The organism is Natrinema sp. SYSU A 869, from assembly GCF_019879105.1.
Classification (GTDB): domain Archaea; phylum Halobacteriota; class Halobacteria; order Halobacteriales; family Natrialbaceae; genus Natrinema.
Map to the genome: position 1 here is coordinate 515,780 of NZ_CP082248.1, position 57,671 is coordinate 573,450.

A 57,671-nucleotide genomic window follows, 5' to 3' on the forward strand; every position below is an offset into this window, starting at 1 on the left:
GGCTGTAAGCATCTTCGGCGTCTCGATCTCGAGATTCGTACTGGACTAGTTCCCGCCCCAGATGGGACATTCAGTCACTGACAATGGATAACTGAGTCGTTGCTCAAGGCAGTTTGTCGCCCCAGAAGGGGTGCGGGGGCTCGAACAGAGCCCCCGCAGCAATCCATGAATATAGCTGATGGAGTACCAGCGTCGCCAGACAGTGAAACGACTCGTTTCTGAATCGAGGTATCGCCTAATGACCGACCGCAACGAGTGTCGACTGCCGACCTGTACGAGACTCGCCCGCGATCAAGCAGGGTACGCCGGACGGTTCTGTTCAGACAAGTGTGAAGTCCGATACGATCACTTGCAGGCGGACGCTCGAGACGCTGCTCAAGAGGACGCATACTGATGCTCGAGCAGATCGATCACCGTGGCAAGCGCTTCACGATCGATGACGCCATCGTCGACGAAATAGGTGACGAGCACTCTCGACGAGCAAGTGCACTCGAACAGCAGGCCCAGCGAGAGGCTCGCGAACTCGAGCGTGCGAGAGCAGTTGCTGGGCCAGCTGGTGCAACTCCTGAAGTTGAAGTACTCGAGTAAGAATAACTCGACAAGTGCGGTGAACCCTCGAAGAGCGAGTAGTTGACCTCGAGGAGCATCTCGTCGCGACGCCGGCGGAGTAACCCAAACACTCTTTACTGTTTCGCTGTAAACTGTAATCAAGAAGCGCTATGTCACGCACGTCAAACCGGGCCAACGGCGACATCGTCCGTGATTTCCTCTCAGTAGCGGATCTGCTGGAGGAGCCCCAACTGGCCCAGCTGTACGCGTACCTCGCTCGCGAGGACGAGGCAACCGTCCAGGAACTGATAAACGAGCTTGACCTTGCCCAGGGCACGGCTTACAGCTACGTCAACCGGCTCGTCGACGCCGGCGTCGTCGAGGTCACCCACGACGAGCAGCCCCGGCGATACGCCGCCCGTGAGATCGACCTGACCGTGGCGACGGCCGGCGGCGACCGCAAGTATACAATCACACCGGCGTTGATCGACGCGGTCGGCCGTCGTGAGACCAACGGCGACATCGACACCTACATCGACCGCCACGGCGTCGCCGGCCTCACAACGGCGCTCATCTACGCTGTCGCCCGCGAACGAGGCGAGGTAACCCACCGGCTGATGGCCGAAGATCTCGATATCTCGCCGCTGGCAGCCGAGATCATCCTCCAGGCGCTCCGATCCGTTGTTCACGAGCACTACGAGATCAGAGAGGACGTAAGTCTCGATACCAAAGAAAGGGTCAACGAATGAATATTGCAACGAAAGAACGGATACAGGTAACGCAGCGCCCAATTTATCCATGTTCCCTGGAGGAAACTGATGGAACTCAGTGACGACACACTCACGGTTTCAAGAGAACTTTCAGAACTCGATAAAGACGTACTCGCATTCACACAGACCCTCGACGCCTGTGACGTTGACTACGTCATCGTCAGTGGGTATGTCGCAATCCTCACTGGGAGATCTCGATCAACAGAGGACATCGACGTCATTTTGGAGTCGCTGTCCGAAACGGAGACCGAGCAGTTGGTTACTGAACTCAAAAACCGAGGCTACTGGGGGATGGCGATGCCGCTTGATGAGATGTGTTCAATGTTGAGCGACGGCAGCCGAATCCGGATCGCCGAGGACGGAGAGATGTATCCGAACTTCGAGACGTGGTTCGTCTCAAACGACGTTGAACGCGAGGCGCTCTCGAACCCCCTCACCGTCACATTCGATGAGGGACAGATCAATATCAGTCCCATCGAACTCCAAATTGCGTACAAACTCCGCCTCTCACAAGCTGCAGACAGTCTCAGCGGGAAGGATTTCGAAGATGCACTTCACCTCTATCTGACGTTCGAGGAACGATTTAAGACGGAGCAACTCGAAGGCTATGTCAAAGATCTCGGAGTTGAGGACTACTATGCTGAACTCAAAGGAGTTTGAGGACGACCAACGCCGGAACACGGAGCAACGACGTGCGATGATCAAGCGATGGGCCGAGTACGTCCGCACGCACGACGATAGTGAGTGGTCACGCCAGCAGAATCGACTCATCGATTCCCAGCTCCAGTCCGCAAACGACGTGGCCGCTGCTGGCGACACGGATCCCGTTCAGTTTGCGGCCGCTCGAGATCGTCTGCGCGACCGGTGACTGCCTACAGATCTGCTTTACGCTGGGGACGCTACGACAGAGATGACGTCCAATACTACTCTTGCGAGGTCAGTAGACGAGAAGATCACGCAGCGCCACCGATCAGGTAGACCGTGAGCGGGTCAGACAGTCTATCCGCGATTCGCTGGAACTCGGTCTCAATGTACTCCCGGCCGAATAGTTGTCTCATTGGGGTAGGTCCACCTCATAGTCAGCCGTCAGCTCCTGAAACTCGTTCCACTCGGGAGGCGGTCATCGTCGACCTCTCCTTGCGTTTCGAGGTACCGGAGCAGGACGTCGATTTCGTCTTTGTGGCTGTATTTCGCCGCTTGCTCTCGGAGGTCGCTCTCGTCGACGTCGACATGGCTGAGCAACAGGAGACAGTACGAGCGGTGACGAGGTGTCGTCGTCCATCAACAGCGTGTGACAACAGAGTTCTGCCGGCGAGACTCCCTCCAGGTCCTCAAAGTAGAGGTAGTAGCGGTGGCGGGTCAGCAAAAACTGAAGGTCGAACGCTGCGAACCGAGCGACCGGTTTCGTGGAACTGGTCCGCCTCTATCTCCGTCTCTGTTTGGGCAAGAAATTCGTCGTGGTCCTCCAGAGAATCGTCCCGTTCGGGGCGACCGCTTTGAGGCGCTGTCGGTGGAGATGATGCGCCAGTTCGCGTGCGAACTCGTGTAGTCGGTCGAAGTCGTCGTTAAGTCGTAGCATCCGTCGTCTGTGCCAACGAGACCACGGTCGCGGAGTTACTTGATGACTCGGTTGATAGTGTTACGGTAGTTGTCGCTCCGTTCAGCGATTTCGGAGACGGTTCGCGGTCGGTCGAGATAGTACAACACCTCGAGGGCCTTGCCGGTCAACAGCTCAGGGAAGTCGATGTGGGAGTGCTGGCGGACGAGGTCCTAGTAGACTTCGACGGCTCGAGCATCTGAAGGGACGATCCGCTTTCGGCGGCCGTCGCGTTCCGTGTAGACGAGCCCCTTCTCGACGAGGTCCGCGACAGTACGGGAGAGGTAGCTCACGCTGTGGTCGAGCTTCATAGCGAGCGCGGAGATCGTGTCGCCGCGTTCGACAGTGGCGAGGACCTCGAGTTCGATGCGCCGGAGCACGGTGTAACATAGTAGGAAACTAGTTTATAAAGAAGTTTCGAGTAGTGTTACAGACAGCGGATATGGAACCGACGCCATCGTCTTAACCAATAAAACTACAGATTGGCGTCCCCTGTTGGTTAACACAAGAGCAGCCGATGTCCTACGAACCACCGGCCTCACCGGCGAAGCTCCCGACGGAGGTGGTCAACACGCTCAACGATTTCACACCGGAACACCTGCGGGACGTTGCCAGCTACGCCGAGGAACTGGCCGAACACAAGGAGCGTGAGGCTCGTCTCAAGGAAGAGTTGGGAGAAGACGAGGTCGAGGAACGACCCGACAACCTCCCGGACGACGTCCCGTCGAAGGCCTCGATCACAATCAAGGAAATTAACGACAACCGCTACTACTACTGGCAGTGGAGAGAGGGCGAAAAAATCAAGTGAAAGTACAAATGTCCAGTCGATTCGGAGAGCTAGTCATCGTTTGGGTCGGAGAGACAAGGAGACGGTGCTTTACTGGAAATAGTGGGGTGTGGTCCCTCATCGAGAACCGGATTGTCAGAGACGCCTTCTTCGTGACAATTAACACGGAATTCTTCCAATAGACTGGGAACAATGGGGTCCATGAGGGGTGTTGAAAACACCGCAAGCGGCGCGGGGAGAGAAAACGCCCGCTCGCGGTGTGCCTTTTCGGGGGTGGGATTCCGTCGCGTGTGTGGGCTCACGCGACAGTCGAAACGAGAGATGCCATGCGTATCAGAAGCAGGCTGGCAGTCGCCACGGTCGCGTGGTGTCGGACTGGCAGTAGCGAGATGGAGAGAAATACGCTTAAAGTATAAAAGTTCAGTCGATAAAGATGAGTGATCTATCTCAATGAATAGCACCCCGTGTACAAAGTGTATTCTCAGGTTTTGAAGAAGCAGGCCCCGTGTGCGATATGAATTAGACCAGGAATCACCCCGTGTGCAAAGTGAAATCGGAGAGAGAACACCTCCGTCACAAACCCGTCAGAGAATAGAGCATATTTTACAGTAAATTAAATATTGGAATATGACTAGTTAGAAGGTGGGGGTCCGTGTGAGAGATGAATATCATGTATTGGTGACATATTCCCTAGTAAAATAACCTATTGACATGTTTGGGCCATACCCCGTGTGCGATATGAAATCGGGAGAATGTCAAACTACCTGTCTGCTATTTTCCTTCGAAGAAATCCTCAATCTGAGCGTTAACAACGGACTTGACCAAGTCCTCGTCGTGTTCGACTTCCTCGAGTCGGATATCTGACTGTAGTGTTTCAGCAACTACTTCGGGATCATCAACGAACGTGTATTCCTTATGAACTCCGCTACCGTAGCCCCGTCCTCGTTTATCTGACGTGACAAAATTATAGGTCTCCGCTTCGCTCATGTATCGAAGATAGGAATCGCGCGATTTTTCGTCAGTATCCAGGATATCAGTGATATACTGATAAACTCGGTACGCAACAGTGCTCGGAACAGCATTCAGGTTCCGCTGAGAGTGGATAGGGACAACGGCAGTCGCATAGAGTGAGAGTTTCTTCTGTGTCGAAAGCCCTTGCATCTGTGTTAAGGTACGGTCGCGCTCGGCCTCTTTCTGAGCACCACGGACGTGCTCTTCGCGCACCATATCTTCTCCTTGCCGATCCGCAATCTCGCCTGCTTTCCGGAAAAGGTCAATCGCTTTCCGTGCGTCACCGTGGTCCTGCGCAGCGTACGCCGAGCTGAGAGGAATGATACCATCCTCAAGGACATCCTCCTGGTAAGCATCGCGACGACGTCCCAGAATCGACTGAAGTTGATTCGCATCGTAGTCCGGGAATACGACATCCTGCGGATTGAATGAACTCTCTGCTCGTCCATCGAGGTTCTCCATGAACCGTGGATCATTTGTGAGAGCTGCGACTGAAACGTGTCCTTCGATTCGTCCTAGCTGAGATGCACGAGAGAGTTGATAGAGTAACTTCGAGTATGCTGGCTCATCATTTGGTTCGCGTTGCCGGCCGACAAGGAGATCAACCTCGTCAAGAATGATAATGACAGAGTCGAAATAATCGCTCAAAATTTCGTAGAACCGATTCAGTTTCTGGTCAGTTGAGACACCGCTCTCAGGAACCCCAGGATCGACGCCGACTTCGATTGCTGCACTTTCAACGAGTCGATAGACAGCACGATCGTGGGATTTGATCGTCTGACAGTTGACTCTAATTACGCCGAATCGATCTTCTTGAGCGTTTGCTAGCTCTAGAACCTGCTGACAGACAGCATTGATGATGAGTGATTTTCCGGTCCCAGATGGGCCGTAGAGAAGCATGTTCGGAGGGCGATTACCTTGGAGGGCAGGTCGGAGGTATGTGATAATATCGTCCAGTTGCTGATCGCGACCAACGATTCTGTCTTCGTCAATGACGGCATCTGGGTCGAGGAGTCCTTTGTCTTTGAAAACAGAATTCTGGACCCCCTCTTGAAGACGGCCTTTAATGGATTGTGAGAGAGACTGTTGTTCGTCGCCGTCAGCCATGTTATCGGGATACAGTCCATTCCATAAATAGATGTGGGTACCGTGTGCGATGTTAAATACTCCGAATTCACCAGATATAGGCGCAGTATAGGGGGAGTCATTTCAAAGACATCTAACCGCGGGCGAAATCAAACAGAAGAGGCACCCCGTGTGCGATATGAAATAGTGCAGATCACCATTAGAAGATAGGAGTAGAGCCTCACCCCATGTGCGAAATGAAATAGCGGCCGGAAGAATGCCACCTTTCTATACCCAAAGACATAGGTTTCCCATCCAGAGTTGGCCAGCGGGTTAATCCTGAAGGGGAGAATTCAGGGCTTTTAGCAGTCATACAGGAGATCGCTAAGAGATCCGCCCCTGAAAGTCAAGTAGCATACCCAGATCAAGAAACAAGGATCGTTTGACCCCCACACCCCGTGTGCGATATGAATTTGCGAAAGGCACAGGCAACCTTCTTGAGAGGAATTGTATAGAAAACTGTTAGAGAGATGCCAGCGACGGAGTTCTGAACGTAAACAGCGATTAGATAGAGGATCTAAATGAGGCAACTCTACTAAGATCTGCTGAAATATCTATCTCATTTCAGCGGTCTCTAACTCTAGTGCGGCTTTGGTTTCCGGAGAAACAATATAAATCTTCCCATTGAAATAGACTTTCCCTTGTTCTTCCAGTACAGCACCTCTCTTTCGGAGTAATCGGCATATAGGGTGTAAGATCCATTAAATCGATAATCAACCCTCCCACCTTTTCGTTGATTTCATATCGCACACGGGGTGTGGGGGTTCACCTTCGCGGTGCGATCTATGCAAGAAGGAGATCTTGTAGGGTGAATCGTCTTAGGGTCAAGCCCCGAGAATTCTCCTATACTGCTTGCCAAAAGCACTCTCCACAGAGGAAGCCTTGCTCTTCAGCGTGAGGAAGAATGCGTATACTGGATTTCTGTAACAGATGTCTGTAATAGACCTCTATAACGGTCTTCTGGGCAGATCTGCAGAATTGAGGTTCTATGAGATAGAGATACAGTCTCTGTTACAGACATCTGTTACAGAGGTCTGTACGTATGGCTGTCTTGAATCACTGGACCAGACATACAGAATTCATCTATTATAGTCGTTCGTTGGGATGGCTCTGGAAGAAGAAAATCGCACGACAGTGGTGGTGTAGGAATCTGTTGTAGATATCTGTTATAGAAGTCTGTATCGGATACCTGTAACAGATCTCTGTTACAGATATATGTAATAGATACATGTCCCGATTGTCTGGAACAGATTTATGTGCTAAGTGCCTGTATGTCTCTCTATGATAACTGTCGTCGTGTACTCAGAATCGGGTGGCACCTTCAAAACCACTACAACCGCAAATCTCGCTGTCAGCTTAGAACGGATGGGGCTGGACGTCTGCGTGATTGATCTCGACCCCCAGGAGGGGAACCTGACGAGCCAATTCGATGTGGGGGAACACCGAAGTGATCCAGAAGCCGACAATCTGGTCAAACATATCCTTGAAATGCCTGATGGCGAGTTCGCCGATCTCATTGAAACGTCGGATGAAGGCGTCGACGTGATCCCGAGTCACGATATGCTCGGTGATTTCACCTCGAATCTCGAGCAAAAGATCGCCTACGAAACGGGTATGAAAAACATGAGCAAAGAGGAGTTCCCGCGGTATGAACTCCTCTACGATCTGCTGTGGAACGAACAGCAACTCAATGAAGAATACGACGCCGTCCTCATCGACCCGAACGCTCGAGCGGAAGACCTGTTGTATAACTCTATCTATGCCATGCGAACGCTGGTAGCGCCGGTGAAACCAGCCGGAAAAGGAAACCTGAGCCTCGAGGGGCTCGACGAATTGGTCGGAAATATGGAGGCTCGGTTAGATATCGAGGTCGGTCTTTCATGTGTTGTCCCATCCGGTGTTGGCCAGACGAACGCACACCAACAGTACTCCAAACAGTTCAAGAATACTGATGAGTTCGCAACACCGGTCGCGATCCCTGATCGGGAGAGCTTGATGGATACGATGTGGGAAGCACGGGGTTCCGCGTACAAGGTGATCGAGGAACGCTGGAAGACGTTCGAAGAAGACGGCGAAATGGTTAGCGAGCCCGGACAGCGTCGGATTCGGGACCGCGAACTCGAAACCGCATCTGATATCTATGAACTGGCCGCGTTCATAGCGACTGAGACCTTTGGTGTCGAAATCGACTCAGAACTGACACTCGATATCGCCGACTACGGTGAGCGATCCTTCGATGTTAGTGATGATACTGAAACGGAGGTGACTGCGCGATGAAGGACGGTGCTGGTGACCTCGATTTCGGCCAAAGTGATGATACCGAGGAAACCACTGATTCTGGATCACCAGATGACTCCTCGAGTAATGACGGTCAGCAGAATCAAGACCAGCCGCACTCGTCGGAGACTTCGGCGAACCAGACCGCTGAACAGTCTACGTCACAGTCGGTATCGACGAATGAACCGGAATCAGAGGACCACAAGTACCCGTACTTCGTTCGCCGGAGTAAAGTTCTTGACGAGCGGGACGAGCGGATTGAGGCCCATCTCCGGAAGGAAGTCACTGACCAAGAGTCGGACTTTCGGAGTGCGCTCGCTGATGAGCTGGAGACGAACAACGACATTCCGAAATCGGATGCACGGGAATTTGCACTAAAGTACGCTTCGAAAATCCAGAAGGTGTTGCTGAGTTGATGCGCGACGAAGGATTCGGCGAACTCGACTAGAGATCCGCTTGCTCCAGTAGAAGGGGAGCCAAATGTTCTGAGTGCTCCTGGGTTCTTTGAGACACTACCGTCTTCTTGCTTTGCGGCCGATACGAGAGTCACCATCTCAAAGTCCGCCTCGAAAGGTGAATCCCGTGAACATTTTCGTAGCTTTCGCACCTAACACTCTTGACAGCGGAGGGCAGATCTTCATCCAACGATGTCCATCGATCGAGAAACCTTCGAGAACACGAGCGAGGAAGAGCTCGAAGATCTTCCGGTCCCGGATCAGGTACTCAGTTTTCTCGTCACCAAAGATGATCGCGCGTTCAAGGCGTGCGAAATTGCATCCCAGATTGGCCTCGATGAGGGAGCGGTCAGTACCGGACTTTCGCGGTTGAAGAACCGTGGCCTAGTCGAACACAAGGCAACGTACTGGGCGGTAACCGACGATGTCGATCGACTTGAAGGGTACAGTGGCTACGAGCGGGCGACTGCCTTGTACAACGAGCAGTTCGGTGAGGAGGACAAGGAGGCCTGGCGCGAACACTCTCCCAGCGAGTCATATCCGAGCGTGGAGAACGAACAGTGACCAACGAGGAGGATTCTCCGAGGCAGTGTGAACGAGAACGTTGACTCTTTTCTCGGTTCAGAGTCAACCCAGATTCGACCACCGTAGCGCTCAACGATCCGTTGACAAAGCGCTAGGCCGATCCCAGTGGTCGCATGTATTCCCTGTCTCGGTCGCCGTGACTACCGCGAATCCTGTTTCCGTCTGTTATCGACTCGTTGTCTCCCGAGCGAAGGTTCGGATTGCTGCAGCGACGCGGTCGGGAGCCGAATCGATGGCCACGTGCCCGACGCCGTCAAGTTCCACGAGTTGACTCTCGGGCAGGGTTTTGTCAAGGGTGAACGCGGCATCCCGCAGGTGTTCGGGACCGTGTTCGCCCGTTAGGAGAGCGTCGGAACACCGACGGTGTGGCCCTCGGCGAGTTCGTACTCCTCGACGGCGTAATTCTCCCGGATTACCGTTTCGAGAAGATCGAAGTTCACCTCGCTGGGCCAGAACGGCAGTTGCTCAGGCTCCGAGACACCGGCACCTTCCTGATAGAACAGCTTCATCGCTTCCTCCCGTCGACCGTCGTCAAGGTGGTCCTGCATTCGATCGGCCAGGTCGTCGTCACGGTGCTCGTCGACGAGTATCGCTGGTTCGTAGAGGACGAGTCGATCGACGGCAATCCGCTCGGCGGCCGCGAGCGCGACCAGACCGCCGTACGAGTGTCCAAACACCGTCATCTCGCCGTCGACGGCGTCGACGAGCGCACGGACGTCGCCGATCTCGTGCTTGAGGAGATATTCGTCGGCGTCGCCGCTCTCTCCCCGGCCCCGCCGGTCAGGAACGGTCGGCGTCGCCGCTCTCTCCCCGGCCCCGCCGGTCAGGAACGATAAGTGTGAAGTCGTCGGTGAGGTGCGGGCGGAGGGTATCCCAAGTCCGGCGGGTCCCCGATCCCCCGTGGAGGAGTATCAGCGGCGGACCCGATCCCTCTTGTTCGTAGGCAATCTCTGTTCCGTCTGTAGCGGTGACTGTTTGCGTGGGCTACGGCGCTGAAACGTGGTATCCACTAAATAGTTCCGAACGCCCGTTTGCTCGCAACGGCGGTGACCTCGCCAGGCACATGGAAACTGGCACTATAGTAACCGTTAGAACTTTCCGCCCAGGGAATGTTGCGTATACTAATGGACCATCTCGACGAAATCTCCGTCGAAGAACTCCAAGATGCTCTCGACAACGTCGAGGGAAACAAGCCGACACAGCGGTTATTAGCAGCAATTGCGTACAAAAACGGTGTGACGCAGACCGAACTAGCAGAGTGGCACGACACTGGCCGACGAACAATCTACAGTTGGCTCAAGCGACTCGACACCGACAAGTCGCTTGAGCAGGCCGTTACTGATGCTCACTGATCTGGGAGAAAACGAAAGCTCTCGGAAAAAGAGCAACAAGAATTCGAAGAAACTATCCACGAACCACCAGAGAACATTGGAGTTGACGCGCCGGCGTGGACACCGGCGCTCGTCCAGCAGTATCTTGACGGGACCTACGATGTTGAATACTCAATCCCGAGCTGTCGGCGGTTGCTCAAAGAAGCGGGATTGAGCTACCAAAAACCACGCCGCACAGCCGCCGAATCAGAGGCTGACGAGCAAGAAACGTTCCGCAAGGAACTCAAAAAAGCGGCGGGAGATGGACGCCACAGTAGTCTGTCTCGATCAAACCAAGAAATCCGTGCAAGTCGAGCCGCGTGCCGCGCGGAAACCACGCGGCACGCGGCCAGCAGTTGAACTCTCTGGACAACGCGATTGAACATGTTTACTCGGCGCAATCACCGAAGACGGTGATCGCTTTTTCGCTCGATTCGAAGAGTACGTGACCGCCGAACACGCGAAACATTTCATCCTCGCGTTATGCAAAGAGTTCGAAGATGATTTGATCGTTGTGTTAGATGGAGCGCCGTACTTTCAGGCGTCGGCCGTCACGGACCTAGCGGCCCGTGACGACCTCGCCTTCGTCACGTTACCGGCGTACTCTCCTGAATTCAATCCAGTCGAAGAGTGCTGGCGACAGCTATAAACGGCTCTCAGCAATCGGTTTTTCGACTCACTTGGCGAGTTAACAACGGCGATCGATACCGTACTTGATCAGCTCTCTGTACCAAAAGTGAGCAATTATTTCCAACTCCTACTATAGTAACGACTTCGACGCTGGACTTTCTGTCACGTATTGGGCACAATTTCGGAAGATGATTTTGATGCGTGCCTTTCTTCCGCGTCATATTGGATTGGCTTGTTGTGCGGGTCGTGTTTAGTTTGTAGCATTCTGCCAGACAGCGAAGGCTTGGAGCCACGATTCTGCGGTTGATGGTCTGACGTGACTAAAGAAGTTTCAGAACGAAGAGGTACGTCGTTTTTATCTCTCTAAAGATACGTTCGACAGTGTTTCGGTTTCCATGTTTTTCGTATCGAAACCGGAGCCCACGTCGGCGGAGTGCTGTCTGGAGATGCTGTGCTCCATCGACGAGAAACACAGCATTTTCGATGTCATGTTTTTCGGTAAGTTCTCGTAAAAAAGTTCGGTCAATGCGGTTGTAGTCGTTGTAAACAGCCGTATATGGCGAATTCTGTTCGTTTCAGGATCGACTGCAGCGTACAGCCAATACTGGCGATTATCGATCCGAATCACAGTTTCGTCGATTGCAACGTGATTCGGATTCGTGCCAGTTGCTGGCTGTAGATCGGCTTTCTGTACCCAATCATGAACAGCCTTACGTGATCGCTCGACACCGAACTTCTCGAGTTCTCGAACGGTATTTGAAAGCGATAATCCGACAAGGTGGAGTCGAATACCGAGCTCCATCAGCTGACGCGGTGTCCGTTCTCACTCCACAAAGCTCAAATCGATCCAGTCGCTACAACCGTTGAGGCGGTCGGTTTTTGCCATAGACCAGCACAAAATCGTCCCGCCTCACTTTTCACGCTTAACTAAACACAGCCCCGCAGATAGTGCTGAGTTTTATGTGTTGTCCTTGCTTTGTAGACCATATGGGGACAGTACTTGTCGTCCAGACGGGTGACAAACCGGATCAGAAACTGTTGAGTGCGGCAAAGAAGCACGCTATTGGCACGGAGACAGAGATCCTGTTCTGTAGAATTATCGACGAGAAACAGTTCCAGAATAATCTCCAGCGCCGAGTGAAGTCAGACAGAGCGGTCGAAAGCGTTGACGATATGGAAGAGATTGCAACGACTGATGCAGAGGCGATCACAAAAGAGGCGTTTGGTAGCGATGTGCCATACACGGTAGTAGGAATTGTCGGAACGATTCCAGACGATCTCATCCAACTCGCTGATGAACGTGACTGTGACCACATCTTCGTCAGCGGCAAGAGCCGGTCTCCGGCCGGAAAGGCCGTATTCGGCGATGTCGCCCAATCCATAATCCTCCACTTTGATGGCCCAGTCACCGTGACGACGATGTCATCATAATGCGTAGCTAAGCGACAATAGACGTGAGACTATCTGCTGTAGATTCCATCATATTTTATGTACAATTTTCCCATCCAGATCTACCGATAGTCACTCGGACCCGACCATCGGTGATATCGCACTTCCACTTCGTACTTACGAGCTCACAATATTGGATCTGTCGAGAATCGGTCTACCGATATAGCGGAGAGTATCTCTTTCTCTCTCCGCTCTTGTCTCTTCTTACCTGAATCGCAGACGGAGCCACCAATTTCGTTGAGACGGGAGTGATGCTGGTAGTTCCAATGGTCTCCTCTGAGAGAGGAGAAAACACCCCAAATCCTCTTGTAGAGGATAGAGTTACAATGTCGGACAAAATCTATTATCCGTTACTACCTTTACAAACATAGGTTTGTGCAAGTACGAGAGATCACTCGAGGCGGTGTAGACTGTCGGCATTTGATTTACTATCATACGTCTGTAAACTGATCAGATGACGACACCGAGGATGCAATATTCACTTCCTCCAGCAGAGAAGAACAAGGACGCATCCGACTTCCGCCCCTACATATCCATATTTACATACATGATAGTAAATAAATTGGGGCGAAATCGAGAGAATTGGTATCTGGATCTCACGGACATCTTTGTCCGCTGTTGGCTGAAGGTTGAATATACCGCATTGGGAAAGAATATTTTTGGCATCACTCGATGAGCTATTTGGAGGGATCCTCTGTCAGAGAATCCCGAAACAGGATCAAGATCGGCCGTGGTGGATTGAACACTTCGTCATCAGATATCCGTTCACTACCCAGATAACGGGAGTGGTAATTCAGTATCGCTCGACCTCAACGAGATGAATTCGCCGTCCGTTCAATCAAGATAGTAGATCACACGTTGCAAATTCGCGTCTCATTTTGATCGTTCAGGATCCTCTATTGAAGGAAATGCTTATGCAGACTGACGCAGAACCAGTGGGCATGGGCTATAAAGCCAAATATCCGGTCAAAGCGACCGAGACAACTCTCGACATCATCGATCTCCTCAAAGAGATGGACGAAGCGGGCGTTACGGAGATCGCTGATCGACTCGATCTCTCTACAACTGCCGTCCACAAACACCTCAGCACGCTCCAAGAGCGTCGATATGTTGTCAAATCTAACACAGGATACCGATTAGGGCTTCGCTTTCTCGAGCTGGGCGGATACACACGTCACCAGATGGAGTTGTACAGTACTGCGAAACCGGAACTCAAATCGCTGGCAGAGGAGACTGGAGAAAAACGAACCTTTTGGTCGAAGAGCACGGACTCGGAATCTATCTCTACCGGTCGATGGGGAACAACGCAATCCAGATTGACACACATACGGGCGAGGCAGTGTACCTCCACAATACCGCACTCGGAAAGGCGATCTTGGCCCATCTGCCGAAAGAACGGGTTGAGGAAATCATTGACCGTCACGGTCTCCCGTCCAAGACCGATCGAACGATTACGGACAAGAAAGAACTGTTTGAGACGTTAGAAGGGGTACACGAACGGGGCATCGCGTTCGATGACGAGGAGAGGATAAACGGACTCCGCTGTGTCGCGGTTCCGATACTGGATAACGGGAAGACCATCGGTGCGATAAGTGTTTCCGGGCCGAAAAGTAGAATGGATAACGAACGGTTCCGAGAGGGGATTCCCAATAAACTATCTCAAAATTGAACCTCATTGGACTGGGTCTGAGCTACTGAACCGCCGCTTCTTGTCTTCCAATTTCAGTGAACACAGTGAGTATCGATCGTCTCGAGTTCGACTCGCCGATTGACTGTTTCGAACCCTCTACTTTACTCACTAAAATTCGAATGTTCGCCTTGTACGCCGAAACGACAGCCAAGTTGAGGGACTCGGTGATCACATTGAGTACGTCCCCACTTGAGCAACCCGAACCGGTGTCGGCGATGATAATTGGATTGCGCGCCGCCCAGAGCGTTTCGGCAACGAAATCTTCGAACGAATGTGTTCCGTCTGGATCGTCTATATCGCGATGAGCCGGCGTGCGACGAGCGTCTCGAAACGATGACGACCCGTAACACGATTCACATACCGTTCGACGAGCTGAAGTGGAAATTGACCGAGACTGTCCGCGAAATGGGGTGAGGCAAAGCGAAAAATTGTCTTGCCCAAGAAGACGGCCGAAGTGAGCTATTAGGCCGTACAGGGACGTCTCCCCTGACAGAGCGGATCTGTTCTCTCCGAGACTAGGCTGTGTCTTTCACAGCGAATCTTCAGAACAACTGCTACTTCGTCACGAGTTGTGGGGATTCTATGCTCCAGCCGTGGAGTGTATATGAAATCTGTTAGCAGCATAGAGTGAAGGACACATTGGCACTGTCTAATTACTCGGTTCCGACGTACAGGAGCGTTTTAGAGTCTGTTACAGCGCTACTGGTGAGATATGAGATTGTCACTGGTTATGGAAAGTTTGCTGAAGCAGCCGAATTATCGCTACTCGGAGAACAGAGTCCGCCTATATCAGATCCAATATGGTAGTTTTACAGTCGATACCGTCACTTCGTCATCACCATGTATTGCGGTTTTTCTTATCTAGACCGTGCCGACACATTCATATACTAGCCCTACAATTGTGTGGGTATGTCTGGCAATCAGACGACTGGTGGAGATAGCTGTTTGACTAATGTCACGCGCCGACAGGCTGTAAAGATGGGCGTCACCGCAGCTGGGCTGACAAGCCTCGCTGGGTGTGCTGGTGGAGATAGTGGGACCACGATCACGCTCGCAAGCGTGATGGAAGAAGGAACCTCGCTAGTACATGCGGGTAAACGATTTAAGGAACGCATGGAAGAGGAGTCGGACGGAGACATCACCGTCGACTTCTCCTACGGTGGATCCTACGGCTCGGAAGTCGAGACGTTCGACCTGATGTCCGAAGGTGCAGTCGACATGTACACAGGCGGCTCTGACGCCTACGACGTTCACGCGCCCGAATACTACTTCTTCAACACGCCGTTCGTTCTCGAGAGCTTCGAGCATCAGCAAAAGATCATGGAAACGGACGAGTTCAACGAAGAAGTCTACCCTGCACTCGAGGAAGCAGGGATTCGGGTCGCAGGGCCTCGCGTGTACAGGGGGATGCGACACTTTACGTCGAACAAACCTGTCCGCGCTCCCGAAGACGTGCAGGGGATGGATCTACGGCTTCCGAGTCACGATGCATGGGTGAACGCGTGGGAATCTGTTGGTGCAAGTCCCACGCCTGTTTCGCTTGATGAGCTGTATTCGGGTCTTCAACAGGGTGTCGTCGGTGCGTCCGAAGGCCCGCCGGCTCAGATTTCGTCACTCAGTCTCTGGGAAGTTCAGGACTACTACAGTCTCACTAGCCATCTGCCCCAGAGCGGACAGATGTACGTCAGTACCAGCTTCTACGATGGACTGGACGAGTCCGATCAGGAGATGTTCGACGAAATCGTCAGTGAAGTCACGGAAGAGGCGACACAGTGGGCCCGGGACACGGAAGAGGAACTGCTCACCGAGATCGAAGAAAACGGAATGGAAATCATCGATGATGTCAACTCGGAGGCATTCTATGAGGCAGCCGCTCCTGCTATCGAACAACTATTCGAAGAAACCTATGCGGGTACCTGGGATGAGTGGCAGAACCTCTGAGATCGGCGGTCCGATGAAATCGGTGCTACTATAATACGGTGACCATTATTATTTGGCATGGATATCGATCAGTCACTAGGCTTGAAAAAAGACACGTGGTACGACAAAATTGTACTAAATATAGCAACATTTTTATTTATATTAATGTTGATGTTGACGTCACTTCAGATACTTGTTCGAGTCCTCAATCTCCCAATCAGCGGCGGAGCGTGGTGGACGGAACCGATTGCACGGTATTCGCTCATGACCGGGACGTTCGTTGGTGCGGCCGTCGCCTCCAGAAACGGTGAACATATTAAGATGAACATCGTTTCCAATCAGCTTACGAAACGATACCCATCAGTTGGAACGTTCGTCGATATCCTCGCGCAGGTATTGACAATCGCCTTCCTGATCATCTTGACGTATGCCGGATTCAGAGCGATGAGCCGGAACTGGGGGACCCCCATGATCGGTGTCAAGGCGGTTCCACAGGGCGGGATGTACGGTATCATCTCTGCCTCCCTCGCAATGATGGTCTTCTATGAACTGATCAATCTATGGACCCTACTAGCGAAAACCGATGTCAGCCAGCAAGTCATGAAGAAGGTCAATTATGCAAACAAGGAGGGCGAGTGAGATGGAACTACTACTGATTGCACTCATCTTCCTCGGAGGACTATTGGTCCTCTATGCGCTCGGTATGCCCGTCGCAGTCGCAATCGGGTCAGCATGCGTACTGATAATGCTCTCCCCGTTCGGTCCGTCCCTCAATTATGGACTGATGTCGAATCAGTTGATGCACGGCCTGAACTCGTTCACGTTGCTTGCAGTCCCGTTCTACCTCATGTTAGGTCGATTGATGAATCGGACGGACATGACGACGGAAGTGTTCGACTTTGCGAACGCCGTATTCGGCCGGATCCGCGGCGGCATCGCACAGGTCAATATCGGTGCGAGTGTCATCTTCTCCGGGATGTCGGGTCTGGCCGTCGCCGACGCGGCGGGACTCGGTCGAGTCGAGTACAATGCGATGCGCGAACAGGGGTACGATAAAAAGACGGCAATCGGCGTCACCGGCGCCTCGTCTATTATCGGCCCAATCATTCCACCGAGTGTTCCGATTATCCTGTACGGTGTTCTAGCCGAGGAGTCTATCGGTGCCCTCTTCCTCGCGGGAATCGTCCCCGGGCTGCTACTCGCCGCAGTGCTTTCCGTATTCACGTATCTCGTCGTTCGGTGGAAGGGATATGGAAAAGGTGAGGCAGTTGGTCTTCGGATGATCGGGCGTGAATTCTACAACGCCCTCCCTGCACTGTTGATCCCCATTTTCATTGTCGGTGGGATTCTCTCCGGCGTGTTCACCGCGACAGAGGCTGGCGCAGTCGCAGTCGTCTACGCGATCCTACTGGGCTTTTATCAGGGATCGCTCACGGGAGGTATCCTGCTCGAGGAGTTCCAAGAGGGAATGGTCGAGACGTTCGCTATTCTGTTCATTATCTCTCTGGCAATGTTGTACGGGCTCGTCGCGCTACAGCTTCGGATCCCGGTGATGTTAGCCGACGCTATTACGGGATTTACGACGGACCCGACGGTAGCGATTCTGATCTTCGTTCCGATGTTCATGCTCATCGGGACGTTCATGAGCATCACCGCTACGATTATGATCATGGTCCCAATCCTGATGCCAATCATCGGGACGCTTGGGATCGATCCGATTCACTTCGGTATCGTCATGATCCTGTCCCTCATGACCGGCGTCGTAACGCCGCCGCTAGGATCTGTTCTCTTCGTCCTGGAAAAGGTGACCGACGCCTCACTCGAAACGGTCATGCGTGCGATGCTTCTGTTCTATATCCCGCTACTGGTCGTTATCCTTATCGTCGCACTCGTGCCAGAAGTATCGACATTCCTACCGAATAACTTCTTCTTCTAATTCCGCCTTCGTTTACACTGTCTCAGATACGACCGAACGGTTCCAGTACTGAAAGTGACTAGGCGATTACCGACAATTCATCACGACAAAAACGGAGACAGACGCGATCTTACTCCATTAAACGGGCGATATCATCGTCGAGTTTGCTGTAGCGTTCTTCGGCGCGGTGCTCGAGGTCCTCGGAGAGGGGACGGATCGGGTCGCGGACTTCCCCGCCGTGTAGTCCGGCGAGTTCGAGTCCTTTTTTGACGACAGGAACGCTGACAGCGCCAGGAATTTCGTTGTTCTCACCGTACTCGTCGCGGAGATTTTGATAGGGGAGACAGATGTTCCGGAGTTCCCGCGCACGCTCCCAGTTACCGTTCGAGAGCGCATCGAACAGTTCAAGTCCGATCTCCGGACGGAAGTTGCTCACACCGGCGGAGAACCCTTCGGCGCCTTCCGCCCAGTAGGCGACTGCGAATGGTTCTGCGAGACCATTGACCCAGACGACGTCATCATCACCCGCTTCGATTCCGGCGCCCAGTTTCACGGTATCTTTCAGTGCGTACTTGATCCCGACGATGCTCTCGATTCGTGTGAGCTTTCCGAGATAGTCAACAGATGGGTCGAATCCACGGACGTAGGGAACAAGCGGCCGATCAGTGCTTGCCCCGAGTTTGCGATAATACTCGAGAAGGCCCTCCTCGTGGAGATAGGTATGGTCCGGAGGCATGACCATCATCGCGTCGACCCCGATTCGCTCGTACTCTCGAACGAGTTCTCGGGCGTCAGCCGTACTCCCTCCGACGCCAGCGAGAATACAAGCATCCGTTGGGAGCGCCTCGACGGCCGCCTTGGCGGCTGCTATTCGTTCCTGCTGGGATAGCGAGTGATACTCGCTGATATTCGCAGTTGCGAGAAACGTTTCGACTCCCTCGTCGTAGAGGGAGATTGCGTTTTCCTTGATTTTCTTGTACTCGATTTCGCTCTCCTCGTCGAACGGAGTGAGGAGACCGACAGCGACGCCACGTAGGTGTTCCTGCACCTCATCGGCAGACAATGCCATAGATACGTTTGTCTCTTGGGATAGCATAAAACCATCGTCTGTGTCGATATGTCTCGCGAAAATTGCACGATGTTGTATTGGTTTTTGGTTGTTCTTCGGAGCCGATGGGCGAAATCTCTCGTGCGCTCATGAACGGGTGCTCAAGACAGCCTCGATGGCGAGCGTGGAGAAAGAAGGATGTTCGCGGTGACGGAACGTCCGACTCGTACGTGCGATATTGGCGATCGAAGCGTTCAGTAGTTCATATAGACGGTTTTCGTACTGGTGAAGAAGTCGAGTCCAGCGTCGCCCTGTTCGCGGTACGTGTTCGTCGAGGAATTCTTGTAGCCGCCGAACGGGACATGAAGTTCGAGCCCCGTCGTTTTCTCGTTGACCTTTGCGACACCTGCTTCAACGTCGTCGACGAATCGGTTCGCTTCGGTGAGATCCTGCGTGACGATACTTGCCGAGAGTCCGTACTCAACGTCGTTCGCTACCTCGACGGCTTTTTCGAAGTCGCTCACCTTCAAGACCGCGAGAACCGGACCAAAGACTTCCTCTTGAGCGATCCGCATCTCGCTTTCAACGTCCGCGAATACTGTCGGCTCGACGTAGTACCCCTCGTCGAACTCTTTCCCCGTGATCTCGTTTCCGCCTGCTTGCAGCGTTGCACCGTCTTCACGAGCGACATCGACGTACTCAAGGGTGCTCTCGAGTTCCGATTCGCTTACGTGCGGACCCATATCGAGATCGTCCAGTCCTGGGCCGACCTTGAGCGATTCCGCGTAGTCGCTGATCGCGTCGACGAACTCGTCGTAGATATTTTCGTGAACGATCGCACGGGAACAGGCAGTACACGATTGGCCCGTCGTTCCGAATGCGCCAACGCCGACGATGTCGGTAGCGTCATCAATGTCGGCGCTAGGCATGACCACAGTGGGATTCTTTCCGCCCATCTCACACTGGACACGCTTCAGATCATCTGCTGCAGACTGAGCGACCGCCGTTCCGACCGCCGTGCTCCCAGTGAAGGATACGCCGTCGATGGAATCGTGTGCGGCCAAGGGTGCGCCGACTTCGCTCCCCGAACCTGTAACGAAGTTCGCGACGCCATCGGGAATGCCCGCTTCATCGAGACATTCGAAAATAACCCGCGTCATATTCGGCGCCTCCGAGGCGGGCTTGATGATCAGCGTGTTTCCGGTAGCAAGTGCTGGTGCGAGCTTCCAGGCCGGAATCGCGATGGGATAGTTCCACGGGGTGATCAGCCCAACAGTTCCGAGCGGTTCGCGTTTCGTATGGAGTTCCTTCCTGGGTGCGCTCGGTGACTTCGATATTCCACCGAGATCACGGGCCTTTTCAGCGTAGTAAGAGAAAATATCGATCGCGCGCTGTACTTCTCCAGCGGCCTCGCTCCGAGTTTTCCCCTCTTCTCGGACGAGTGTTTCCGTTACCTCATCTTTACGCGCGTTGAGAAGATTACCGGCTTCCTTGAGGACTTGACCGCGCTCTGGACCGGGAGTGGCGGCCCAGTCGTCTTGGGCAGCGACCGCTGCATTGATTGCAGCTTCGACATCGTCTCGCGTCGATGCCTGGTACGTTCCGACGACTTCGTCGGCGTTCGCCGGGTTTTGGACCTCAAACATGCCGCCGCTTTCCGATTCGAGCCACCCTCCGTCGATATAATTCGAATACTCTGTCGACATTCCATGTACCATTTTTCTCTGCTAGTATACGTTAGTTATGGTATTGACCGACGTTCAGCGGAAATACATACCGCTACAATAAGCAAATGACACCGAACCAACTCGAACCAGCGACAATCGTATTCGGATAAGCTTGTCAGACGGATAACAAACCAGATCGAGACTGCTAAGCACGACAAAGAAGCGCGTTACTGATACGGAAACGGAGATCGCATTCTTTAGAATTATCGACGAGAAACAGTTCCAGGATAACCGCCAGCGCTAAGCGAAATCGGACAGAGCGGTCGAAAGCGTTGACGATATGGAGGAGATTACAACGACTGATACAGAGGTGTTTGGTAGCACTATGCCACACACGGTAGTAGTAATAACCTTAATGATGACAGTAATATTATATAATTACCTGACGAACGTAAATGTGGCCACATCTTCGTCAGCAGGAAGAACCGCTCTCCGGCCGGAAAGGCTGTATTCAGCGATGTCGACTAAGCCATAATTCTCCAGTTTGATAGCCCGGTTACAGTGTCGTCACGGTAGCCGCAATATGTGACTGAGTAATAGTACACGAGCGACAGGCTGCTATCAAACCATACTCGAAAACAGTGGATTCTATCAGTATATATTCATACGCCATGGAGATAGCAGAACTTATGATCCATTACGGGAATCAACAACAGGCGTAACAGATGCGGTCAGATGCCAGACCATGTGGGTCGGCTACCGCGTAGACCCTGACTAAGGATGTTGCGCCACTTGTCTTAGCTCTCGAAAGGCTAGCTCCGTACTCCTGTCCCATGGCAGACGGAGACCACTCTAGCTTTTTTCAGTTCATTGGCGAAGTCTCAACAAGCCATCTCCGAATCTCGCTGAGAACTGTTCTCCCTCCTCTCAACTCCGAATGTGTGAACGCCTCACCGTAATGATTTAGTCGGTCCATGAGAGGGATATGGTATGGTCCGAAACAGCAGTGCTGCTGTCCGTGTCGGCGTTCGAACGCGATCTCTTTCGGAGTCCCGACTGCGATACATCCGCCAACTCGGTGCAACAGACATCTTCGTCGATCACGCCGATACGGAAGAAGAGCCCGACGAATTCAACGATCGCGATGGAAGCGATACGATCGCAGTCGGGCCGGACCAGATTCCGTCCGTCTCGGAGCTCACAGCCGCTCGAGACCGTATCGAGGACGCGGAACTGTCGTTTACGGGCATTCAATCGCTTCCGTATTCGATGTATGGTGATATCATGTTCGGGCGCGACGGGGCAGACGACGCGCTCGACCAGATCACGACCCTGATTCAGAACCTCGGCGAGGCCGGCATCCCAGTGTTGGGATATCAGTGGAACCCTCGCAGCGTCGTTCCGATGCGAACCTCGCCCGTCGAGACGCGAGGTGGTGCCGAGGCGACCGCCTTCGATTACGACGAACTCGACGATCCAGACGAACTTGCCCCCGGTCTCGACCGCGCGTACACTGAAGAGGAATTCTGGGAAAACTACCAGTACTTCCTCGAGACCGTACTGCCGGTCGCGGAGAAGGCCGGCGTCGACCTCGCACTCCACCCGGTCGATCCGCCGAGTCTCGAGTCGCTTGGGGGCATTCCGCGTCTGTTCCGGAACGTCGAGAACTTCGAGAAAGCCATGGAGCTCGTTCCGAGCGACAATCACGGCTTGAAGCTCTGTCTCGGCTGTTTCTCACAGATGGGCGAAGACGTCACCGACGTCATCCGTCGCTTCGGCGAGCGTGACCAGATCGCCTTTATTCACTTCCGCGACGTCGTTGGAACGGTACCGAAGTTCCACGAGACGTTCGTCGATACGGGGAACTTCGACACCGCTGAGGCGGTTAGAACGCTTCACGACGTCGGGTACGAGGGGACAGTTATTCCCGACCACGTGCCGAAGATGGAGGGGGACGATGACTGGCGACACCGCGCCCGCGGGTTTACCGTCGGATACCTTCGCGGCGTTATCGATACCGTTCGAACGGAACCACAGCAGGCGACGACAGTGGCAGAGACCGAGTAGACTGCTTTCCTTCGGTCGGTTCGAATGTCCGTTTGTTTTCGACCGGTATGATCAGTGATGGAGTCTCACCCGCTCGATGTCCGTGCGATGAAACACAGCATCACGCCTGCGGCAATGGCGAGTCCGAAGAACGCCTCGTCGAAGTATCCTCAATCGGTGACCGCACCGAACAGAACCGAACTCGTCGCACCGGTCATGAGATAGACCGTTCGTAGCGATCCAAGACCGGTTACACGCATATCGTCCGGAAGTTTGTCAGTTAAATTCGAAATAATCGAATCTTCGTACCTAAGGAGACGATATATGGAGATTTTTACAGCTTGAGGAGCCAAAATTCGGTCACGAATGGGAGTGCCGCGACTGCAACGCTGGCAGCTCCCATCCCTCTGAACATGGAATTTCTGAGGCCGATGCCGGTCGTACGCATTTCAGGAGTGAAACGTATCGCATGGTCACCTTCGCTTTTTATTCCCCTATTTATAAGCATATTCAGTTAGCAGATTATTCTTCTCTGAATCGACGCTACCTCCGAGAGGGAACAGCATCCCAGAGCTAACAGCATATTCTCGGAGATGCGGATCAATTCGATTCTTTCGAGCGGTTCGTTTCGCCTATCTTCGTCATTCGTCAGATGGATCTTTATTAGATGTCGTGCTAATAGTGCCGAACGATGCGTTGTAACAGCTGTAACCGTCCACTGGCCGCGCCGTACGAATATCCCCAGTTCAGGTGTACTCGGTGTGGACACATCCCACCGCAGGGAGCCGACTGACGGCCAGTTGACAGTGTTTCGTATCGTTTCCGACACCGTTTGTGTCGCCACGATAGTCGCTATTTTGTAGAATCCGGACTATTGATTGAATAGTGAAGATGGCTCTGTGTCAGGCTGGTACGTAGGGGTACCGTTTCGCACCGGGTTCCGTAGAGTACTGCGAGTAGCCGGCAATAGTCCACCTACGCGCCCACCAGATCTTGTTGGAATGTGCGATCGGGTTGTGATGTTTGACGGGTTCACTGGCCTCCGGATCGGACACTGTCCGGTCCCACGGTCGCCCGTTGTCGTGAACATGCCACTCAAGGTAATGCTGTCGCTCAACCCGACTCGCTCGCCGGAGGGGCGATTATCGGTTTCAGGACCGAAGTTGGACTCGTGTTACGCCCTGAAACGGTGTACCCGCCGATCGGGAGCTGTCGAGCGCGATCATGATACTTCGTTACCATCGCGCCTGTGCCCTCAAGCCCGACGCCGAACAGGTCTCTGTCACCGATGGTATCATACGTCCGAAAGCCTGCGTACGGGTAGTTCATTCTGCCCCGCATCGTGTCGTCGATCTCCGACTCGGTTCGCATGTTTTTATATGGTTTCGAGCGGCCGTTTCGAATCGTTCGCGTTGACAGGAATGTCAGTATGGGCTGCTAACCAGAGTAATCTAATCCAGTTACTGCATACCAGTTCCTGTCGGTCGTGGTCTCTCACTCGCCGATTTCCCGATCGGCGACGAGTGGGAATTCGTCACCCGGCTGGTAGAGCGTCGCGTCAACGCGGTCAACCATCGCGTCCAGTGCAGTTGCAAGGTTGATCTCGTCCAGATTTACTGACCGTTCACCAGTCTCGGTCATCATCAATATCAGGCTTTCGTTGCGTATTTGTGGGCAGATTATTGTTGGATCCCCGGAAGACGTGCTATTGATCGTCTTTGGCTGAATTATTAGTTCCCTTGACTCCGGTGACACCTCCATACGTCTCGTTTGTGGTCGGCTCACACCGTTGCCGATGTATCGATGAATCAGGAGTAACAGACTGAAACGCTATTGCATTTCTCTGTTAGAGGACGAGGTCTCACAGTGGAAACAGGTCTAATTAGTCGAACCAGACGACTCCCTGTCGACATCTCTCGAGAAATAACTGTTAACGGTTGCACGACCCGCCAAACTATTTTCTCGCTTTGGTTCCTATCCCGCCTGACTTTCTCTTATAGAGAATGGGCGGATAACTGTCGTAGCGAGCGAATTTATCACAAAGGAAATTACAAACATATAGCTGTAAGCCAGTCTATTACTGTTCCCGATTCTGCTAGTAGTCTGCAATCGATTACGGCCACAATACTGTAAATATAGTATGAAATCGGCCGGTTTCGCTAAATCAGAGTCTCTCAGAGAGAATCCGAGCGAAAGGCGCTTGCTGCGTTTGATTGAGCCTATTTACGGTTATATAATTATCGCATTTTTACATGTATGGAGAGATTATACGGCTGGTCGCAAATCTGTTCCGCTCGGTCTCCCGATAGAGCGGCGATTTTACGATAGTGTTATCGTAAAGATGCGGAGAACGTTCTCAAATTTCGCTCTGTACTTCAATTCTCCAATAGATACATTAGGCAGAAATTGATATCAAGGTTAGCGAACTATAGTAGAATCTGGGAGTCTTTGTAGTGGCACCCGCCGAAGATTGGCGTGTCTCGTTGTCTCTCGAAGATTTGGGGAGAGGTGTGAGTAGACACTTCTGGAAATTACTATAAGTGTCTCTAGACTGATCATCTTGTTGTTGCTTGAATTAGTGGTAGAGACGGACGAGCAGTCGCGTTTTCTATCGCCTTTCCTCGAGCAGCGAAACGGACAGTGTCACTACTTGCTTCCTCCGAAAAGCAGTATTCGAGGTATACCGAATGCGATGTGATTATACTTCGGTTCCTCTCGGTCGGATTCTCTATTGAAGAAAACGCTCGTTCGCCCGACCAAACTATTAAAAGTCATAGGAGATGAAGCAAAACACCCGATCAAAGCGACCGAGACGACCCTCAAATAATTGATCTCCTTAAAGAGCTAGACGGCGCCAGCGTCATAGAAATCGCCGATCGTCTCAATCTCGCTCCGAGTGACGTCCACAAACATCTCAGTACGCTTCAGGAGCACCGATACATCGTCAACAAGAAGTCCGAATATCGGCTCAGGCTTCGATTCCTCGAGTTAGGCGGATTCACGCGCTATCAGATGAAACTCTATGGCACTGCGAAACCGGAACTCGAATCAGTAGCCGAAGAGATGGGAGGGAAAACGAATAACCTCGTCGAAGAGCATGGGAACGGGATCTCTCTCGATCGATGATCAGTCGAATCTGTCGATTTCGGTTCGCAAGTGTTCGTCGACGACCTCGTCGTCCAGTTAATTCCAAGGCCAGGTTCGGTCGGCACGTCGATGTAGCCATCTTCAATGAGCGGGTCATCGCGGTCGAGTAGCTCGTCCCACCAGTCGACCTCGAGGGCGGACACGAGGGTTAGACCGATGAGTGGCAGCGCGACCACGGCCGCTATGGAAAGCCATCGGAGCCGGCCCCGTCGAAGCCCGACATCTGACAGTTGGATATTCTGTGAGAGGCAGACTGCAAGGCCAGCAATCATCCACGAGAACATGTAGACCAGCGCGATTGTAATCGGGCTCACGTTTGCACTGTCTGCAATGGCGCTGTTCAGATATAGTCTGAAAAGCGAGGTGATCAGAATTCTAGGTGTCTATGCCAGAATTCAGCCGCCTCAACGGCGCTATAGTAACCGTTAGAACTTTTCACTCAGAGATTGTTGCTAAACGTAGTGGATCATCTCGACAAAATCTCTGTCGAGGAATTGCAAGATTACCTCGACAACGTGGAGGGAAAGAAGCCGATGCAACGACTCTTAGCGGCAATAGCGTACAAAAACGGCGTCACGTAGACTGAGTTATCTGAGTGGTACGACGTTCAGCGACGAACGATTGATTATTGTTTTTCGTATAGGTGATAATACGGGATAGGGACTCTATTTTATGTATTATCGTCCTTGTAGTGACAGAGAATCCCACGGAGAAGAAAAACGCAGATATGCTTCCTGAGAATGTGCTGACTTGTAGAAGCAGAAGGGACCGCCTTCATTACTCGTTCTATGTTAATAATAGAAATTAATTTTGGTGGTTATATGACCTAATAGGGCATATGATTTCGTATATTCGGAAACGAAGAGGAGAGTGGACATTTACCCCACATCTTTATATCCACCTTCCACTCCTAGTGAATATACATAGTATCTTGCAGATGTACCGACCATATGTGGATTTTCCCATAAGCAAGTGTAATTTACATACCATGATGGTTTCGATGATCGATATTTTATTACAGTCCTATGCCTGTAATCCTGTGTAGGTTCGAACCTTGCTACGATCCCGAATATCGGGATGGGAACGAGACAGTACGAAAAAGATAGTGCTGGAGCACAAGGGCGACCTGTGCGACACCCACGTCGTTCAAGTCAACCCGCGTGACACGACCAAAGAGTGTGCAAAGTGTGGTGGGAGACAGACAAACCGTTATGGGTACGGGAACACAGTTGCCCGTCGTGTGGGTTTGAGGCGGGCAGGGATGCGAATGCATCGTACAATGTTCTTTCTCACGGTCTTCAACAGCTATAGTAACCGTTAGAATTTTTCGCCCGTAGATTGTTACTGTAGACAATGGACAATCTCGACGAGATTTCCGTTGAAGAACTCCAAGACGCCCTTGACAAGGTTGAGGGAAACAAGCCGACACAACGGTTGTTAGCGGCGATTGAGTACAAGAACGGCGTGACACAGACCGAACTTGCAGAGTGGCACGACACTGGTCGAAGGACGATCTACAGTTGGCTCATGCGACTCGATACGGACGAACCGCTTGAGCAAGCCGTCTCTGATGCTCACCGATCCGGGAGAAAACGAAAGCTCTCAGAAACACAGCAAGAAGAGTTTGAACAAACCGTTCACGAACCTCCCGAGGAAGTCGGGATCGACGCGCCGGCATGGACGCCGGCGCTCGTCCAGGAGTTTCTTGAAGAAACCTACGGCGTCGAGTACTCCTATCCGAGTTGCCGGCGGTTGCTCAAAGAAGCTGGATTGAGTTACCAAAAACCGCGCCGCACAGCCGCCGAAGCCGAGGAATCCGACACAGAAGAGTTCCGTGACGAACTCAAAAAAAGCGAGCGGAGATGGACGCCACAGTAGTCTGCATCGATCAGACCAAGAAATCCGTCCAGGTTGAGCCGCGTGCCGCGTGGTTTCCGCGCGGCACGCGGCCGAGCGTCGAACTTTCTGGCCAACACGACTGGACGTGTCTGCTCGGCGCGATCACCGAAGACGGCGAGTGCTTCTTCTCACGATTCACCGAGTACGTCACTGCCGATCACGCGAAACATTTCATTCTCGCGTTATGCAAAGAATTCGAAGAAGATCTAATCATCGTGCTCGATGGAGCGCCGTATTTCCAGGCATCGGCCGTCACGGACCTGGCGGCCCGTGACGACCTCGCCTTCGTCACGTTACCGGCGTACTCTCCTGAACTCAACCCGGTCGAAGAGTGCTGGCGACAGCTCCAAACGGCTCTCAGCAATCGGTTTTTTGACTCACTTGGCGAGTTAACAACGGCGATCGATACCGCACTTAATCAGCTCTCTGTACCAAAGATGAGCAGTTATTTCTAACTCCTACTATAGGTGAACCCCACTACAGCCGAGAGTTCCAGCATCACCTCGCAATCCTCAAGCGGGACGGCTACCTAGAGGAGGACGACGGGACGCTCCACATCGCGATCGACATCGACGGCGGCGACGAGGAGTTTCTAGCCGGCGACGTCACGGCCACGATCCGATCGGCCCGCCAAGCGGACCTCTCGGGGATCATCGGTGCGATCCGCCAGGTTGTCGAAGAGATGACGTACATCGTCGCAGAGGGCGTCGCGGACGAACTCGATCACGAGAACGTGCTGTTCCGGCACAACGAGATGGAGTCGCGGATGTTCTTCGTCGCGACCGTCGACGACGAGGTCGTCGGCTGGGCGCACCTCCGGGTCCCAAACCTCGAGAAGCTGAACCACACCGCAGAACTGACGATCGGCGTCCTCGAGGAGTACCGCGGGAACGGAATCGGCAGCCAGTTACTCGAACTCTCCCTCGAGTGGGCCCGCGCGAACGAGCGCGAGAAGGTGTATCAAAGCGTCCCCTCGACCAACGAGGCGGCGATCGAGTTCTTCGAATCGCGCGGGTGGGCGGTCGAAGCGATCAGGGAGAACCACTACCGGCTCGACGATGAGTATATCGATGAAGTGATGATGGCAATACGGCTGTAGCTTCCGGCAGTCCTCGCAGCCATCCCGCGTCGGATCTGGCTGGTCGGCGGTTTCTGCTATTGCCCCCTTCGAGGCGTTCTAGTCGCCGGTCGCTGGTTTGTGTCGACACTGTCAGGTCTCGTCGTGGTGTGTGACTCTCTACCCTAACATCATTATACAATATAATTATTCGCTCATCCCGACCAGTCGTAACTTCCAGTAGCGAGGAGTTCGTTAGTTGCTGTTGATAGACAGGGACTCGGTAGAAGTGTTCCTTCCTGATCCGGACGACTGCTACGAGCGACTCCGTCGCGCCCGCTTCGGCGCGACGGTGTCGTGCGTCTATTGCGGGGAGAGCGATCCAGTCATCAAGAAGGGAACGACGGGAAAAGACGCTCAACAGTACCGGTGCAAGGAGTGTGAGACGTATTTCAACGATTTCGCGGACTCATTTTTCGAGCATCGCAAGTTCCCCATCGAGGAGATGTTCTACATGATCAAGGAGATGTGATCTGTGCCGACCGCACAGATCGCGTCGGAACTGCAGCGAGACTACGAAGCGGTGTTGAACTTCCGTCACGATCTGCAGGAGTTGTGCGGTGAGTTGGACGATCTGACGCTTTCGGACGTGTGTGAAGCCGACGAAATCTACGTGACAGCGGGTGAGAAGGGGATCGAGAAGGAAGATGAGAGTCCGCGCTCGCGCGGACTCAAAAAGGGACGAGGAAGCTTCGAATCGGACAAACCGCCAGTCGTGACACTCGTCCGTCGCTCCGACGGACGAGTTGAGTTTCTGGTTCAAGAAACTCTCCAGGACGTGAACGAAGAGATTGCCGACCGGGGTGATGAGACGGTGATTCTGTGTACCGACGACTATACGATCTACGATGACATCGACGAATACGACGGAATTGACGCTCATCTAGCGATCACGCACGATGACACGTATGTGATCGGTAACGCCCACGTAAACAGCTGTGAGAACCGCCACAGCTTCCTTCGCCAGTGGCTGGCGAAGTTCAGAGGCGTCTCGAATCATCATCTTCAGGGCTCCCTCAACTTTCTCGCTCTCTTGCTGAATGATGACGTCAACTGGTTCAGCAAAATCCTGAGTTACGAGTCATCGAGATGAGCGTCGACCGATAAGCCGCTGTGGGTCCGCGAATACTCCTGTCCCTCGTGCGAGTTCACCGCCGATAGGGACTGGAACGCGGCTTGGAACATTCTTTCTCGCGGCATCAAGCAGTTAGGAGCGGGACGCTCCGAATCAACGTCCTCAGAACCGTCCGGCTCTGATGGGCTGCAAAAATTACATAGTGATTTTCGCACGCCTGTGGAGACTGCGCTCCCTACGGGAACCACTTCGGTTCCTGCAAAGCGCGTCTTGGAAGCAGGAAATCCCTCCCTCAAGGAGCGAGCGAGTAAGGTGGGGTAGTTCACCGCCTGCTCCGATTCATCCCACGGTAGCCTGTCTCGTCTCGTGCACGTTCGTCGCTTCTCGGTGGTTTTTTGCCACGAGGACGACGAACAGTACGAATCCGATGCCACGAAGCGTGAGATCGATCAGGAGCGCGTCGACCGAGACGGTCACGCCGGCGAATCCGAGGAGATCGAACACTGATGCTGAAAGCAGCTGCGGTGCCATAAGCAGCAGCGAACTGAGCGCGAAGCCGGTCCGCTCGGCGCGATTGACGCTTGTATACAGCGTCCCGATAACGGTCGCACCTAGGGCGATCACCCCGAGGAAGACGCCAATTACGGGAACCACGATCTCCGGAACAGAGTACGACAACTCTGCGAGGTCGCTGAAGCCGACGACACGATACTGCTCGCGGATCGGCAACTCGTCGGCGTTGGCCTTCTCACGAAGCAGCACGATGCCGGGCGCAAGGACGAACGCGAAGGGGACGATCGCCTTGTTCAGCGACAGCGAGAACGCTTTTACGCCCGTCTCGAACGGATCCGACTTGGCCACTCCACTCGCGGCATAGGCGGCGACAGCAACCGGGGGCGTGATGTCAGCGATAACGCCGAAGTAGAGGATAAACAGGTGCGCGGCGAGAAGCGGGATACCGAACTCGACGAGCGGCGTAGCGAGCATCGAGATGAGGATGATGTAGGTGACCGTCGTCGGCATCCCCATTCCGAGGATGATGCTGGCTACGGCCGTCACGAGCAACATAATCACGATCGACCCACCCGACAGTGCGAGCAGCAGCGATGTGAGGTTCGGGCCAAGCCCAGAGACGCTGATGACTCCCGGAATGATACCAGCAGCTGCGACGGCAATCACGACTGGAACGGCCGTCCGCGCACCTTCGTCCATCGACTTGACGACGAACGTACCGAGGCGGAACAGTTGGCAATCACCGAGATTACGGCTGGTTCGATCGCCGATCGAGTCGGCGGCCGTCTGGACCGTCAGGTTGAGGTCGAGAAGTGGCGCATCGATGTCCGGACGAGACACCAACGTCAGCACACCGGCCAGCATCGCGTACCAGCCGATCCGGGAGATGACACGGTCAATCGCCTCCCCGATGGGTACTCCAGCCCCACCGGCTCCAGTGACGAGTGCGGTAACCGGGATACCAGCGAAGACGTAGCTTGCCAGTTCAACGCCAACGATGGCCACGAAAATCCCGAGGAGCCGCCCGCGCGTTTCCTCACTGTATGCCGAGACGAGCGAGATCAGCGCGACGAGCGCAACGAGAGTGAACCATGCTGACCGCGAGACGGACAGCCGCTCGATGATAAGGTAGTACAATAGTAATCCGATCGGGACGAGGTAGAACCACCCGTGTTTGAAGTGTGTCCCGAGCGAAACAGTGTCGATGTCCGCGACGCCGCCGATCCCCTCTTCGACCGCCTTGAGATGGACCATTACCCAGACGCCAAAGAAGAAGACGATCGCCGGAATCGTCGCAAGGATAATGATATCCGCGAACGGCGTCGCCGTGTACTGGACCATAAGGAACGCGGCGGCACCCATCACTGGCGGAAGAATCTGTCCGCCAGAGGATGCCGAGGACTCGACCGCGCCAGAGAACTCCGGTGAGTACCCCGAACGCTTCATCAGTGGGATCGTAAACGCGCCGGTGGTGACCGTGTTGGCAATCGATGATCCTGAGATCGTCCCCATGAAGCCGCTTGCGAGGATGCTCGCCTTCGCTGGGCCGCCCTTGCGATCTCCAGTGGCCGCATACGCAAGGTCGATGAACCACTGGCCAGCGCCACTCATCTCCAAGAAGGCACCGAAGAGGATGAAGATGTAAATAAAGCTTACCGACACCGTCACCGGAATGCCGAAGACCCCATTTTCGGTGTTGTACCAGAGGTTCTGAACGATGCTCGGCCAGGTCAACTCGTTGACCGCGAGCAGGCCGATGAAGGGCGTCTCGCCGCTGATGAGGTAGCCCCAGCGCGCATAGACGATGAACGTTGCGACGATGATCATGAGCGGGAGGCCGAGCGTCCGGCGGGTGGCCTCGAGCACCAAAAGGACGCCGATCCCGCCAAGTGCCATCGCGTAAGAGTACTCGCTAACGAATGGAACGCCACCAAGGACGGGTTGGAGGAACGGGTACACCTCGGTGACCGGCCGCCCAAACGTGAGCCCGAATACCCGCATGTTCTGAATTTCGGAGAACTCTGTCAGGAAGTAGATCGCCGATAGTATCGAGGCGACCATACACAGGAGGTCGAATGGTGTTACCCGCTCCCGGTTGGGGTCAAGGAACGCCCACCGAAACGTGGCTCGAGCGCGCGCAAGCAGGCGCGTGACGAGGTTTTGATCACCGAGTCTGCGGGACGCGGCGGGGACGATCCGGCCTAGGTTTCGCGTGACGATCCCATCACCCATACTCGCCGGGAACAGCAGGAACGTGAGTACGAGCGCAAACGAGACGTGTACCGCGTTCGCCTGCAGGAGCTGTAGCGAGACCCCCCAGTTGTCGACGATCGGCAACCAAATCGTGAACGAGAAGCCGCGTGCGGCCAAGAACAGTTGAAAAACTGAAAATAGGATACCGATTGCCGCGACGGCCACCGCGGCAACCCCCTGCAGCGACCGCCGGCGTTCGATTTCATCGATCAACTCCTCGGCCTCTTCGTGGGAGACCTCCTCAGTCAGTTCGTCGGTCGTTCTATCCTGATCGTCGTTGGGCCCGTCAGAACCACTGTCCGATGGATCGTTCGTGTTCATAGGATTTTTTCGACTAGCGATCGTTGTTCGACGTGAATGCGAACGTCGCTGGCGTTCGTTGCAGCGACCAGGTCGTACCGTTGATCGTCGACGATCAGCGTATGACCGGCGGTCCGTCCGGGTGAGACCGAAAGACTTTGCAGTTCCGCGATCGGCTCGGATGGCTCGTACACGAACATCCCATCGACGGTCGTGACGTCTACCCGGGCGGGCAGCCCCCAGCCGTAGGAATTGAACTCCATCCGGGTGTTCACCAGCGTTTGATCATCCACATGGTACTCATCATATATCCGAGATTTCTCGACGCTATGCGTGTACTCAAGGCTCACAGTACTCTCGTCGGAAACTGGCTCGGTAAGGTACCATTCGCCGGTCTCGACGTCCTCGACGACGAGCACTGTTTCAATCGGAACCGTTGCGGCAACAGCGATAAGGACCAGTACTGCTGCTACCAGGAGCGCGGCGAAGACGTTCGGACGGAAGACGCGACTCATTCTCACAGGAGGTTCAGTGGCATACCCTGGTATTTGAAACGCTGATAGAGACGACCACGATCCCGCAGGAGACCGATGTCATTCGTGTTCTTGAATCGATTCGGTGGACCGACGTATGGGCGACCGACCACGAGTCAACGTACACCGCACCGGTTCCAACGATACGGCACCGGATCAAGCGTCGAAGTACGTTGCCGCACCCTCATGGAGTTCGATGGACATCCCGTTCTGTGCGCTGTCAACTGAAATGAAGTCGGTCTTGATCGAGATGTCACCGAGGTTGTCGAAGATAGCTGCGGTAACCATCTCGACGGTATTGGCCGACACATCGGCGTGTGTGGCGATCATCGCCTGGACTGCAACGGTCTCGATATCCTCGTCGACGCCACTATAGGTGCCACCTGGGATGGTGTCATCAGAGAACCAGGAAGCATCCTCTTTCACCGTCTCGCGGTTCTCGCCCTCGATCGGAACGATCACGATGTCGTTCGTGTTCGCGAGGTCCTCGATCGCGCCGACCGGCCAGCCGCCGACGACGAACGCCGCATCGATATCACCGTTAGCGAGCTGTTCGGACGCCTGCGAGAAGCTGGCGTTTTGCTCCTCGAAGTCCGAGATTCCGACTGACTCGAGGATCTGGAGAGCATTGACCTGCGTGCCCGATCCAAGATCCCCCGTGTTGATCGTCACACCGCTGAGATCCTCAAGCGACGAGATATCGTTCCCGGCAAGCGTAACGAGCGTGATCGTCTCCGGATATAGCGTCGCAACGCCTTGCAGGGTGTCGATCGGGTTGTCTTGGAAGGCGTCGATTCCGGTTCCGTTCTTCGCAAAGGACGCGATATCGTTCTGGATAAGCGCGAAATCGGCCGAGCCGTCCGCGAGACTGCCGACGTTCTCGACGCTTGCGCCCGTCGACTGGACGTTCAGCGAGAAGTCGGTGTTGTCCTCAACAATTGTTTTGAACTCGTTCGAGAGCGGATAGTATGTCCCGCCGGTGCCACCGGCATGCCAGCTGAGACGATCCCCACCGTCGCCATTACCGCCAATACAGCCGGCGATCGCGGCCACACTGGCGGCACCAGTCACTTCGAGAAATCGTCGTCGACTTCCGTGGTGTGACATCCCAATCCATACTAGGTCATGCAGGGTTATATTTCCGACTATTAATAGAATCACTATTATAAGGAACAGAACATAAATTCTCCTTCCTCGAGGAGCCAGACAAGAAGCATATCGAAGTAGGGAGTGCTGGCAATCTCGATACTCTTAGGTGTTGTCGAGCAAGCCGCGTCGTCGGCGCTGGCACACATCAGAACGATTTCACGGAACTCTCGGTACCAGCTTCGCGCACGCACGGCGTCGCCGAGCGTGCGCTTGATCACCGAGAAGACGGTCTCAAACAGTGCTCTCTGGCCGTAGAGAGTCCCATCGATCACGCGCATAACGCGCGGATCGATGGGACAGAATTCACGATGCTTGATTAGCGGTCTTACACCTTCTTCTCGCAGTTTCTCACGTAATTGCTGCCAGCCGAGCTGGGTGTCGTGACGTTTCTCGGTCGTACAGTGAACGTTGAGAACAGCTTGTGACTCTGTATCGACGAGAGCGGTTGTTTTGAGTGTCTGAACGCGGTAATTCTCCGGCGACAGTAGTGTTTGCTCGCGTTTTCGCGGTCGAAAAACGTCGAATCTATTGCTGCGTGACCAGACGGCTCGTGCACCTATGGAAACGCTGCTACCCGAACAAACCACCGTTGTCAATAAAATAGTTGTGCCGTCCCGGTGTCTGCTGCTTCCACAGCCGGAAGTCGGTCGGTATCTTGTAGCTGTGCGGTGGCTGTTTGACAGAGCTGTCGCTCTTGGAGGGTCTCGGCCGACCACTGAGGGCCGCCCGCTCGGCGGCCCTCAGATCTCTCGACTACGCACTCACACCAGGTGGATCATATACTTCTCCTCGGTCAAGCATATGGTAAATCAACACCAACATCTTCCGAGCTGTTGCCACGATCGCTTTCTGTGAGTTCTTTCGGTTTGCTAGCCGCTCGTAGAAGCGCGTCAGATACTCGTCGTTAGCAACTGGAGAAGTACTGCGAAAAGCGTCGGGAACTGGTCTGTTTGCTAGCATGCTAGGAAATATCACGCCAGTATCTATCGTGGCACCTTTAAACATATTTATATAATAATATTATTTTAGCATAGACCTTTTACCGCTGTATAGACTGCCTATCACAAATGACTGAGAATACACTTATCAAGCGGATCGAGACCCTCGATCCGGATCACATCAATATCGAACAAGTTACATCTTATGAGGACGGCGATAGGACGGTGATCTGCGACCGGAAGAACACGCAGGCATGGATCAGATCTGATTCCACAGTCGCTATCAACGTCTGACACTGAACCGTCGGCTGTAGTCGGTTACCGACCGTCGCTACCCAGCGTAACAAGCGGTATACGCTTTCAGAAACGGTTGATCACCCGGATGAAAAATCGCCGCGAAGCCCGACAGCTCGCGACGCAGTCAGCGGCAGTCGGAACAGACGTACTCAGTTCCCTCAACGTGTTCGGGTTCGGGCATGGTTCTGTAGCTTCCACACTCGATACACCACGTCCAGTAGATCCCGCGCTCTTCGCCCTCAGCTGACGACTTGGCCGCCACTCCGATCGACTCGTTCAGAATTTCGATATGCGTTTCGCCTACCTCAATCACTTCGCCGTCAATCGAGGCGTGATGGGTATTGCTAATGCCGTTGGGAGCTGGCGTGGCAATCATCTCCCCTTCCTCTACGTAGTCGCCGGGACCAACGATCGGCTGACTTCGCTCGACCACGCCCTCGAACAATGGATTGGTGATCATCGAAATCCGGACGAAGTCGGGATCAACGCGCGTCGGCTCCGTCTCGTGATTGCCCTCCCAATCGTAGGAGTTGATTACGTTGACGCGACCGTCACCTAGTGTATTCTTTGTGACGGCATCTGCGTCCAGAACCGTGAGGCAGTTCGTGCGCTTGGTGACACCAAAGTCAGCGGGCGGCGCTTCAATCGGAAAACACCAGCCCGGTCCACCATCCAAGAGCATCTCATCCTTAGAGAGGTCGTCGACAGAGGCGCCCGCCGCCTCGAGGAGGCGCGAGGCAGGCGTTCCGATTGGGACCTCGAGGAACCGATGCTCTGGAACATTTCCGTCAACGTGAATGTACTTCCGGGTCACCGGTTCTCCATCGACGAACGTCCGGTAAATATCCCATAACGTCTCAGTGTTCTGTACGATCCACCCGTAGTCCATCGGCAGCTCGTCCCCGCCCATGGTAACGCTAGCGACTATACGCAACACAACGCTCTCCATCCCGTACTCGTACCGATCCTCGGTATACGCGAACACGACACCTGACTCCTCGTCTGCATCGATCGGCAGGTCTTCGGGCATGTAGACCGTGGCGTCGGTGGCCGTCTCAAGTTCCCGGTTCCACACCCGGTCCTTGTGTTTGGGTGTCACGACAACTGTCTCGAACGCAGAGTCGAGCAATGCATCAAAGAGTTCGGCGAACCGGTCCGCACGTTCTTGGCCCAACCACTTGTCGATGTAGTAGTTGGGTTCGCTTTCCTGATGATTGACGAGCAGGTGATCCACCTCGTCGAGCCGCTCCCACTTAGCGTACGTCGGGAATCCTGCCCCGCCCGCTCCTGATACTCCGGCATTACGAATCGTCGTCGCGATCTCCGGCACCTCAACCTGATCGAGCTGCGAGAGGCTGATGCTCATCGCATCATGTGTATTGTTAACGAATAACTATAACATTTGCGGTGTGCATAACAATTCTGGAATAGATTCAAAGGTAGACAGGGGGTTCGCGTCGCCCGCCAGCACGTGCCGAAGCATCCACTCAGAACCAGCCGCTACTATGCGACTGAATGCACTACTACTCACGGTCCCTTCCACTACACTGGATAAGAGCAATAACAGTTGTTACGATATGAAATTATTATTCAAAACAAGAGAATGGATCTATCCGAGTGGGCTCATATGTAGAAGTCAGTTCCTATGATCTGCTCAAACCAGCCATCGGTGTTGAGGATGAGACTGAGGAAGTTGAGATAGCCTTGGAGATGATGTTTAGAGACGCCTCGAAACCGTCGCAACCAGTTGCGGAGGAAGCTGTGTCTGTTTTCACAGCTATTGATATGAGCATCACCGACAGCGTAATGCTCGGAGTGAGTGATGGCTAAGTAGCTATCAATCGCGTTATACCCCTCGATTTCATTGTACATGTCGTACTGATCTGTACACAAGACCACACTTTGTTCTGTTGAACGGGCTTTCCCTCTGCGGATTTTATCGTTGATTTCAGGGGATTTGGATGCCATCTGGCGATATAGGCCGTCTCAGGAACCTCGCACAGACGTTTCGAGAGTTCGCCACCACATAGAGGAGCCAGACGTACCCGCCGTCGCCAACGGCGACGACGGGTACAATACGTCCACGAAGATCGCACTCCTGCTGCTCAAAGAGGAGATCGACAAACCGCTCCGGAAGCTCGAAGACTACCTTAATGAGATGCCTGGGATCCTCGGTGTATTTGGAATCGAGAAATCACCAGATTACACGTCGTTCAGCAAGCGGGACGTTGAATTTTTCATGTTTTCGTATCGAAATCGGAGCCTGAGATGATAGAGTGCAGCTTTGAGCCACGGAGCTGAATCGACGAGAAACACGACGAAGATGCCGTGTTTCTCTATACGCTCTTGTGTAGCACATTGTTGATGTAGAGCTATCTTGCGATTCTGTGGTGAACTGAGCGAGACTAGAATTCGGTCGTTGGGCGATCAGACGATCAGTTTCTGTTACAACTCCTCTACGGAGAGGGTGTCATAGAAGGATTAGCACACTATAGTCAGGATAGGTATTGTTATAACAGATTATTTGCTTAGATATGCGTACACCAAGTGCACGAATCTTAGAGCTAGTCAGAGAGTACCCTTTCGTTTCCGAATAATGATCTCTCATACCCTTTCAGCGTGGTTCGTCTCAGATTGAACGAATGCTGTGAGGATGGCTTCGACGATCTCGGAGCCAGCCGCTCCGAAATCGTCACACTCAGCGACCAGTTCATCCACTTTTTCCACGGTCTCTTCGTCAACAGCAACGCCGAATTTCATCTTTGTCATATCTAAAACGTGCTAAGAACAGCGTGCACTAAGTGCACGGCGATTTCAATCCGTTAAAATAGATTCCACAGACCATGTGAACTCTTCTATGACACGCTCTTAGCCAGCTGAAGTAGATGGAGTTCCTCCGCACATGATAGGGACATGATAGAGGAACTCCGGTTGGCTGATGCGGACGCCAGTATTGTACCGTTTTTGGATGGGGAGCGCACGCCAGCCGACCTGATCCAGCTGGCGTGCGCGTTGCATGCCTCAGACGCCTCATTCGCCGAAATTCGCGATGTGATCAGCTGGTTTGGTGTCGACCGCAGCCGCCCCGCGATCCGCAACTGGTGGCAATCGTTCGCTGACTCTCACGAGCAAACGTTCACCGCCGAACCTGACCGCGTTGCGGTCGACGAAAAGCAGGTTCAGCTGGCCGAAGAGCGCGACGTCTGGCTGTATGCGGCGATCGTTATCGATTCGAAAGTCGTGCTGCACGCACGACTTTCTGAAACCCGTGGAACCGACCCAGCGACGTCGTTTCTCCACGAATTACAAGAGAAACACCGCGTCGAAGAGGCGGAGTTTCTCGTCGACGGCATGGGCTATCTCACCGCTCTTGCAAAGACCGATCTCAGTGGACACCTCGACTACACCGACCGCAATATCGTCGAAAAGCTGTTTCAGACGTTCACGATGCGGATCGGACGATTTTACGAAAATTGGAACGGCAGTCAGCCAAGCGCCGAGCGCTGGCTGACTGCCTACGTCTATTACTACAATCATCTCCGGAGTCACCAAGCGCTTGACAACCAACCGCCGGTCGAAGCTGCCGGCCTAAGTTAACAGTGCCTGACATCGGCAACCGTAGAAGTACAGACAAGAGCCATGATCTTTATCCTGTGGATAAGGACGACAGCTCTGTCCTCGTCAAGCGAGAGGTGTAGGGCGGGAGACGGTGACGAACTGAAGCGATTATGGGACATCAGAGACCGTGTCACGGACCTGCGTCAAGTGCTCGTAGAGTTCAACAAGAAAACACGGCGGGCTGACAGACACTCACAGTCGCAGGAATTTTGCCGCTACTGACAACAGTATGGCCGTAATTCTTCTGTTCCGGATTCCATCTGCTCGCCCGTATCAAAATCACTTGATCCGTGGAGAATGTTCAGTGGCACGGGTTCTCCCAGTATCCTGGTGTAACCGAGTCAGAACATCTAATCTCGCAAAAGAAGCCGTCGCACTCCTCGATCAACTGTACAAGGACTTCCCTGCTCACTTCAGCCGCTGTCCTCGGGCTGCCGGCAGGCATTGCATGAAGCCATGTCCGATGAATCTGCGGCTCTGCCGATGCAGAGGAAGGGTTCTCATCCCTGAAATAGCCGGTTTTCGTCTCAAACCACGCCCCGTCCCAGTGTGGTAATCTTCCGAAAAAAGATCATGCGGCGGGATTTCATTGATGGATTGAACCCACCGAAGACGGAATATCTCTGTACGGAGTGCTGGCAAGCGTAGACCAACGAATTCCTTCAACACAACCTAACGATTGCTCCATGCTAACCTGTGGACTGCACCCAGCCTGGTAGCAAATACGGTCGTTTTCCTCATTCTACACCGTGTCCCACTCGTAGAAGAACAGGTGAATGCGCATGGGCAGCGTGACCAGTGATTCCTGGGTGTCGTAACGCAAGCAAAATATCGGCCAGAACCAGCACAGCAGGGAATCCGCAGTAGACTGGCCCATAGACAGACACTAACTGGGCACACACCCGCAGAAATCAAGACGGAAACCTGGCACCCTCTTGTACCGTCTCGCGGTTCACGGCTGAGATTCTGGTTCAGGGGTCATCAGCAAGATAACGCTACTTATTGACCGGGGATGGATAGAATACGTTACAAGACCTCATTCCCTGGAATTAGAGATGGTCTGAGAATGGGGATCTCCGTTGAATCGATCCGACCATGTTCTCGTTTGGTGGCGAGAAGCCGGGATGAGAACGAATGTATCCGTCCCCACCGACTGATAATTCCGTAGCGGTCTACCATCACCCGTAATTCGGCGAAACCCCATCAGTATTTTCACGACTATCCAACTCTCAGTTTACCCAGGGTCTCACGCGAATCCTCTGAGCTCTGACTGCTCCGTATTAACCGGTTCAATGACATACGCGTCCTCGTTTGATGGATTGTTGATAGCTGCTGAGATTAGGTAGGCCACAAGAACACCGCTTGGATACGGGTGGCACAGTTCCCGGCGTTCGTCCCGTCGGCTGCGAGCCACGTGATTTCGTCTTTCTGGGGGAGGACGACCGGATCCGGTTGTGGATTCGGTCCACGACGCCGTTCGGGTCGGTGGTGAGCACGGTCACGGTTCGCAGGCGTTTGCCGTTGCCGCCGTGCTACTCTTCCCAGAGATCGGGCATAGAAAATGGGTGACAGCTTCCCGGTAGATGCGGTATGGATGCTTTGGGCCGCCGTTCTGTCGCTGCCACTTGTAGAAGCCGGAAGACACGGGCGCTTCATCCACGCATCCCGAAACGATGGCTTCTCGTGGGCGGGTTCGGACCAGGCGTTGATGAAACCCTCGCCGGGACCAGTCCCACGTGTACCGGTCGATCTCGTCGGGAGCTTCGTTCGTGATGACCTCCAGCGGGTCTCCGGGTGCAATATTGAAGCTGGCATCCGCTGTCCGCTACGATTCGGGCATCAAACTGGTCTTCGAGATCTTTTTGGATAATGAACAGCGGGGTACGACCACATATACCAGGTTCTACGGCTGCAGACGCGAAAAGGATCGCGGCGCTCTCTATTTCCAGTCCACGACGAGGACTCTAGGACATTACAATCTCACCGCCCGAATAGGCCCTATAGTGTGGCGTAGTCTCGCTTATGCTGTCTGCTCAAGCGATTGTGTCGTGTCTGATTGAATCCATGCATCTGGGTCTCTTTGGTCGTAGATGAACGTCTGGTCCTGCGCGAGATTGAGTGCAGCATAGCGGTCAGGAATCGCAGGCAGTTTTGCGCGCTGCGACACATCTCCTTGCTGCTGGACCGCGGATTGCTCGTAAGTAGACTGTTCCGTGTGCTTCCTCCTCGAAGACGTATCGTCAGATTCCATCTGTTTCTGCGGTGATTGCCACCGTTGCATGTGAATGACTACCGATTGTGTTTAACTCTTCCTATTACCTGGATATAGGTATATTAGGCAATCCTAACACGGCCTAGTCTGTAGGAAAAATAGTGCTCTAACGTCTTGTACGAATACGACGCTCCAGAGGAAATCCATTGACCACCGCAGCGTCGATCTGCCATGGTACTTGCTGGTCTGTATCACCCATCAGCATGGTGTAATACTGGTGGACGTAGACGGCGAGGAAACACACGGGCGAAGGCCACAATTTGGATCCGAACGGGAGCACATTTCTACAGCCCTTCGGCCCTGGATATCTGCAGTTCACGAACCTCACTTACGCGAGATCCGTTACTGAGCCTTCTCATTCATCCACCATGGTGGATGAGTTATGGGCCGCGTTGGTCTCCTTGGAGGCGTTCACCTTGTTCCCCTGTTACGGGGTCTTTGGTTGTACCTCTAACTCGATTCTTCCTGCCCCGTACGGACATTCGAATCGAATCGTCCGGTGAGTCCTCGTGACTTCGCCCGCTATTGTGCTGTATGCTACCGTAGAACATAAAACTTTGCTCACCGAAGTGGTGTGACACATTCCCGGCAGTAGGTGTAAAACGGATCGTTGCTGGTTCCACAGGCAGGACACTCTCCGGGATCAGGCGATAGTACCGGCTCACTTGTCTTCCCCTGCTCAAACGTTCCCTGCATGAACGGTGGTGCCCCATTATTGGGACTAGCCGGCTCCTGATCGGACACATTACGGTCGTCCTCCTCATTGGGCGCTCGCCAAGATGCGAGCCAGATCACGAAGAGTACTATAGTAGGAGTTAGAAATAACTGCTCATTTTAGGAATAGAGAGTTGATCAAGAGCGGTATCGATCGCTGTTGTTAGCTCAGAAAGTGAGTCGAAGAATCGGTTGCTAAGAGCTGATTGCAGCTGTCTCCAGCACTCTTCGACTGGATTAAGTTCCGGTGAATACGCTGGTAACGTGACGAAGGCGAGGTCGTCACGGGCCGCCAGGTCCGTGACGGCCGACGCCTGGAAATACGGCGCTCCATCCAACACGACGATCAAGTTATCTTCGAACTCTTTGCATAATGCGAGAATGAAATGTTTCGCATGTTCGGCGGTCACGTACTCTTCGAACCGAGAGAAAAAACGATCACCGTCCTCGGTGATCGCGCCCAAGAGACATGTCCAGTCGCGTTGCCCGGACAATTCGACGGCCGGCCGCGTGCCGCGCGGAAACCACGCGGCACGCGGCTCAACTTGCACGGATTTCTTGGTTTGATCGATACAGACTACTGTGGCGTCCATCTCCCGCCGCTTTTTTGAGTTCTTCGTGGAACGTCTCTTGTTCGTCAGCCTCAGCTTCAGCGGCTGTACGGCGTGGTTTTTGATAGCTCAATCTCGCTTCTTTGAGCAACCGCCGGCAACTCGGGATTGAGTAATCAACATCGTAGGTCTCGTCGAGATACTGCTGGACGAGCGCCGGCGTCCACGCCGGCGCGTTAACCCCAACTTCTTCGGGTGAGTCGTGGACAGCTTCTTCGAATTCTTGTTGCTCTTTTTCTGAGAGCTTTCGCTTTCTCCCAGATCGATGATCGTCAGTTACAGCCTGCTCAAGCGACTCGTCGGTGTCGAGTCGCTTGAGCCAGCTATAGATCGTGCGTCGCTGAACGTCGTACCACTCGGCTAGTTCAGTCTGTGTAACGCTGTTTTTGTACGCTATTGCCGCTAAGAGCCGTTGTGTCGGCTTCTTTCCCTCCACGTTGAGAGCATCTTGCAATTCCTCGACAGAGATTTCGTCGAGATGATCCACTACCTTCAGAAATCATCTCTGAGTAGAAAGTTTTAACGGTTACTATAGTGGACTGTCCAGTAAGTTCCTACCCGGTTACGTAGCGAGTTTCACAGCAGATACAAGGGGAGTACTCCACTGACAAGAATCGCCCTCAGTCTATCAGTTCCCTAACTGGGTACGGATTTACTGGATCGTACACTAGTATCGGCATACGATAAGAGAAAGTAGACGTTCACGATCGTAATGGATGCCATTATAACACTACTTCTAGGGTTTAATCGGAGATCAGCCCGATGCTGATAAAGTTACGGTAAAGCGTCGCCTTCGGAGGGTTATACCGCCAGATGGCTACACGACTGTCACGATCAGCGATGAAACTGCAGCCAGGCTGTCCCGAGTCATGGTGCACCACGACTTGGAATCGATGGCGATCGCCATCGATCATGCTGCTCAACTCGCACTAAATGAAGAAAGAATAATAAATGCTGAACTCGCACAACTCCTCTATCATCGGCTACAATCTGAAGAAGACTAAAAACCGCATGCCAGCGAAGTCTTACTGTAATCTTACCGTAATTAACACTATTCCTGTTTCGAGTATATGAACCCCGTCCACTACCGGCTGTTTGCCGTGATGAGCGCATGAGTACAGTAATCGACACTCCGACATCTGACGGCGGTGTGGTGGAACGTGTCGTTGATGGATTCACCTCGCTGCTCGACGAAGTCGACAGCGAGGAAATTGCCGCTCGGCACGAGATTGGCCTTCATTCAAAGCGGATCGACTTTCTCGAACACGTCAAAATCGGGCTCCGACTGGGCATCGACGATCCGAACACGCTTGAAAACCTCGCTCAACAGACCGATGTCTATGCCAATCTCGAACCGATCAGCAAGGGCTACTTCTCGAAATTGACCACGCGCCGGCCCTTCCAAGCGGTCGCCGAATTGGCGACCGCTGTTCTCGAGCAGCCATCTCTGTACCATCCTGTGGGGGTCGCTCGTAAACGGCTCGAACAACTTCGTGAACGACAGATCATCGGCTGTGACGCAACTCGTCTCCCACTCAGAACGACGCTCGTCATCGATACCGGCGACGACGAGCGTCGTTCGCCCCGAAGATTGCGGCATCGACCTCCATACTGCCGCTCGGCTCGATCCGGCCATGAAACACCCGCTCACCGCGTTCGTCACCCGAGCGAACTATCCCGAGTCGGACGCGTTTCCTGTCCTCGCCGGTGACGTCGAGATCCACGAGGACCTCGACTCAGTGATCTCCGTCTTCGACAAAGGCTACGTCCACTATAGATGGTTCGCTGACATGAAGAGCGAAGACATGGACATTGTCACGCCCTCCCAAAGAAATGCGAAACACGAAGTCGTGGATTTGCTCCACGACTTCGAACACGTTCAACCAGATGGCGAGGAAGTACGAGTTACTGACGAATATATCGAACTGGGAACCGTGGGACGGGAGTATCGGAAAGTCAGCATTATGCACGAGGATGATGACGATGAGATCTACCTCACGACCTTGTCTCCCGATAAATTCGATACCTTAGAGATCGCGCTGATCTACGGAGTACGGTGGCTGATCAAGATCATGTTTCGCGAACTGAAACAGTACACGAACATCCAGAAACTCCACAATACGACACTGAACGGCGTCCTCTTCGAGTTGTATTGCACGTTTCTCGCGTACATCCTCTCCCACTACTATCGACGACAGTATCCAGTCCGCGGCGGAATGCCGCGGACGTTCCGAGTGATCCGCAACTATTGGAACCGACCACTCGGTGAGTACGGGTAGCTTCCGATGGAGCCGACGCGTTTGCCGCCGCTCAGAGCGGCGGCTCCGGGCAACCTACCAGAGAATCCTGCGCTGCAGTCGGTCACCGCACTAACCCCGATCTCAGCAAACCATTTCTCGCTCAGATTCACTGGATGTATCGTTCTGATATCGGGGTCTACTGAGGTGACTCTAAATACTCGAAACAGGAATAGTATAGTCGAAATTCTTAGACAGGCTTTGAAACTGAGTCGATAGAGTGGCTGGTAGTGGGATAACGATCTCCCGTCTCAGAGCCAGGTATCGCTCGAGGAAGAATGCGTCTACGAGAGACTCCGTCAATCCGAAAGTGCCGCTAAGACGACGTCAGATCCGCGCATAAGTCGGTGTTCTAGGTAACTCCCTTCACTGTGTCCACCGCCAGTATGCCGAGACTCAGTAACCCCAAGAAATGATTGTTCTTTCAGAAGCCGGTAGACACGGTCTTGACTGAGTGGGTCACTGCCCTCAGCGTCTGCAATACTCTGATAGACTTGATAGATCTCGTGTGTCGAGAAGGCATCGCCCCTACGATTCTCAGTGAGTTTTGCTAATGCCCGAAGGAGGTATTTGACATGAGGGGTCGAGCCCGAGACGAGTTCCTGGAACCGCTGCACTTCAGCTTTCCGCTGGCCGCGCTCGACATGTGTTTCAGTCACGTGATCATCGTTCTCGCGCTCAGCTAGTTCACCTGCCTTCTGGAGAATATTGATCGCTTTGCGTGCGTCACCGTGCTCTCGAGCTGCAAGTGCGGCGACTTTGGGGATGACACCATCTTGAAGGACACCAGATTTAAATGCATCTCGGCGATTCTCGAGTATAGTTCGTAATTGGTCAGCATCATACGGTTGGAAGATGATGTCCTCATCTTGGAGACTGGAGTCAATACGCTCACTGAGACGGTCTCGAAACTCGATTTTGTTGCTGATAGAGATGACGCCGAGATAGCAATCTGTTTTCCCAGTTTCCTCTGCTCGTGAGAGTTGCATCAGGATATCATCGTCTCGAAGGATATCGATCTCGTCAAGTAAAATAATACAAATATCACGCGTTTCAAGAAGATCCCAGAGATATCGATAGTATTCATTGGCACCAATACCCTTGTCAGGGATATCCAGTGTAGCTGAGGCTTCATTAGCAAGTTGTGTCGTTACTTCCCGAGCGACACGAGTTTCGGTATTCGCATCTGAACAATCGACGTATGCGTGACTGAATTGAATATCATTCATGGTCGCTCGTTCTCGAGCACGTTGTGTCACATGACGTGCAACAAGTGATTTGCCGGTACCTGTTTTGCCATAGATAACGATGTTTGACGGTGGTCCGCCATCTATTGCTGGACCCAGTGCTTGTCCTACGTTTTGCAATTCAGTATCTCGGCCGACGATTCGATCCCGGTCCGGAACATGGCCAACACGGAGGAGCTCCCGTCGGGCAAAGATGTCGCCCGTTGCGAAGATATCATCGTCAGAAGCGTCATTGAGGTCACGGTTCGTCATATCTAGAGTGTCTCAGTGAAGGTACATAAAATGCAGGAACCTAACACCGAGTGAAAATGGAGAAATTGGCCCTTTTAGATGGGTTACTCTACGAAGCAATTAGAAGTCCGGTCAAACACCCACCCCAGACACCGAGTGAAATCAGAGTCAACTGTAGAGTTCGAAACGGAGTAAATCCCTGTAGAGAATATAAACATAAATCTTCAAAATCCTAAATCACTAGCTATCAGCTATCTCTTGGCTATATTTGTATGTATATATTGCTTATACACCTAGTTATATAATAATAGTTCAGAATTGATGGAGTGATAGCAATCCCAAACTAGCATTTTCCGGGTAGTCTGTATGTGATTCCGCTTGGATCTCAGGGTTGCACCTGATCTGCTTTTCACTCGTTGCGAGGGGTGTGAGTGGACCAGATTGAATTCTAACTTTCGAAAGCTTCTCAGAGAATCAATCGTCTGACGAGCGTCAGACCCAGAATCTTCACTCGGTGTATGGGGTGTGTCTCGGTTGATTTCACTCGGTGTCCGGGGTCTCTTTGAAGGCCGGTGTTATACCTCTGTTTCTTATTTCGTTTACAACTCTAGTCCATTGGTGTTCGGTTAAGCACTGGATCGCCTCATGAAGGCTTCAGCCACTCGTTCGCTGAGTAAGAGGCATGATTTTCTGGTTGACGGGCGTCATGAAACTTCGCTTTCGTGTTACTATAGTAGCCACTGAAACGATTTACACGCTGATCGCACAGCTGTCATGCGATCAGGTGTGCAGTGACTTTCAGTGGCTACTATATGTGTGATTTCCCTCTTCTGGGGTTCTTATCTAGACTTACATATGTGTAATGGCGATCCCCTCATCACCAGTGGCTAACAAATTTTGAGGGGGATCGGTAAGTACAGGGGGGTCTATGTATCGATAAGAGTGAAATCGGCACTACCGCAGCCAGGGCACGAATCCCAATGTAGTGGATTGGGGTCAACATCGCTTATCGCTTGCAGAACGAACCCACAGCCCCGGCATTCACTAAAATCGTTCACGTGAAAACGGCTATGCGGTCTATTTTCTTTCCTTGGCACTGTCTAGATAAGAGAAACCGCAATACGGAAAGGTGATGAAGTGACGGTATCGGCTGTAAAATCACCATATTGGATCTGATATAGGTGAACTCTGTTCTACGAGCAGCGATAATTCGGCTGCTTCAGCAAACTTCCCATAACCAGTGACAATCTCTGATCTCATCGGTAACGCTGCAACAGGCTCTGAAACGCTCCTATACGTCGGAATCGAGTAACTAGACAGTGCCCTTTCCTTTTATACCTCAGTGATTTGGTATCGGGAGAAAAAGCAGCGCTACATCCGCACACGTAGTTGCCGTTCAGTAGAGACGAGAAAAAGTTCAGACGAGAAAATCACCAACGATCACAAACCCACACCTTTGATCATCGTCTACTTTCATTCGCACAGCGCTTATAAATAGGACCAGCGAAAGAGACTCCATGGAAAATCTCATCCAGAGTTCACAAACTCAATTAGTTACCAAGATTGTGAAGAGAGTGTCTGAAATGGAAGAAACCGATCCTCTGGACTTGCCTCCTCTCTACAACAGTATCGACCCTGAGGCGCTTAATCAACTCGCTGACTCAAATATCCGATTTGAATACACAGGATATAATATAGAAATTGAGAACGGAACAATCGCTATCGATCAATAAGCATCTGTAGTGTGCGTGTGTTTCACGCTAAAATACATCTGAAGAATAGGATTTCAACAGAGCCGTTCGAGAGTGTCGATTAGCTCTTGGGCCGTGTTGCTAATCCGGCCAAGCCGGTCAGTGATCGCCTCGGGATTGTCACCGTTCCACGCTGCAAGGTAGAACGCTGATCCACTCATATCCAGCTCGAAGTAGCGCCCCACGACGTACGCAACGGCTTCGGCTTCCAGCTCGCGTTTCGTCCGTTCGTCGCGATCGTCAACGTCGAAGTGGAGGATCGCGTGAGCGTACTCGTGGATGAGTGTCCCAGCGAGATCCGCTTGGTTGTCTCGATCTTTCACTTCGACTCGCGGGCGCATGGTCATCGGACAGCGTTGCTTGCAGACTCCCTTCGCTTCCCCGTAGTTCCACTCGTCGGCCGGCACAATCTGTGCATCGACGTCCAACTGCTCGGCGCTCTCGAGGAGGGCCGGCACCAGATTACTGGCATCACCATATGCTTCGGTTTCGAGATCAGGAAGTGCCTCTCCGTCGGTCTGCGAGACATCGAAGACAGCGGTGGGTTTGAACCCGACAAGCCCTTTCGACCACTTCTCGGGCGGCGTCTCGTCGTACTCACAATCACTATTTTCGTGGTACGACGGGGAGTTTCCGCATTCGGGACACTGTTTCGTGATGATCGGTGCCCAGATCCAGATCGCACTCTCACCTTCCTGGACGTGCCGGTCGAACTCGTTTGCCCACGTGTTGTACCCTGCAACCTGGGTTGCGTGGGGACACTGCTGTTTGATCAGGAGCGTATTTCGGTACGAGTAGTCGTGGAAGTGGCTCTGTACGTCGAGCCAGGCTTTGAACTCTTCGCTGGCCGCAGCGTCGTCGACGAGGTCCACGAGGTCGTCAACCCACGTTTCGATCGTACTGTTCATCTCGTCGCTGCGCGTCTCGGTGTCGGTGAACGAGGCTGCTTGCTCTGTAGTCACTGCCATTGGAATCACTTGTGTTGACGCTCTCGCCTGCTCGAAAGCCTCACCCCTCTCTGGGGTACAACAACACCACTCTCGTTACACACCTGATCTCGAGTGAAAACGGCTCACGGGGGGATGAAAACACTCCGTTCATCGACGATCTCCTCGAGTCGATTCTGCGTCCGATGCTCGAAGTAACAGTTGTACGAGCAGTACCCCCAGATCTCACCAGTATCGTACTCGGCTTAGATCGGGACGATCTGCCAGAGTACACGACGATCTACAAATCGTTCGACCGGCTGAAAATGTGGGTGTGGCGGGTGTTGCTGCGCTGAAACGCGCAGCAACGCCCGCAGTCGGGCACGCAGCTCTCGACAGCACGTTCTTCGACCGCCGCTCAGCCTCCTCATACTCAGTCGATCACATCGGATTAGGATGAGTGTCTGCTCGGAGAAGGTGTGATATCCACCCAATCAGACAGCGAGCTAAAAGAGGAGCACCTGCTTAATTTTGTCGTCAACAGTCTTAATAAGGAACTTTCGTTGGATCTCGGAGAGAACGTAGAGGACTTCACGGAGTGGGTAATCCACACGTTGCTGGTTCCCCTCTCATGACGCGCCGGAAGACGGAGGCAAGAGCGAAAGCGGGACGAAGATAGAACCGAAGACGGTCTGAGCGGTCCCGATCGGATCGACTTGCAGTCCCGTCGAAATCAGTCAGTCTCACTGCCGGTCGCTGATACCGATTCGCCGGCGCGGACGAGAGACCTATAACTAAATGTACTTTATTAATGTGGTCCAGAAGGTTTTAATGTATTTCATATAATCCATATTCTGTCACAATACAATGGATAATCGAAGAACGGTTCTCGAAGGAATGAGTGCTGCAGTCAGATTCGGACTGTCTCCGACGGTCGCTGGACGTCAATCGAGACAGGGCAATGGCTCCAAGGAGAGCACGCGGGACAGCAAACCGCTATCCAGAGAGGATTTCAAAGTCGTCGGAACGAAGAAGACGAAGACGACCTTCGAACCGGAGAGGATCACGATCGAGACGACCTACCGGAGCCCGGATCTGAAAAAGCGATATGGGATGACACCCCCGAAAATCACGGAAAAGGATGTAATCGATCGGTCGGAGATCCCCCCCTGAGGAGGACGAGTATCCGGAGCGTGACGTCATCGTCAATACACAGCGGTGGGAATCGAACTACGCGAGAAAAGAAGAGTGGGAACAGCTCATAGAAGACCGGAGAACGGAATCTGGGACGGAATCAGGCGGTATCGGTATCCAGCACGACCATCCGGTAGACGACCAGGGAAATTGCGGTCGAGCAGTCTGGAACTACAGGAAAGTCGGCGACAACGGGTACGACGAATCGGCCCCGATAAATCTGCTCCTCTATGGAGTGGGTATGGAAGACGTCGAACGCGTACTCGAAGACGACCACGGGTGGGACAATCTCGAGAATTACCGGATTCCGCGCGAGGGGAAACGGTATGCTTGGGATATGGACCGCGCGGACTTCGCCGGTCCTGACAACGAACCGTACGGCGAATACGGCGGCTGGGGGACCGCAGAAGCCGGCCTCACCGGACGTCATCACGTGCGATGTTATGAACTGGAGCCGGGGATTATCTCCGTACAGGCCCACGAAGACGGAAACTGGGATATCTGGACACAGGAACACGACGTGGTCTCCTATCAGAGTACGCGAGACAAGATGATCGATATCTTCACGAACAACTGGCCGTATCTCCGGAACACTGGATGGGTCGCCTCAGGGCCGGACGGCTGGGGTAACGACGGCGCGGACGACAACCACGACGGAAAAGCGGTGCGACTCGAGGCAGGGTCGAATCCCCCAAAAGAAATCGACAGGAACTGTTGAAATGATCGGTCTCCGAATTTCGGTCCGAGCCGATCGGCTGGGACTGCGCAACTCATACGCTATCCCCTCCTGTATACATTCGAACCCTGTTATCACTAATTCAGAAAATAATTATCTAATGACAATTAACCAAACTAGATCCGATAGTCAGATGTACACGATACGGAACGCTCTCGATAGAGGTCCAGCAGTGCGATACCGTCGACCGACGAAACTGGGATCCCGTTCCACTCAAGGGATTTCAGTGACGACCGTCGGAGAGAACGCTCCCATGGAGGTTCCGTACCGATGAACCGCCCCAGTGTAACGTCGATAGCGGTCGGGACCGGTGGTGGGATTGCGAGCGCAATCGCCGTCGGAGCCCTGTTCTCGTTGTTCGACTACCACGTCGTCATGTCGGCGACCGAGTGGTGGACGCTCCTGCCAGGGGCGTTCGTGCTCGGGTTCGTGACGGTGGCGCTCTCGGTTCACACTGGGCTCGTCTCTCCCGGCGGTGGATTCTTGGCCCTCCTTGTGGCCGTAGTGTACACCGAACTAACGACGTCCCCCCCGCGGGCGGTCGTCGAACGCGGTGACGACGTGATCGTTGATGGGTCGTTCCACGCGTTGTCCTACGCCGAGACGTGGTACGTCTGGCTCGCACTCCTGCTCGTCGCCGGTGTCGCCGAGTTCGCGATTCGACGCGGGTACAGTCTCGAGGACGGTCGGTTGCGAAATCTCCCGACCCTCCCGCTTTCGCGAACCGACCTGTGGCTCGTCGTTGTCGGCTGTAGCGGTGCGGTCGGCCTTGCGACGATGATCCTCCTCGTTCGAGGGGTACTGTGGGAGACCGCCTCCGGATACGGAATCGGCTTCGTCGCAGCCGCCGTCGCGACCGTAGTCCCGCTCGCGGCGTTGCTCTCCTACGGGATCGTCTCCCCGTTCGTTCTGTACGGCTGGCTCGTCATGGCCACCCTGCATACGGAAGCGTTCACAGCGCCCGATAGTGGACTCCACATCCCCATTCTCGGCGTTTCGTCGATCGGGTTCGTAATCGTCGCGGGACTCGAACTACTAGTTCGTTCCCGACTTCGGGGGTGGGACGGTGGCAGGTTCGCGAGCGCCGTCAGTCAGGAGTGACCCCTGCGCGCGGATACGCAGGGGTGCAGTGAGGGAGTGAACCGTGTTCAGTACCGTTCACCCGTCGCTGGACATCCCGGCCCGCCGACGACGGGATTCCCGTGGCCGCGGTCGACGTCTCCGAAGTCGTGGCTCTACGTCGGCCACGCCTCCGCCACCCGCCGATAGGAGTAGTCCGCACCGCGTCGTGTGTTCGCGCGTCATCCGTCACCTCGCTCGAGGGACCGCAGTCGGTCGATCCGCTCCGCAGTCGGCGGATGCGTGTCGGGGAAGATATCGGTGCTGACGAGTTCCTTCGAGCCGAACGCGCGCTCCTCTAACGGGTCAAGATAGAGCGCTTCGGCACCGCCGTCGAGCTTCCGGAAGCCGCGGTCGGGGAGTTCGGGCATCGTCCTATCGATTTTCTCGAGAGCGGTCGCGATCGTCCCCCTCCGGCCCGGCAATGGCGATCGACTCGCTGAGGTCCTCGTCGTCCACGTCCTCGGGCTTCGGATTGACACTCCTGCTACGCAGGAACTCCTCGAGAGTCGGCTCTGGTGGGTGGATCTCGGGCTCGGGGTGTCGCGGCTCTCCAGCGAGCCAGGCGGCGCGATCGCGGTTCATCAGTTCCCACCCCCGTTTTCATGGACGGTCTTGGGGTGTTCGGTTCGCTGTGTGGTCTGTTCTTGCACTTTGGATCGTCTCATTGTTTTTCCCTCCCCCCCCGGGGACGAACAACACCACCGCGCGATGCACGTGATCCCGGCGTCTCACGCGCTTGGAGGACGGAACAGGCACCGCTCGCACTCGAGAAACTGCTCTCCCTCTCCATTGAATCGTCCAATCAATACTGCTGCCTCGCAGCGGGGACACGGATCACCGTGGGTGTAGCCGCCTTTGACTGGTGGATCAGGAGTCGTGACGGTCAGCGCGCGTATGCGTGCTCTTGCGCTCGCCCGTGTGACTCTCTGTTCGTCAGTCTGAGGGGCATCCTGGGAAGAATCAGTCACTGTTCCCACCGGGCGAGTCGAAGAGGAACTAGGAGCTGGCGTCCTCGCCCGTCAGCGTCAGCTGGTCGTCGGCCGTCTCCGCGAACAGCGATGTCTGGTCGGTATTGTCGCCTTCCGAGTACCGAACTTCGACGCGGTCGTCGACGCCGAACTCGCTGGCTACGGGGCGATCGAGTCGTGCTTCGACCTCGCGATGGCTGACGTCAGCACCGAAATCCTCGAGCGAGGTCGCAACGCTTTCTTCGGTCGGTTCGAGTCCACCGTCAGCGGTGAACGCTGTCTGCTGTTGGATCGTGATCTCGGGTCGATCTGTCATCTGTAAAACCCTCCACCCCTCTCGAAGGGTGCAAACAACACTCCCAGCGATCGCAGGCACCGTGATCGGTGGACCAGTCACGACTCCTCGCGAAGTTCTTCAGCTCGCTGGGCTAGCAGTTTGAGGATCGGAAGGCGGTGTTGGTGCTGATTTTCGTAGGCGACACACGACTGAAGTGTCTCCATGTCGGTGATCGTCGCGATTCCCGCATCAATGATCCGGGGATTCGGTGACTCGAGGCGCTGTGCTGGCGTCAGTGGCTCGTCAGTCTGGTCGGTATCTGCCCTTGTAGACTCCTCTCACTCCTCTGAGGAGCAAACAACACCACCAACTGCTTACGTTGGTGTGGCATCAGTCGATCCAACGGTTAATTCTTTCTGAAATTATTCAGTCTCATGGACTTCACTATATCCGGGAGAGGTAGCCATTTGGATGATCTCGAACGTGTATTTGGTTTGTGGCTTCCACTCTGGATTAATATACTTTGCAGCAGAACTGACCACGGGATCATCGTGCTGCCGCATTTCCTGATACAGCTCTTCTTGTGAGCGGGGCTCGATGTATTCTGATATTTTCCACCACCGATTACAGGCTGGGAACTCTCCAGGGCTCATTTCCTGAAACACCCCTTTTCGACCAGGAGGGCCTCAAGACCGTGAATCACATTATCGGCAGGACGGTGAACCCTGCTATCTTCGATATAGTGTGCGTCTAAGAGTTCTTGCGGATACTCTTCATCAGAGATGTTCACGTCGTCCATGACTCGTATTGAGGACTCCGAAGTGTAATTTCCTCGATAGGTGATCAACTTAACACAGAGACCAATACACATACCCGAGAGACGAGTTCAACAGGTCCATTTCCATATTAGTGGTGGTTCGTGTCCCCCTCGGACTGTCAGGGTCCGGCCCGTGTCGAGGAGATTGACACCTGGTACACTCCCAGATCGGTGAGTCGGGAATTTCTGGAACTGGCACTTCATCGAAGCCACCGAATGTGTGTCGTGTCGTCTCACTGCACGATCGGCACTCCAAATTTCGACGAGTTCGCCCCTCGCGAGGAGAGTTCTCGGAGCGATTCGGTGGGGAAACATGTTCGAGGGCTATTGCGGGAACGATCCAGGTGCGTGTTGGCTCGTCCCGTCGTGGATATTCGTCAGTCTCCCAGTTGGAACTGGTTCGCTCAACCGTGCCCCCAGCGATCAGCTGGCCGACCTCCTCGATATCAGTGATCGGTTCGCCTTCAGCGTCGAACAGCACTGGATCAAGTGTCGGTCGGTTCTCCTCGGTGTTGTCGGTTCTCTCCTCAGCAGCTATAGTGTAGTCATGGCCGGCGTTCTGGCGGATGATATCGAGCTGGCGCTGTCCTTCAGTCGTCTCGACGGCAGCGGCACCAGGCAACTGGCCCCATTCACGAGTGAAGCGCGTGACGAGCTCGCCCTCGAGATCGGCGATCACTTCGCATTCGTCGATACCGTCAATAGAAGTGGTGAAAACATCGTCAGTCAGTCCTGTGAAGACAGCTTTGGCTTTGCTAATGGCGTTGTGCTCGGTTTTCGCGTCGATGAGGACATGAATCAGTCCAGTGAGCTTGCGCTCGGTGTCAGGCTCGACCACCAGATCACCGTAGTCGAGGCTGGTCGTGAGACAGAAGTCGCACTTTGTTCGATCGTGAGTGATCTCTGTGCCACACTTGCACTGATTCTCAGCGGTGGAGCCATCCTCGTAGGATGTTGATCCAGGAGCGTCTGGATACCCCACGTGATCGGTTTCGAGCGAGTTGTTGATGCGTTCGTAGCTGCCATCGCCGACGGCTCTCGAGTCGGTCGCATCGGGGCCAATACTTCCTTCGTCTTCGGGAGCGAACTCCCAGCGGTCGTCATCGTCGTAGTTCATGGTGTCGTGGAACTCCTCGGTGTGTCGTCGATTTTCGCTCTTATCCCTGCCCTCGTTAATCTCCGGATAGTGGAGTGAAAGTGAAACGAGATCTTGCCAACAGATCAAAGAGCTATTCCTACATGTTGATTAATACATATTTGGGGAGTCGGACGATTGTCGACCGTTCGGCTGTAACCTGTCAGAGGCACCCTCACCCGCACTTTCCGTACGTTTTGCTTCCCTACCGTTGAGGCAATGAGTTGACTCATCTCTCTGGTCCACAGTCACGAATGCGCTGTGCAGCGATGCGTTCGCCAAACGACGCTCCACTCTTCTCGATCACTCGCAATCACTGAACCTACTTCGTGAGTACTAATTTACGGTTATTTCCATGCTTATTGCTAGCAGTGGGCAAAGTATTACGATTGCACGCTATGTAGATGTATTGGGGACACATGAGGATTGTTCAGAACGTGGTCCGCTGGTACAGACTCAACCATGGGATCGGGAAAGAGATGCTGGATAGTGGTGCTGAACTCATGCCATGTCCGTACTGTGAAAAGGGGACACCAGTCTTTCAGTCAACATATAATTCGGCAGGGCTGCCGATTTTGTTCAGTGTCTGTCTCTGGTGTGATGGATTTATTGAATTCGGTGGCGCCTCCCTGCAGCCGCACAAGCCGTATGCAACCGCACATGATCCCCAGACTGAGGAGCGGTATTCGAAGCCATAGTTTGTTCGTTTGCCTGTAGAATTATGGATGCTGTTACCGTGACTCGTGGCATGGGCACGGATGATTCGTACTCGATCGGTCTCCTTGAGCGAGATACAGAGAACCCGGCTGTTGGATCGTTTCCACCGACCGTGTCGTCGACTGCGTTCGATGCCGTGACCCGTGGCGATCTCATTTATTGGGGAGAATGGTCAGATCGGGATGCTCTCGTGGTCACGAGGCACCGGTCGGTCTACGACGCCGATTCTCGGTTCACAGAGCTGGGTCAGTCTATGCTCGACAGCGACGGTGCGACTACGCTACCGCCGCCCGTCGTGGATCGCATCGAGCAGTGGGCAGCGGAGAAGATCCATTTTGTTCGGGACGAGTCAGTACCGATGGTCTGCTTGCTTATGGCCGACGACGCGTTTCAGACGCGTCGTAATGAAGAGTAGAAAGGTGAGTTGTTATCTCTTCTCGGCTGGAGTGGTCACCCGAAGCTCGGTATCGACCTGATAGAGGTATCCGCGTTCGAGCAGTCGTGTGATCGTGTGTTCGGCATCCGCTCGTTCGACATCGTCCGACTCGATAACCTCGCAGTCCTCGGCTGCTTCTTTGACGGTAATCTCACTCTGTTCTTCGAAATCGTCTTGAGTCCGCGTATCGTTCGTTGATATGAGTTTCTCGCTCCATTGGAGACAACCCGCTCGAGTGTGCCATCACTCGGGCATTTTACCGCACAACAATGCCCCGAGGAGCGGGTCTGTCTACACCGTTTGCTACAACGGTAACCGTATTAAGCCCATCGGTTTGGTTCAAAGCAAACGGTTAAGTGAGGGAGGACTATAGGTAGGAGCATGAGCGAGAAACAGCCCCGAGAAGGTGGCGGGAAATACGGCGAGAAGGTGACTGAGCAGGACATCCTCAAAGCGTTTGACTCCAGCGACGACCCGTTCCTCACGACTA

At 53.7% G+C, this 57,671-nt stretch carries 46 protein-coding genes and 18 pseudogenes (2 of these 64 running past the window's edge); 37 read left to right on the forward strand and 27 right to left on the reverse strand.

The window, feature by feature from the left end; genetic code table 11:
- The 6 genes and pseudogenes from K6I40_RS06365 to K6I40_RS06390 all read left to right on the forward strand — a co-directional run.
- Positions 1-81: pseudogene (locus K6I40_RS06365) on the forward strand (hypothetical protein) (it extends 479 nt beyond the left edge of the window).
- 157 nt (positions 82-238) lie between these two features.
- Positions 239-394: a hypothetical protein gene (locus tag K6I40_RS06370; protein ID WP_222913784.1), complete on the forward strand. Its 156-nt coding sequence runs from the start codon at positions 239-241 to the stop codon at positions 392-394.
- On the forward strand, positions 394-588 hold the full coding sequence (locus K6I40_RS06375) for a hypothetical protein (protein ID WP_222913786.1): 195 nt from the start codon (positions 394-396) through the stop codon (positions 586-588). The genes K6I40_RS06370 and K6I40_RS06375 overlap by 1 nt, the downstream gene beginning before the upstream one ends.
- 131 nt (positions 589-719) lie before the next feature.
- A complete protein-coding gene (locus tag K6I40_RS06380) occupies positions 720-1,298 on the forward strand; it encodes a helix-turn-helix domain-containing protein (RefSeq protein WP_222913789.1) in 579 nt (192 codons plus the stop codon).
- 69 nt (positions 1,299-1,367) lie between these two features.
- On the forward strand, positions 1,368-1,979 hold the full coding sequence (locus tag K6I40_RS06385; RefSeq protein ID WP_222913791.1) for a hypothetical protein: 612 nt from the start codon (positions 1,368-1,370) through the stop codon (positions 1,977-1,979).
- Positions 1,957-2,187 (forward strand): hypothetical protein, encoded by a 231-nt coding sequence (locus K6I40_RS06390; RefSeq protein WP_222915007.1) that lies wholly within the window; start codon positions 1,957-1,959, stop codon positions 2,185-2,187. The genes K6I40_RS06385 and K6I40_RS06390 overlap by 23 nt, the downstream gene beginning before the upstream one ends.
- A gap of 186 nt (positions 2,188-2,373) precedes the next feature.
- Here K6I40_RS06390 and K6I40_RS06395 read toward each other — a convergent pair.
- Positions 2,374-3,296, reverse strand: a pseudogene (locus K6I40_RS06395) (MarR family transcriptional regulator).
- 137 nt (positions 3,297-3,433) lie between these two features.
- Between K6I40_RS06395 and K6I40_RS06400 the strand changes: the two are divergent.
- Positions 3,434-3,724, forward strand: coding sequence for a hypothetical protein (locus K6I40_RS06400; protein ID WP_222913793.1), 291 nt, complete (start codon positions 3,434-3,436; stop codon positions 3,722-3,724).
- 750 nt (positions 3,725-4,474) lie between these two features.
- On the opposite strand, the gene K6I40_RS06405 is transcribed toward K6I40_RS06400, so the two are convergent.
- Positions 4,475-5,821, reverse strand: a complete 1,347-nt coding sequence (locus tag K6I40_RS06405) for an orc1/cdc6 family replication initiation protein (RefSeq protein ID WP_222913794.1) — start codon at positions 5,819-5,821, stop codon at positions 4,475-4,477.
- A 1,299-nt stretch (positions 5,822-7,120) separates the two neighbouring features.
- Here K6I40_RS06405 and K6I40_RS06410 point away from each other — a divergent pair.
- The 3 genes from K6I40_RS06410 to K6I40_RS06420 all read left to right on the forward strand — a co-directional run bounded on the left by K6I40_RS06410 (position 7,121) and on the right by K6I40_RS06420 (position 9,135).
- Positions 7,121-8,116 (forward strand): ParA family protein, encoded by a 996-nt coding sequence (locus tag K6I40_RS06410; protein WP_222913796.1) that lies wholly within the window; start codon positions 7,121-7,123, stop codon positions 8,114-8,116.
- A complete protein-coding gene (locus K6I40_RS06415) occupies positions 8,113-8,532 on the forward strand; it encodes an acyl-CoA dehydrogenase (RefSeq protein WP_255681483.1) in 420 nt (139 codons plus the stop codon). Before K6I40_RS06410 ends, K6I40_RS06415 begins: the two co-directional genes overlap by 4 nt.
- Before the next feature lie 231 nt (positions 8,533-8,763).
- On the forward strand, positions 8,764-9,135 hold the full coding sequence (locus K6I40_RS06420) for an ArsR family transcriptional regulator (RefSeq protein ID WP_222913798.1): 372 nt from the start codon (positions 8,764-8,766) through the stop codon (positions 9,133-9,135).
- Here K6I40_RS06420 and K6I40_RS28940 read toward each other — a convergent pair.
- The 3 genes from K6I40_RS28940 to K6I40_RS28945 form a co-directional block, all read right to left on the reverse strand.
- Complete coding sequence (locus K6I40_RS28940) at positions 9,024-9,275, reverse strand: ATP-binding protein (protein WP_345779399.1); 252 nt, start codon at positions 9,273-9,275, stop codon at positions 9,024-9,026. The genes K6I40_RS06420 and K6I40_RS28940 overlap by 112 nt on opposite strands.
- A gap of 219 nt (positions 9,276-9,494) precedes the next feature.
- Positions 9,495-9,983 (reverse strand): alpha/beta hydrolase, encoded by a 489-nt coding sequence (locus K6I40_RS28160; protein ID WP_255681685.1) that lies wholly within the window; start codon positions 9,981-9,983, stop codon positions 9,495-9,497.
- Positions 9,937-10,104, reverse strand: a complete 168-nt coding sequence (locus tag K6I40_RS28945) for an alpha/beta fold hydrolase (protein ID WP_345779400.1) — start codon at positions 10,102-10,104, stop codon at positions 9,937-9,939. Before K6I40_RS28945 ends, K6I40_RS28160 begins: the two co-directional genes overlap by 47 nt.
- Positions 10,105-10,280: 176 nt before the next feature.
- Between K6I40_RS28945 and K6I40_RS06435 the strand changes: the two are divergent.
- Positions 10,281-11,292 (forward strand): annotated as a pseudogene (locus tag K6I40_RS06435) (IS630 family transposase).
- Between the two features lie 114 nt (positions 11,293-11,406).
- On the opposite strand, the pseudogene K6I40_RS06440 reads toward K6I40_RS06435, so the two are convergent.
- Positions 11,407-12,042: pseudogene (locus K6I40_RS06440) on the reverse strand (IS6 family transposase).
- A gap of 101 nt (positions 12,043-12,143) precedes the next feature.
- On the opposite strand from K6I40_RS06440, the gene K6I40_RS06445 reads away from it, so the two are divergent.
- The 5 genes and pseudogenes from K6I40_RS06445 to K6I40_RS06465 all read left to right on the forward strand — a co-directional run bounded on the left by K6I40_RS06445 (position 12,144) and on the right by K6I40_RS06465 (position 18,151).
- Positions 12,144-12,587 carry a universal stress protein gene (locus K6I40_RS06445; protein ID WP_222913800.1) on the forward strand — a complete coding sequence of 148 codons (444 nt, stop codon included), beginning with the start codon at positions 12,144-12,146 and terminating at the stop codon, positions 12,585-12,587.
- Between the two features lie 959 nt (positions 12,588-13,546).
- A pseudogene (locus tag K6I40_RS06450) lies at positions 13,547-14,303 on the forward strand (IclR family transcriptional regulator).
- A 901-nt stretch (positions 14,304-15,204) separates the two neighbouring features.
- A complete protein-coding gene (locus K6I40_RS06455; protein ID WP_255681484.1) occupies positions 15,205-16,236 on the forward strand; it encodes a TRAP transporter substrate-binding protein in 1,032 nt (343 codons plus the stop codon).
- Positions 16,237-16,293: 57 nt separating this feature from the next.
- Positions 16,294-16,854 (forward strand): TRAP transporter small permease, encoded by a 561-nt coding sequence (locus K6I40_RS06460; RefSeq protein WP_222913803.1) that lies wholly within the window; start codon positions 16,294-16,296, stop codon positions 16,852-16,854.
- 1 nt (position 16,855) lies between these two features.
- Positions 16,856-18,151, forward strand: a complete 1,296-nt coding sequence (locus K6I40_RS06465) for a TRAP transporter large permease (protein WP_222913805.1) — start codon at positions 16,856-16,858, stop codon at positions 18,149-18,151.
- 109 nt (positions 18,152-18,260) lie between these two features.
- On the opposite strand, the gene K6I40_RS06470 is transcribed toward K6I40_RS06465, so the two are convergent.
- Both K6I40_RS06470 and K6I40_RS06475 read right to left on the reverse strand, forming a co-directional pair.
- Positions 18,261-19,199: a dihydrodipicolinate synthase family protein gene (locus K6I40_RS06470; RefSeq protein WP_222913806.1), complete on the reverse strand. Its 939-nt coding sequence runs from the start codon at positions 19,197-19,199 to the stop codon at positions 18,261-18,263.
- A gap of 233 nt (positions 19,200-19,432) precedes the next feature.
- The gene (locus K6I40_RS06475) at positions 19,433-20,884 is read right to left on the reverse strand and encodes an aldehyde dehydrogenase family protein (protein WP_222913808.1); all 1,452 of its coding nucleotides are present in this window, start codon (positions 20,882-20,884) and stop codon (positions 19,433-19,435) included.
- Between the two features lie 951 nt (positions 20,885-21,835).
- Between K6I40_RS06475 and K6I40_RS06480 the strand changes: the two genes are divergently transcribed.
- The gene (locus K6I40_RS06480; RefSeq protein WP_222913811.1) at positions 21,836-22,912 is read left to right on the forward strand and encodes a mannonate dehydratase; all 1,077 of its coding nucleotides are present in this window, start codon (positions 21,836-21,838) and stop codon (positions 22,910-22,912) included.
- Positions 22,913-24,385: 1,473 nt separating this feature from the next.
- Here the strand turns inward: K6I40_RS06480 and K6I40_RS06485 are convergent.
- Complete coding sequence (locus K6I40_RS06485; protein ID WP_222913812.1) at positions 24,386-24,532, reverse strand: hypothetical protein; 147 nt, start codon at positions 24,530-24,532, stop codon at positions 24,386-24,388.
- A 1,485-nt stretch (positions 24,533-26,017) separates the two neighbouring features.
- Positions 26,018-26,175: pseudogene (locus K6I40_RS28165) on the reverse strand (mandelate racemase/muconate lactonizing enzyme family protein); the annotation flags it as partial.
- Between the two features lie 324 nt (positions 26,176-26,499).
- Between K6I40_RS28165 and K6I40_RS06495 the strand changes: the two are divergent.
- From K6I40_RS06495 to K6I40_RS06520, 6 genes and pseudogenes are all read left to right on the forward strand, one after another.
- A pseudogene (locus tag K6I40_RS06495) lies at positions 26,500-26,616 on the forward strand (IS630 family transposase); the annotation flags it as partial.
- A gap of 527 nt (positions 26,617-27,143) precedes the next feature.
- Positions 27,144-27,349 (forward strand): annotated as a pseudogene (locus K6I40_RS06500) (zinc ribbon domain-containing protein); the annotation flags it as partial.
- A 42-nt stretch (positions 27,350-27,391) separates the two neighbouring features.
- Positions 27,392-28,392, forward strand: a protein-coding gene (locus K6I40_RS06505; RefSeq protein WP_222913814.1) for an IS630 family transposase whose coding sequence is annotated in 2 segments (ribosomal slippage) — positions 27,392-27,884 and positions 27,884-28,392 — 1,002 coding nt in all. Because the reading frame shifts where the segments join, the coding sequence is not laid out codon by codon here.
- A gap of 35 nt (positions 28,393-28,427) precedes the next feature.
- Positions 28,428-29,036: pseudogene (locus K6I40_RS06510) on the forward strand (GNAT family N-acetyltransferase); the annotation flags it as partial.
- 226 nt (positions 29,037-29,262) lie between these two features.
- Positions 29,263-30,147: pseudogene (locus K6I40_RS06515) on the forward strand (IS1595 family transposase).
- 3 nt (positions 30,148-30,150) lie between these two features.
- Positions 30,151-30,450: pseudogene (locus K6I40_RS06520) on the forward strand (zinc ribbon domain-containing protein); the annotation flags it as partial.
- Between the two features lie 18 nt (positions 30,451-30,468).
- Here K6I40_RS06520 and K6I40_RS06525 read toward each other — a convergent pair.
- From K6I40_RS06525 to K6I40_RS06545, 5 genes and pseudogenes are all read right to left on the reverse strand, one after another.
- Positions 30,469-33,216 (reverse strand): TRAP transporter fused permease subunit, encoded by a 2,748-nt coding sequence (locus K6I40_RS06525; protein WP_222913816.1) that lies wholly within the window; start codon positions 33,214-33,216, stop codon positions 30,469-30,471.
- Positions 33,213-33,710 (reverse strand): DUF1850 domain-containing protein, encoded by a 498-nt coding sequence (locus K6I40_RS06530; protein WP_222913818.1) that lies wholly within the window; start codon positions 33,708-33,710, stop codon positions 33,213-33,215. Before K6I40_RS06530 ends, K6I40_RS06525 begins: the two co-directional genes overlap by 4 nt.
- Positions 33,711-33,884: 174 nt before the next feature.
- Complete coding sequence (locus K6I40_RS06535) at positions 33,885-34,835, reverse strand: TAXI family TRAP transporter solute-binding subunit (RefSeq protein ID WP_222913820.1); 951 nt, start codon at positions 34,833-34,835, stop codon at positions 33,885-33,887.
- A 182-nt stretch (positions 34,836-35,017) separates the two neighbouring features.
- Positions 35,018-35,433: pseudogene (locus K6I40_RS06540) on the reverse strand (transposase); the annotation flags it as partial.
- A 197-nt stretch (positions 35,434-35,630) separates the two neighbouring features.
- Positions 35,631-35,780 (reverse strand): annotated as a pseudogene (locus tag K6I40_RS06545) (IS110 family transposase); the annotation flags it as partial.
- A gap of 164 nt (positions 35,781-35,944) precedes the next feature.
- Here K6I40_RS06545 and K6I40_RS06550 point away from each other — a divergent pair.
- Positions 35,945-36,109 carry a hypothetical protein gene (locus tag K6I40_RS06550; protein WP_222913822.1) on the forward strand — a complete coding sequence of 55 codons (165 nt, stop codon included), beginning with the start codon at positions 35,945-35,947 and terminating at the stop codon, positions 36,107-36,109.
- A 127-nt stretch (positions 36,110-36,236) separates the two neighbouring features.
- On the opposite strand, the gene K6I40_RS06555 is transcribed toward K6I40_RS06550, so the two are convergent.
- Together K6I40_RS06555 and K6I40_RS06560 are read right to left on the reverse strand one after the other, a co-directional pair.
- Positions 36,237-37,478 carry an NADH dehydrogenase subunit gene (locus K6I40_RS06555; RefSeq protein ID WP_222913824.1) on the reverse strand — a complete coding sequence of 414 codons (1,242 nt, stop codon included), beginning with the start codon at positions 37,476-37,478 and terminating at the stop codon, positions 36,237-36,239.
- A 257-nt stretch (positions 37,479-37,735) separates the two neighbouring features.
- Positions 37,736-38,020 (reverse strand): annotated as a pseudogene (locus tag K6I40_RS06560) (transposase); the annotation flags it as partial.
- A 68-nt stretch (positions 38,021-38,088) separates the two neighbouring features.
- On the opposite strand from K6I40_RS06560, the pseudogene K6I40_RS06565 reads away from it, so the two are divergent.
- A pseudogene (locus K6I40_RS06565) lies at positions 38,089-38,330 on the forward strand (IS5/IS1182 family transposase); the annotation flags it as partial.
- 386 nt (positions 38,331-38,716) lie between these two features.
- Here the strand turns inward: K6I40_RS06565 and K6I40_RS06570 are convergent.
- Positions 38,717-38,881, reverse strand: a complete 165-nt coding sequence (locus tag K6I40_RS06570; RefSeq protein ID WP_222913826.1) for a hypothetical protein — start codon at positions 38,879-38,881, stop codon at positions 38,717-38,719.
- A gap of 162 nt (positions 38,882-39,043) precedes the next feature.
- Here K6I40_RS06570 and K6I40_RS06575 point away from each other — a divergent pair, with 162 nt between their 5' ends.
- Positions 39,044-39,709 carry an IS6 family transposase gene (locus K6I40_RS06575; protein WP_255681485.1) on the forward strand — a complete coding sequence of 222 codons (666 nt, stop codon included), beginning with the start codon at positions 39,044-39,046 and terminating at the stop codon, positions 39,707-39,709.
- A 3,108-nt stretch (positions 39,710-42,817) separates the two neighbouring features.
- On the opposite strand, the gene K6I40_RS06580 is transcribed toward K6I40_RS06575, so the two are convergent.
- Both K6I40_RS06580 and K6I40_RS06585 read right to left on the reverse strand, forming a co-directional pair.
- Positions 42,818-43,814 (reverse strand): IS630 family transposase gene (locus tag K6I40_RS06580; RefSeq protein ID WP_222913830.1). Its coding sequence is split into 2 segments (ribosomal slippage): positions 42,818-43,325 and positions 43,324-43,814, totalling 999 coding nucleotides; the frame shifts between segments, so codons are not numbered across the junction.
- Between the two features lie 753 nt (positions 43,815-44,567).
- Positions 44,568-44,927: a hypothetical protein gene (locus K6I40_RS06585; RefSeq protein ID WP_222913832.1), complete on the reverse strand. Its 360-nt coding sequence runs from the start codon at positions 44,925-44,927 to the stop codon at positions 44,568-44,570.
- Between the two features lie 34 nt (positions 44,928-44,961).
- Between K6I40_RS06585 and K6I40_RS06590 the strand changes: the two genes are divergently transcribed.
- The gene (locus K6I40_RS06590; protein ID WP_222913834.1) at positions 44,962-45,606 is read left to right on the forward strand and encodes a transposase; all 645 of its coding nucleotides are present in this window, start codon (positions 44,962-44,964) and stop codon (positions 45,604-45,606) included.
- Between the two features lie 317 nt (positions 45,607-45,923).
- Here K6I40_RS06590 and K6I40_RS06595 read toward each other — a convergent pair whose 3' ends face one another.
- Entirely contained in the window at positions 45,924-47,123 is a 1,200-nt protein-coding gene (locus K6I40_RS06595) for an orc1/cdc6 family replication initiation protein (protein WP_222913836.1), read from the reverse strand.
- A 1,496-nt stretch (positions 47,124-48,619) separates the two neighbouring features.
- Between K6I40_RS06595 and K6I40_RS06600 the strand changes: the two genes are divergently transcribed.
- Positions 48,620-48,835, forward strand: a complete 216-nt coding sequence (locus K6I40_RS06600; protein WP_222913838.1) for a HalOD1 output domain-containing protein — start codon at positions 48,620-48,622, stop codon at positions 48,833-48,835.
- Between the two features lie 53 nt (positions 48,836-48,888).
- Here the strand turns inward: K6I40_RS06600 and K6I40_RS06605 are convergent, their stop codons facing one another.
- On the reverse strand, positions 48,889-49,821 hold the full coding sequence (locus K6I40_RS06605; protein WP_222913840.1) for an ImmA/IrrE family metallo-endopeptidase: 933 nt from the start codon (positions 49,819-49,821) through the stop codon (positions 48,889-48,891).
- A gap of 218 nt (positions 49,822-50,039) precedes the next feature.
- Here K6I40_RS06605 and K6I40_RS06610 point away from each other — a divergent pair.
- From K6I40_RS06610 to K6I40_RS06630, 5 genes and pseudogenes are all read left to right on the forward strand, one after another.
- Positions 50,040-50,212 (forward strand): annotated as a pseudogene (locus K6I40_RS06610) (IS5/IS1182 family transposase); the annotation flags it as partial.
- 46 nt (positions 50,213-50,258) lie between these two features.
- Positions 50,259-50,378 (forward strand): annotated as a pseudogene (locus K6I40_RS06615) (ISH3 family transposase); the annotation flags it as partial.
- A 298-nt stretch (positions 50,379-50,676) separates the two neighbouring features.
- Positions 50,677-50,952, forward strand: coding sequence for a hypothetical protein (locus tag K6I40_RS06620; protein WP_222913842.1), 276 nt, complete (start codon positions 50,677-50,679; stop codon positions 50,950-50,952).
- A gap of 262 nt (positions 50,953-51,214) precedes the next feature.
- On the forward strand, positions 51,215-51,691 hold the full coding sequence (locus K6I40_RS06625; RefSeq protein WP_222913844.1) for a hypothetical protein: 477 nt from the start codon (positions 51,215-51,217) through the stop codon (positions 51,689-51,691).
- Positions 51,692-51,979: 288 nt separating this feature from the next.
- Positions 51,980-52,810, forward strand: a complete 831-nt coding sequence (locus K6I40_RS06630; RefSeq protein WP_222913846.1) for a hypothetical protein — start codon at positions 51,980-51,982, stop codon at positions 52,808-52,810.
- Positions 52,811-53,010: 200 nt separating this feature from the next.
- Here the strand turns inward: K6I40_RS06630 and K6I40_RS06635 are convergent.
- The 5 genes and pseudogenes from K6I40_RS06635 to K6I40_RS06655 all read right to left on the reverse strand — a co-directional run.
- A pseudogene (locus tag K6I40_RS06635) lies at positions 53,011-53,232 on the reverse strand (peptidase M48 Ste24p); the annotation flags it as partial.
- A complete protein-coding gene (locus K6I40_RS06640; RefSeq protein WP_222913848.1) occupies positions 53,204-53,413 on the reverse strand; it encodes a hypothetical protein in 210 nt (69 codons plus the stop codon). The pseudogene K6I40_RS06635 and the gene K6I40_RS06640, both read right to left, overlap by 29 nt.
- A gap of 414 nt (positions 53,414-53,827) precedes the next feature.
- On the reverse strand, positions 53,828-54,115 hold the full coding sequence (locus K6I40_RS06645) for a hypothetical protein (RefSeq protein ID WP_222913850.1): 288 nt from the start codon (positions 54,113-54,115) through the stop codon (positions 53,828-53,830).
- Between the two features lie 77 nt (positions 54,116-54,192).
- Entirely contained in the window at positions 54,193-54,372 is a 180-nt protein-coding gene (locus tag K6I40_RS06650; protein WP_222914954.1) for a hypothetical protein, read from the reverse strand.
- Positions 54,373-54,725: 353 nt separating this feature from the next.
- The gene (locus K6I40_RS06655) at positions 54,726-54,875 is read right to left on the reverse strand and encodes a hypothetical protein (protein WP_222913852.1); all 150 of its coding nucleotides are present in this window, start codon (positions 54,873-54,875) and stop codon (positions 54,726-54,728) included.
- 565 nt (positions 54,876-55,440) lie between these two features.
- Between K6I40_RS06655 and K6I40_RS06660 the strand changes: the two genes are divergently transcribed.
- The 4 genes from K6I40_RS06660 to K6I40_RS06675 form a co-directional block, all read left to right on the forward strand.
- A complete protein-coding gene (locus K6I40_RS06660) occupies positions 55,441-55,851 on the forward strand; it encodes a hypothetical protein (protein WP_222913854.1) in 411 nt (136 codons plus the stop codon).
- A gap of 24 nt (positions 55,852-55,875) precedes the next feature.
- Complete coding sequence (locus K6I40_RS06665) at positions 55,876-56,088, forward strand: hypothetical protein (protein WP_222913856.1); 213 nt, start codon at positions 55,876-55,878, stop codon at positions 56,086-56,088.
- Between the two features lie 910 nt (positions 56,089-56,998).
- On the forward strand, positions 56,999-57,160 hold the full coding sequence (locus K6I40_RS28175) for a hypothetical protein (RefSeq protein ID WP_255681486.1): 162 nt from the start codon (positions 56,999-57,001) through the stop codon (positions 57,158-57,160).
- A 402-nt stretch (positions 57,161-57,562) separates the two neighbouring features.
- Positions 57,563-57,671: the beginning of a MarR family transcriptional regulator gene (locus tag K6I40_RS06675; RefSeq protein ID WP_222913860.1), read on the forward strand. It continues 230 nt past the right edge of the window; 109 of the gene's 339 nt are visible here — the first part of the coding sequence; its start codon is at positions 57,563-57,565; the stop codon falls past the right edge of the window.

Excerpts from the sequence above, each read along its gene's own strand:
- K6I40_RS06370 (WP_222913784.1), top strand. The coding sequence starts at position 239 with ATGACCGACCGCAACGAGTGTCGACTGCCGACCTGTACGAGACTCGCC.
- K6I40_RS06375 (WP_222913786.1), top strand. The coding sequence starts at position 394 with ATGCTCGAGCAGATCGATCACCGTGGCAAGCGCTTCACGATCGATGAC.
- K6I40_RS06380 (WP_222913789.1), top strand. The coding sequence starts at position 720 with ATGTCACGCACGTCAAACCGGGCCAACGGCGACATCGTCCGTGATTTC.
- K6I40_RS06385 (WP_222913791.1), top strand. The coding sequence starts at position 1,368 with ATGGAACTCAGTGACGACACACTCACGGTTTCAAGAGAACTTTCAGAA.
- K6I40_RS06390 (WP_222915007.1), top strand. The coding sequence starts at position 1,957 with ATGCTGAACTCAAAGGAGTTTGAGGACGACCAACGCCGGAACACGGAG.
- K6I40_RS06400 (WP_222913793.1), top strand. The coding sequence starts at position 3,434 with ATGTCCTACGAACCACCGGCCTCACCGGCGAAGCTCCCGACGGAGGTG.
- K6I40_RS06405 (WP_222913794.1), bottom strand. The coding sequence starts at position 5,821 with ATGGCTGACGGCGACGAACAACAGTCTCTCTCACAATCCATTAAAGGC.
- K6I40_RS06410 (WP_222913796.1), top strand. The coding sequence starts at position 7,121 with ATGATAACTGTCGTCGTGTACTCAGAATCGGGTGGCACCTTCAAAACC.
- K6I40_RS06415 (WP_255681483.1), top strand. The coding sequence starts at position 8,113 with ATGAAGGACGGTGCTGGTGACCTCGATTTCGGCCAAAGTGATGATACC.
- K6I40_RS06420 (WP_222913798.1), top strand. The coding sequence starts at position 8,764 with ATGTCCATCGATCGAGAAACCTTCGAGAACACGAGCGAGGAAGAGCTC.
- K6I40_RS06445 (WP_222913800.1), top strand. The coding sequence starts at position 12,144 with ATGGGGACAGTACTTGTCGTCCAGACGGGTGACAAACCGGATCAGAAA.
- K6I40_RS06455 (WP_255681484.1), top strand. The coding sequence starts at position 15,205 with ATGTCTGGCAATCAGACGACTGGTGGAGATAGCTGTTTGACTAATGTC.
- K6I40_RS06460 (WP_222913803.1), top strand. The coding sequence starts at position 16,294 with ATGGATATCGATCAGTCACTAGGCTTGAAAAAAGACACGTGGTACGAC.
- K6I40_RS06465 (WP_222913805.1), top strand. The coding sequence starts at position 16,856 with ATGGAACTACTACTGATTGCACTCATCTTCCTCGGAGGACTATTGGTC.
- K6I40_RS06470 (WP_222913806.1), bottom strand. The coding sequence starts at position 19,199 with ATGGCATTGTCTGCCGATGAGGTGCAGGAACACCTACGTGGCGTCGCT.
- K6I40_RS06475 (WP_222913808.1), bottom strand. The coding sequence starts at position 20,884 with ATGTCGACAGAGTATTCGAATTATATCGACGGAGGGTGGCTCGAATCG.
- K6I40_RS06480 (WP_222913811.1), top strand. The coding sequence starts at position 21,836 with ATGGTCCGAAACAGCAGTGCTGCTGTCCGTGTCGGCGTTCGAACGCGA.
- K6I40_RS06485 (WP_222913812.1), bottom strand. The coding sequence starts at position 24,532 with ATGACCGAGACTGGTGAACGGTCAGTAAATCTGGACGAGATCAACCTT.
- K6I40_RS06525 (WP_222913816.1), bottom strand. The coding sequence starts at position 33,216 with ATGAACACGAACGATCCATCGGACAGTGGTTCTGACGGGCCCAACGAC.
- K6I40_RS06530 (WP_222913818.1), bottom strand. The coding sequence starts at position 33,710 with ATGAGTCGCGTCTTCCGTCCGAACGTCTTCGCCGCGCTCCTGGTAGCA.
- K6I40_RS06535 (WP_222913820.1), bottom strand. The coding sequence starts at position 34,835 with ATGTCACACCACGGAAGTCGACGACGATTTCTCGAAGTGACTGGTGCC.
- K6I40_RS06550 (WP_222913822.1), top strand. The coding sequence starts at position 35,945 with ATGACTGAGAATACACTTATCAAGCGGATCGAGACCCTCGATCCGGAT.
- K6I40_RS06555 (WP_222913824.1), bottom strand. The coding sequence starts at position 37,478 with ATGAGCATCAGCCTCTCGCAGCTCGATCAGGTTGAGGTGCCGGAGATC.
- K6I40_RS06570 (WP_222913826.1), bottom strand. The coding sequence starts at position 38,881 with ATGACAAAGATGAAATTCGGCGTTGCTGTTGACGAAGAGACCGTGGAA.
- K6I40_RS06585 (WP_222913832.1), bottom strand. The coding sequence starts at position 44,927 with ATGCCGCAATCTTCGGGGCGAACGACGCTCGTCGTCGCCGGTATCGAT.
- K6I40_RS06590 (WP_222913834.1), top strand. The coding sequence starts at position 44,962 with ATGAAACACCCGCTCACCGCGTTCGTCACCCGAGCGAACTATCCCGAG.
- K6I40_RS06595 (WP_222913836.1), bottom strand. The coding sequence starts at position 47,123 with ATGACGAACCGTGACCTCAATGACGCTTCTGACGATGATATCTTCGCA.
- K6I40_RS06600 (WP_222913838.1), top strand. The coding sequence starts at position 48,620 with ATGGAAAATCTCATCCAGAGTTCACAAACTCAATTAGTTACCAAGATT.
- K6I40_RS06605 (WP_222913840.1), bottom strand. The coding sequence starts at position 49,821 with ATGGCAGTGACTACAGAGCAAGCAGCCTCGTTCACCGACACCGAGACG.
- K6I40_RS06620 (WP_222913842.1), top strand. The coding sequence starts at position 50,677 with ATGAGTGCTGCAGTCAGATTCGGACTGTCTCCGACGGTCGCTGGACGT.
- K6I40_RS06625 (WP_222913844.1), top strand. The coding sequence starts at position 51,215 with ATGGAAGACGTCGAACGCGTACTCGAAGACGACCACGGGTGGGACAAT.
- K6I40_RS06630 (WP_222913846.1), top strand. The coding sequence starts at position 51,980 with ATGAACCGCCCCAGTGTAACGTCGATAGCGGTCGGGACCGGTGGTGGG.
- K6I40_RS06640 (WP_222913848.1), bottom strand. The coding sequence starts at position 53,413 with ATGAACCGCGATCGCGCCGCCTGGCTCGCTGGAGAGCCGCGACACCCC.
- K6I40_RS06645 (WP_222913850.1), bottom strand. The coding sequence starts at position 54,115 with ATGACAGATCGACCCGAGATCACGATCCAACAGCAGACAGCGTTCACC.
- K6I40_RS06655 (WP_222913852.1), bottom strand. The coding sequence starts at position 54,875 with ATGGACGACGTGAACATCTCTGATGAAGAGTATCCGCAAGAACTCTTA.
- K6I40_RS06660 (WP_222913854.1), top strand. The coding sequence starts at position 55,441 with ATGGCCGGCGTTCTGGCGGATGATATCGAGCTGGCGCTGTCCTTCAGT.
- K6I40_RS28175 (WP_255681486.1), top strand. The coding sequence starts at position 56,999 with ATGCTCGACAGCGACGGTGCGACTACGCTACCGCCGCCCGTCGTGGAT.